Consider the following 54,609-nt stretch of genomic DNA (forward strand, 5'->3'; position numbering starts at 1 on the left):
CCCTCCGCCTGGGACACGGCGTGCGCGTGATCGAGGACATGACCGGCGTCGAGGACGTCATGGCGAAGCGGTCCAAGGCCGACCTGCGCGACGTCGGGCTCGGGCCGGTGGCCGCGTGGGTCCGCGACCGTCGCGTGACGATGGAGCTGTGCCCGTCGTCGAACGTCCAGACCGGTGGCGCGACGAGCGTGCGCGACCACCCCATCACCCTGCTGAAGAACCTGGGGTTCGCGGTGACCGTGAACACCGACAACCGGCTCATGAGCGGCACCTCGATGAGCCGTGAGATGCATCTTCTCGTCACTGAGGCGGACTGGTCGCTCGACGACCTGCTGGCCGTAACGTTGACGGCAGCGTGGGCCGCCTTCATCCCGCTGGACGAGCGGCAAGAGGTCGTCGAGAACCTCATCGTGCCCCGTACCACCGCAATCCGCGAGGAGCGTCAGAACGCATGAGCGTGCACACCCCTGTTGAGGTCGCCGGCATCGTCGACCACACCCTGCTGAAGCCCGAGGCCACAGCGGCCGACGTCGCCGCGCTCGTCGACGAGGGCGTCCGCCTCGGCGTGTTCTCGGTGTGCGTCTCGCCGTCGATGCTGCCGCTGGACGCCAAGGGCCTCAAGGTCGCCACCGTGTGCGGATTCCCCTCCGGCAAGCACCACAGCGAGATCAAGGCGGCTGAGGCCGCGCGTTCCGTCGCCGACGGCGCGGACGAGGTCGACATGGTGATCGACGTCGGCGTCGCCACCACGGGCGACTACGCGGCCGTGCAGGCCGACATCGCCGCCGTGCGCGCGGCGGTGCCCGCTCCGAAGATCCTCAAGGTCATCATCGAGTCCGCCGCGCTGTCCGACGAGCAGATCGTCGGCGTGTGCCAGGCGGCCGAGGCCGCGGGCGCGGACTTCGTCAAGACGTCGACCGGCTTCCACCCCGCCGGTGGCGCCTCGGCGCACGCGGTCCGGCTCATGGCTGAGACGGTTGGCGGTCGCCTGGGCGTGAAGGCGTCGGGCGCGATCCGCGACGCCGCGACGGCGGTCGCGATGATCGAGGCGGGGGCCACGCGCCTTGGGCTGTCCGGCACCGGTGCCGTCCTGGACGGCCTGGGCGCCGACGGCGGCCCCGCGAGCGACGCTTCGGGATCCGGTTACTGAGTGGCTCAGCCAGCGCGCGTCCGCGCGGAGTACCGCACGACCGTCCTGCGCGCCGACAGGATCACCCCGGCGATGGTGCGGCTCGTGCTCGGTGGTCGGGGCCTCGACGCGTTCGTGGACCTGCCGTGCACGGACCACTACGTCAAGGTTGTCATCCCGGGCGACGACGAGCACCCGCCCGTGCTGCGCACCTACACGGTGCGTGCCTGGGACCCCGAGGTGCGTGAGCTGACGATCGACTTCGTCGTGCACGGCGACGCCGGCCGCGCGGGCCCGTGGTCCGCGCGGGTGCGGCCAGGGGCCGAGGTCCTGCTGCAAGGCCAGGGCGGCGGGTTCGTCGTCGAGCCGGAACGGCCGTGGGTGCTGCTCGCGGGTGACGAGTCGGCGCTGCCGGCGATTCTCGCGACGCTCGAGCGGCTGCCCGCGGGCGTCCCCGCGACCGCGTTCATCGAGGTCGCCGACGCCGCCGAGGAGCAGCCGGTCGTCGCGCCGGGCGCCGACGTGCGTTGGGTGCACCGTGGGTCGTCTCCGTACGGGGCCTGCCTGGTCCGGGACGTACGCGCGTTCGCGCTGCCCGACGGCGCTGGTCAGGTGTTCCTGCACGGCGAGGCCGGGATGGTCCGGGAGCTGCGCCGCCACGTGCGCCGCGCCGGGGTTGCGCTGGCCGATCTCTCGGCGTCGGGCTACTGGCGCCTGGGCAAGGACGACGAGGCCTGGCGCGAGGAGAAGGCCGAGTGGAAGGCCGCCGTCAGCCGTGACGAGGAGTCGCTGCAGGGCACGTGAGCCCTCGCGGCCCGACGCGCGGCCGAGCGGTCATCTCCGGGCGCGCGCCTGCTCGACGAGCACCGCGAGGGCGACCCGGTTGGCGGCCCCGGTGCGGAGCAGCGCTTCGCTCAGGTGGGTCTTGACCGTCGCTGCGCTGAGGAAGAGCTGTGCGCCGATCTCCTCGTTCGTGGCGCCGGCGTGCACACCCTCGGCGATCGCCCGCTGACGCTCCGTCAGGGTGTCGAGGGCCGCACGCGCAGCGTCCTGGCGCGGGTCGGGTGCGGTACGGACCTGGTCGATGACATAGGCGCTGACGCTGGGGGAGAGAGCGCCGCCGCCGCGGGCGACCGCGCGGATCGCCGCGACGATCTCCTCTGGGGAGCTGTCCTTGAGCAGGAAGCCCTCCGCGCCGGCCGAGAGGGCGGCCAGCACCTGCCGATCGCTGCTGAAGCTCGTCACCGCGAGCACCGTGGGCGGGTCCGGCAGCGCCGTGACGTCCTGCGTGGCGAGGACCCCGTCGCGGAGCGGCATGCGCAGATCCATCACCACGACGTCCGGACGGTGGGCCTGGACCGCGCCGACCACCTCGTGGCCGTCGCTCGCCTCGGCCACCACCTCGAGGTCGGGCGCGGTGGCCAGGATCATGCGGAACGCGCGCCGGACCATCGGGTCGTCGTCGACGAGGAGCACGCGCACGGTGCCGGTCATGCGACCACCGGCTCCGAGGTGCGCGGACTGGGCTGCCACGGCAGCCAGACGTCGACGACGTACCGGCCCTCGACCGGCCCCACGGTCGCGGTGCCGTGCAGGAGCGCGGCCCGCTCACGGATTCCGGAGGTCCCGCTCCCGGAACCGTGCGGGACGGCCGGCCCACCCGCCGTGGACGCGATCGGGTTGTCGACCACGATCCGGACGCCGGACTCCGGCGAGGCCTCGAGGCTCAGCTCGACCTCGCCGCGCGGCGCGTGCTTGTGCACGTTGGTGAGCGCTTCCTGCACGATCCGGTACACCGCACGGGCGAGAGTCGCCGACGCGGTCTGCCCGTCGGTCACGACGACGGTGGCGACCATGGCGCTGCCGGCCCGGCGGGACGCGGCGAGCAGCTCGGAGAGCCCGGCGAACGAGGACGCCGCAGGCGGGAGGGCCTCCTCCCCGAGAGGCTCGCCCGAGCGGAGCACGCCGATCAGCTCGCGCAGGTCCTCGAGGGCGCTGTGCGCGTCGACGCGCAGGGACTCTGCGACGGCCCGGACCGTGTCGTCGTCCGTTGTCGCCGCACGCAGCGCACCTGACTGGAGCGAGATGAGCGCGAGCCTGTGCGCGAGGACGTCGTGGACCTCGCGCGCGAGCGCATCGCGCTCTTCCTGCCGGCTGAGCTCGCGCGCGAGCGACGCGGCGCGGTCGGCGTGGAGGCTGCCGGCCTCCGTCGCCCGGGCCAGCGACGTCCTGCTCGCCCGGTACAGACCCAGACCGAGGGGGGCTCCGACGCAGACGAGCCACAGCGCCGCGGCGAACCACCACTCCTGACCGACCACCTCGCCGCCCGAAGACGTGACGCTCCACAGCTGCTCCGCTGGGGGGCGAGCCGCGTCCCGCAAGACCCACACGCCGGCGGCGACCGCGACCGCCACGACGAGGTACCACTCCTGGCGCAGCCGCCTGCGTGCCGCGAGCACGTACACCGCGACCAGGCCACCGAGCACGTCGCCGCCGAGGGCGACCGCGAAGGCGCTCGAGGTCAGCGCGAGCGCCGTCGTGCTGCGGTGGCGGCGCGCGACGAGCCACGCGACGACGATGCTGGCTCCGAGTCCGAGGACCGGGAGGGCGCTGTCGCCGGACGGTGTACCCGAGGGGTAGCTGAAGCCGAGCGCGACCATCGAGCAGAACACGCTCGCCGCGACCAGGGTCGCCGTGCGCGTCCGAGGCGCGGCGGTGCGCGGCGCTCGCGCAGGGCTTCGGTCCATGGCGTCAGCGTAGGAGAAGCGGCTGACAGGCGGCATCACCCGATCGGCTCCGGACGCTACCCGACCGGGCGATGTGGCCGGTGGACGCAAGGACGTGGGATGGCACCGGTGCGCCACCCCGGTGCACGAGCGAGACGGAACGAGGACACACCATGGCACGAGACCGACGGCACGACGCCCCTGCGCAGCTCCCCGGCGAAGGGCCGCAGTTCCCCCCGGTGACGCCGACGCCCGAGCCGCCGCGCCGGTCGTTCTTCGCGCGGCACAGGATCCTGACGGCCGTCCTCGTCGTCGTCGGCGTGGGCGTCGCCGCCTCGGTGGCCGGGGGCGGGGACGAGGCCGGGACGACGGCTGCGGCGCGTCCCACCGCGACGGTCGACGGCGCGGAGCCGGTCACGCCGCCAGAGCCTGGGGTCGACGACGCAGACGACCAGCCCGAGCCTGCCGAGGGTGCCCCCGGCGTCGGCGACCCCGTCCGGGACGGCAGCTTCGAGTTCACGGTCGTGGAGGTTGCCGACGGCGGGGACCGGATCGGGACAGCAGACTTCGGTGTCCGCGCGCAGGGCGCGTTCCTCCTGGTCACCGTCAAGGTCGAGAACGTCGGTGACGCGCCCCAGTACTTCTTCGGGGACAACCAGACGCTCGTGGACGGCGAGGGCCGGGAGCACTCGGCCGACTCCGAGGCCGCCATCTACCTCGAGGACTCCGCGTCGCTGGCCGAGGAGGTCAACCCCGGCAACACCGTGACGGGGACCGTCGTGTTCGACCTGCCCGCGAGCGCCGAGCCGGCAAGCCTGCGCCTGCACGACTCGGCGTTCTCCGGGGGCGTCGTCGTGCAGCTCGGCTGACCCGCACGACCGGAGGGACCCACCCCCCTGCGGGGCGAGTCCCTCCGGTCGGACAGCGTGCGGCTACAGCCCCAGCGCGGTCCGCAGCTCGTCGCGGATCGCATCGAGCTTCTCGCGGGCGGCACGCCGCGCGGTGCCGAGGTCCTCGAACGACGCATCGGCGGCGACCGGCGCGACGACCTCGAGGTAGCACTTCACCTTGGGCTCGGTGCCCGACGGCCGCACGATCACCCGGGTGTCGTCCGCGGCGATCAGCCGCAGCCCGTCCGTGGGCGGCAGGCCATCCGCGCCCTCGGCCAGGTCCACCACGGACACGACCGGGGAGCCACCAAGCGTCGCCGGCGGAGCGCTGCGCAGCCGGGCCATGGTCGACGGGATCTGCTCGAGGTCCGTGAACCGGGCCGAGAGCTGGTCGCTCACGTACAGGCCGTGCTCGCGTGCGAGGTCGTCGAGCGCGTCGACGATGCTGCGGCCCTGGGCCTTGAGCTGGTCGGCGAGCTGGACGAGCAGCAGCGCAGCGCTGATGCCGTCCTTGTCCCGGACGTGGATCGGGTCGACGCAGTAGCCCAGCGCCTCCTCGTAGCCGAACACCAGGCCCGGCTCGCGGGAGATCCACTTGAAGCCGGTGAGCGTCGCCGAGTGGGCGTAGCCGTGCGCGGCAGCGATCTTGCTCAGGAGGCGCGAGGACACGATCGAGTTGGCCATGCGTGCGCCGTCGGCAGGCGTGGTGCCCTGCGCGCGCTGCGCGACGGCCGCGCCCAGGAGGGCCCCGACCTCGTCGCCGTGCAGCATGCGCCACCCGGTGTGCCCGGCCGAGCTGGGGCCCGGGTGGTACTCGGCGTGCGGGTCGCGGACGGCGAGGGCGCAGCGGTCCGCGTCCGGGTCGTTCGCCACGACCAGGTCAGCCTCGGTTTCGATGGCGTACGCGAGCGCGAGGTCGATGGCCCCGGGCTCCTCGGGGTTCGGGAAGGACACGGTGGGGAAGTCCGGGTCGGGCTGCATCTGTGCCTCGACGGGCAGGACGTCGGTGTAGCCAGCCGCTCCGAGCACGGTCATGATCGTCTCTCCGCCCACGCCATGCAGGGGCGTGTAGACGACCTTGAGGTCCCGCGGGGTGGTCGGGTCGGCGACCACGGCGAGGTCGATCACGCTCGCCCGGTAGCGCTCGGCGACGTCGTCGCCCAGGACGGTCCAGCCGGACTCGGCCCGAGGGACGTCCGCCACGGCACGGACTGCGCCGATGTGTCGCGCGATGTCCGCGTCGTACGGCGGCACGATCTGCGCGCCCCGGCCGGAGTCGGTGACGACCTGGCCGCCGAGGTACACCTTGTAGCCGTTGTCCTCCGGCGGGTTGTGGCTCGCCGTGACCATGACGCCCGCGTCGGTGCCGAGGTCCCGCACAGCGAACGCGAGCACGGGGGTGGGCAGGGCGCGAGGGAGCAGGTGCGCGTCCACGCCGGCGGCCGTCATGACCGCGGCGGTGTCACGGGCGAACGTCTGGGAGTTGTATCGCGCGTCGTAGCCGATCGCGACGCTGGGACGCTGCCCAGCGCGCGCCTCGAGGAGGAACGCGGCCAGACCCGCGGCGGCGCGGATGACGACCGCGCGGTTCATCCGGTTGGGTCCACCGGCCATGCGGCCGCGCAGGCCCGCGGTGCCGAACTGGAGCAGCCCGGAGAAAGCGTCCGCGAGGGCGTCCTGGGCGAGCGGCGCAGCCGGGTCCTCGAGGTCGATGTCGAGCAGCGTCTGCAGCTCGGCGCGCGTGACGGGGTCGGGGTCGTCCGCGATCCACGTCGCCACGCGCTCGCGCAGCGCGTGGTCCGGTGCGAAGGGCTCGGGCTGCTGGCTCATCAGAGCCGCCCGACGATCTGCGCGAGCAGCGCCGAGATGCGGGGCCCGGCGTCGCGGCCGGCCTCGATGACCTCCTCGTGCGAGAGGGCGGTCGCGGAGATCCCGGCGGCGAGGTTGGTGACGAGGGAGATGCCGAGGACGTCGATGCCGGCCTGGCGGGCCGCGATGGCCTCGAGCGTGGTGGACATGCCGACCAGGTCCCCGCCCAGACGCCCGGCCATGCGGACCTCGGCGGGGGTCTCGTAGTGCGGCCCGCGGAACTGGACGTACACGCCCTCGGGCAGGGACGCGTCGACCTCGCGAGCGACGTCACGCAGGCGGCTCGAGTAGAGGTCCGTGAGGTCCACGAAGTTCGCGCCCTCGATGGGCGACGTCGCCGTGAGGTTGAGGTGGTCGCTGATCAGCACCGGGGTGCCGGGCGTCCAGTCCGGGTTCAGACCGCCGCAGCCGTTCGTCAGGATGATGCTGCGCACACCTGCGGCGGCGGCGGTGCGCACGCCGTGCACGACGCGGCGCACGCCGCGGCCCTCGTACAGGTGGGTGCGCGAGCCGAGCACGAGCGCGTGGCGGTCCGAGTCGCCGATGCGGATCGACCGGAGGGTGCCGACGTGGCCCTCGACGGCCGGAGCGCTGAAACCGGGGATGGAGTGGCTCGGGATCTCGGCGACGGTCTCGCCGATGAGCTCGGCCGCGCCGCCCCAGCCGGAGCCGAGGACGAGGGCGACGTCGTGCTGGGCGACACCCGTCTCTGAGGCGAGGAAGGCGGCGGCGTCGCGCGCGACGTCGAGAGGATCAGTGCTCGGGTCGTCGAGTGAGAGGGTCATGCTCCGAGGCTAGCGCCCGGGCGGCACCGCGCCCTCGTGTGCCCACGGCGTTCGGCCCCGTGTCCGCATGTTGGCACAATGGTCAGATGACCACCGCGAACCTCGACCGCCCGGCCGCCCGCATCGTCATCATCGGGGGTGGTCCCGGTGGTTACGAGGCAGCCCTCGTCGCGCGGCGGCAGGGCGCCGACGTCACGATCGTGGAGCGCCAGGGCATGGGCGGGGCCGCGGTGCTGACCGACGTCGTCCCGTCGAAGACGCTCATCGCCACGGCCGACTGGATGACCATCGCGGCGCGCGCCGGCGACCTCGGGATCTCGTTCGGTGCCGGTGCGCCGCAGCCCCGGGTGGACCTCGAGGCGGTGAACACCCGCGTGATGGCGCTCGCGGCCGCGCAGTCGGCGGACATCCGCGCGCGCCTCGAGCGCGAGGGTGTGCGCCAGATCGTCGGGACCGGGCGCGTCACGTCGCCCTCGACGGTCGTCGCGACCGCGCCGGACGGCACCGAGACGACGCTGGAGGCCGAGGCGATCCTCGTCGCGGTCGGGGCGACTCCGCGCGAGCTGCCCGCGGCGCGCCCGGACGGCGAGCGGATTCTCAACTGGACCCAGCTCTACCGCCTGACGGCGCTGCCTGAGCGGCTGATCGTCGTCGGCTCGGGCGTCACGGGGGCGGAGTTCGCCGGGGCCTACAACGCGCTCGGCGTCGACGTCGTGCTCGTCTCCAGCCGTGACCACGTGCTTCCCGGCGAGGACCCGGACGCGGCCAGCCTCATCGAGGAGGTCTTCCGCGACCGCGGGATGACCGTGATGTCGCGCTCGCGGGCGGAGTCGGCCCGCGTGGTCGGCGAGGGGCCCGACGCCCACGTCGAGGTCACGCTCGCGGACGGCCAGGTGATCGAGGGCTCGCACGTCCTGGTCGCTGTCGGGTCGGTCCCGAGCACGGCGGGCATCGGCCTCGAGGAGGTCGGCGTCGCGCTCACCGAGTCTGGGCACATCGAGACCGACCGGGTCTCGCGCACGTCGGTCGCCGGGATCTACGCGGCGGGGGACTGCACGGGCGTGTTCCCGCTGGCCTCGGTCGCGGCGATGCAGGGACGCATCGCGATGGCTCACGCGCTCGGCGACGCGGTCCGCCCGATCCGGCTTCGCACGGTCGCCGCGAACATCTTCACTGCGCCCGAGATCGCGACCGTCGGATCGAGCGAGAAGGCGCTGCAGGAGGCCGCGTCCAAGTACCGCGTCACGACCCTGCCGCTCAACCGCAACCCGCGCGCGAAGATGCTCGGCATGCGGCACGGGTTCGTCAAGCTCTTCTCCCACCCGGACGCCGGCGTCGTGCTCGGCGGCGTCGTCGTGGCGCCGCGCGCGAGCGAGCTGATCTTCCCCATCACGCTGGCGGTCGAGCACCGCCTCACCGTCGACGAGGTCGCCGAGGCGTTCACCATCTACCCCTCGCTGTCCGGCTCGATCGCCGAGGTCGCCCGCATGGGCCACAACCGCCGCACGGACTGAGAGGCGTCGTCAGCGCGCCAGGATGAGGTCGGCCAGCTCCGCGGGGGAGTCGACGACGCCGAGCGCACCTGCCGCGACCAGCTCGCCCTCGTCGGCGTAGCCCCACGACACCCCCAGGCATGCGAGGCCGTGCTCCCGCGCACCGTCGACGTCGTGGTGCCGGTCGCCGACCATGAGCGTGCGCTCGCGTGCGGGCACCGGCTGGGCAGCGTCGAGCTCGGCGAGCGCGTAGGCGATGACGTCGCCCTTGCGGGCCCGGGTGACCTCGTCGAGGCTCGCGCCGTACACGCCGTCGAGGAACGGGTCGAGCTCGAACCGCGCGGTGAGCTCGCGGGCGTAGGGCTCGGGCTTGGAGGTCGCGACGGCGAGGCGCACGCCGGCCTCGCGGAGGTCCGCCAGGACGTCGGTGATCTGGTTGAAGACGCTGTTCACGTACATCCCGCGCACGGAGAAGTCGGCCCGGTAGGTGCCGACCACGTCACGCAGCTGCTCGGCGGTGAAGCCGTGCGCGAGGAAGCTCTCGGTGATCGGCGGACCGACGAAGCGGCGCAGGGTGTCGGCGTCCGGCACCGGTACGCCGTAGTGGTCGTAGGTGTGCACGATCGAGGACACGATGCCCGGAGCGGAGTTCATGAGCGTGCCGTCGAGGTCGAGCAGGACGAGGTCGTAGCCCGGGGAAGTCACCCCGCCATTCTTCCGTACCCGCTCAAGGCACCCGGATGACGGCGAGGAGCGGGCGATGGTCCGACGTCGCGTCGTCGAGCACCTCGAGCGACTCGAACGTGACGTCGCGCCCCAGCACCCAGTCGATGCGCACCTGCGGGTCGTGGGCGGGGAACGTGAGGGCGGCGGGGTCGCCCGCGGTGTCCTGGGCGCTGGTCCACCCCGCGTCGGTCAGCAGGTCGGGCTCGGGCCAGCCGGGCTCGGCGTTGAGGTCGCCCGCGAGGACGGCCGACCCGTCCGCGAGCTCCGCGGCCAGCAGCGCGTCGAGCTGGGCGAGGCGGGTGGGCGTGTTCTCCGCCCGGTGCTGCAGGTGCGCGCTCGTGACCGTGAGGTCGGCGCCGGTGCCCGGCACGGGGACGGTCGCCGTGACGGCCGAGCGCCACTGCGGACCGTCGCCGTACGGCAACCGGGTGCGCACGACGCCGGCGGGCATCTCGGTGCTCGGGTCGAGGAAGCGCGGGGCGACGAGCAGGACGTTGACGAACTGCCGGTCGGCGGCTGGCGCCGCGACGAACCGCATCCCGGTCGCGCGCGCCAGGTAGGTGGCCATGTCGGCCCCGCCGCCCATCACCCAGCCGCGGGAGACCTCCTGCAGCGCGACGACGTCGGGGTCCGCGCCGCGGATCACGTCGGCCAGCCGGTCGAGGTCGACGCCGGGCGCGGGCGTGACCCCGAAGTGCACGTTCCAGCTCAGCAGCCGCACGACGGGCTCGGCACGCACCGGGCCGAGCTCGGGGGCCGGCGCCGCGTTGAGGGCCGACCCGACGAGGCCCACGACGACGACGACGCCGACGGCGGGCAGGAGGGAGCGGCGGGCGGCGGCGGGGCTCGGGGCAGGGACGTCCGTCAGCGTGCGTCCGGCAGCCCACGCGCCGCGTGCCGCTCCGGCGCCGAGCACCACCGCCGCGCCCACGAGGACCAGGTGGTTGGGAAAGCCCAGGGGGACGTCGTAGTCGAGCTGGTAGACCAGCAGCGGCACGATCGTGCCGAGACCCGCGGCGCTCGCGGCACCCGCGCGGGCGAACGGGCCGCGCGGGTCCGTGACGGGTCGGTCCCAGGCGGCGGCGAGGCCGGCGGTGAGGAACGCCATGAGCATGGCGGCCATGACTCCGAACCCGACGGCGAGCGACGGGTCCGCCACCGCGCCGCGGTCACCGAACGGCAGGCCCACGGCCGCGAGCGTGACGGCGGCGAGCAGCGCGTGGAACGGTGCCGACCACCGGCCGGACCGGGGGTAGCGGGCGCGCTCGGTCGGGATCGTCCACAGCACGAGGACGGCCGCGGCCACGAGACCGCCGACGACGACGACGCCGGCCCACGGGAGCGAGAGACCGAGCTGGCTCGCGAGGTACGCCGGGTTCGCGGCGACGGCCACGACGATCGCCAGGTACGGGCCGAGCGTCCAGAGGCCGCGCACCGCACCACCAGGCTCCCCCCGGACGGTCCACGCCGTACCGATCGAGGCCGCTACCAGCACCAGCGTCACGGACCACCCGGCGACGTCGTGGCGCCACACCGCGTCCCAGGTCCCGAGCATCAGGCTGACGCCCGCCGCGCCGACGGCACCCGTGCTCACCGCGAGGGCCGTGGCCCCCGGCGAGCGCTTCGCGGTGAGCCCGACCGTCAGGACGAGCACCCCGACGGCGACGGCCACCGCGACCAGCGCGACCACGAACCGCGCGTCGCCGCCGAGCGCCTGGACCGCGAGGCGCGCCACGCCGAGGACCACGACGCCGGTGTGCACGGTGCGTCCCGTGACCGTCCGCCCGCGAGCGAGTGCGGTCACGACGATCCCGGGCGTGGCATAGGTGACGAGCGCGACGACCGCGGCCACGACGACTCCTGCGTTGAACGCCCGGTCGAACATCGGGCCGCTCGCGCGCACGAGCTCGACGGTGAGGGCGGTGACGAGGGAGACGAGCACGAGGGGGGCCGCGATGCTGCGGCTGCGGGACGTCATGGGCCGAGGGTAGCGGGCACCACCCGGGGCAGTCAGGCGAAGAGCTGCTCGCCGACGAATGCCCCGTCGGTGGGCGAGAGCCGGGCGCCGTCGGGCACGCCCGGTGGTATCGCGAAGAGGCCTGACCCGGTGTGCCGCAGGTACTCGACGAGCAGGTCGTTGCGGGCCATGGCCGTCTGCATCGGGACGTACTGCCGGGCGGGGTCGCGGACGAAGGCGAGGAAGAACAGCCCGGCGTCGAGCCTTCCGAGACCGTCGGAGCCGTCCGTGTAGTTGTACCCGCGACGCAGCATGCGGGCGCCGTCGTTGCGGTCCGGGTGGGCGAGCGCGACGTGCGAGGCGGGATCGATCAGCGGTGCGCCGCCGCGACCGGCGAGCGCGAAGTCCGGCGCGGTGTGCTCGTCGCCGCCGGACAGCGGCGCCCCCGAGGCCTTGGTGCGACCCACGAGCGTCTCCTGCTCGCGGAGAGAGGCGCGGTCCCAGGTCTCGATCGTCATGCGGATGCGTCGAGCGACCAGGTACGAGCCGCCCGCGAGCCACGAGGCGCCAGGGTCGTCGTCCGCGCCCACCCAGACGTGCTCCGCGAGCGCGGCGCTCTCCTCGGCCATGATGTTCGCTGTGCCGTCCTTGAACCCGAAGAGGTTGCGTGGCGTCGTCTGAGCGGTGCTCGTCGAGGACGTGCGGCCATAGCCGAGCTGGCTCCAGCGGATCGCGGCCGTGCCGAAGGCGATCCGCGACAGGTTGCGCACCGCGTGCACGGCCACCTGGGGGTCGTCCGCGCAGGCCTGGATGCACAGGTCCCCGCCGGTCCGTGCGGGGTCGAGCGTGTCGCCGGGGAAGTGCGGCAGGTCGGTCAGGAGCGCCGGGCGCCGTTGCGCGAGCCCGAACCGGTCGCGGCCCTCGGCGTCGGCGAACAAGGACGGGCCGAAGCCGAAGGTGATCGTCAGGCCCGAGGGCGGCAGGCCCTCCGCCTCGCCCGTGTCCGACGGCGGCGCGTCATAGGGGCTGGCCGTGAGGTCGCCGGCAGGGAGGCCGCGCACCATGCGGTCCGCCGCGTAGGTCCAGCGACGCAGCAGGGACTCGAGCGCCGTGCGGCTCGTGCTGGTGACGTCGAACGCGGCGAAGTGGAGGCGGTCCTGGGCCGGGGTGACGATCCCGGCTTGGTGTGCGCCTGTCAGGGGGTACGTCCGGGTGGCGCTGGGCGCCGCCGTGGCGGGCGCGGCACCGGAGGAGCGAGCGTCCGCGACGCCATATCCGCCTATGCCTCCGAGCCCCACGGCGGCCAGCCCCGCACCGGCGAGCCCGAGCAGGCTCCGCCGGGACAGCGTGCGCGGCTCTCGTCCGGGCTCGGCGGTGTCAACGACGTCGTCCATGGTCACCTCGACATGATCGAACGGGCGTGGATGGTCACAGGACGACGGCAGCCGTCAGCCGCGACAGCGGCTCGCTGAGCGCGTCGACCGCCACCGAGAGCTCCTTGACCTCGTCGGTGTCGAGCTCGGTGTAGGCAACAAACCCGTCGCCCGCGCGGTGCTGGTCGAGCAGGCCCTGCAGCTCGGCGAACCGGGTGTCGAGCTGTTCGACCAGCGCAGGGTCCTTGACCACCGTGACGTCCCGCAGACCGTCGTAGGCGACGCGGGCACCGTCCAGGTTCGCCTGGAAGTCCCAGAGGTCCGTGTGCGACCAGATCTCCTCCTCGCCGGTGACCTTGCCGGTGGCGACCTCGTCCAGGAGGCCCTTCGCGCCGTTCCCGATCGCGTCGGCGCTGATCTCGGCCGCGAACTCGGCCGAGTGCGTGCGGTCCATGAGGTCGCGGGTGTCGGCCAGCAGCTGGTCCGCGTAGGTGTCGCGCTGCTCCTGCGTGAGCGGGACGTACTCCTCGCCGCCGTTGGCGGCGGCGGTGGGCTGCCACAGGTCCTTCTCCAGCAGGTGCCAGCCGGTCCACTCCTCGCCCTCGGCGAGGTCGGCCTGGCGCAGGTCCATCCGCGGGTCGAGGTCGCCGAACGACTCGGCGACCGGCTCGATCCGCTCCCAGTGCACGCGTGTCGGGGCGTAGAGGTCGCGTGCCGCTTCGTCGTCGCCGGACTTGTAGGCCGTGACGAACGCCTCGGTGCCGGTCAGCAGCTGCTCGGTCTGGTCCTTGACGTAGGCGACGTATCCCGTGGTCGCTGCCGTGATCTGGTCGGCGAGCTCACCGGTCGGGGCGACGTCGGCGCCGGAGTCGGTCACCGTGAAGGGTGCGCGGATGCCGTCGCCGACCATGCCGGGCTTGCACGCGGTGAAATAGTCGCCCGGCTTGGCGACAGTGACGAGGTCGCGGGAGAGCCCGGGGCCGATGTTCTCGACCTCGGCGACGATCCGCAGACCGTCCTCGGCGAGCAGGTAGAACTCGGTGACGTCCGAGCCGGCGTTGGTGACGGTGAAGACCAGGTTGCCGGAGGGGGCGGTGGACGCGGAGAGCGTGCACGCGCTCGCGGTGGACTCGACCGTGAGCCCGGCGGGCCCGCCCGCGGTGCCGGACGAGTCCGCGGCGGGGGCGTTGTCGACGCACCCGGCGAGGGCGGTCATGAGTGCGAGAGCGGCGAGGGGGCCGACGGCGCGGGAGGCGCGAGACATGAGTGGTCCTTCTGGTCGTGACGCGGCACCGGGCCGCGCGAGGTGGTGGTCCGAGGGGAGGTCAGGAGGCGGCGACGGCGGGGGCCGCAGGCCGGGGGGCGGGGAGGCTGGGGGTGAACCACGCGCTGCGGACGAACAATGTCAGCACCGGCACGACATAGGCGACCCACGCGCCGGCCTCGAGCCAGGTGGTGGCCGGGGAGAAGTTGAAGATCCCCTTGAGGAGGGTCGCGTACCAGGACGACGGCGGGACTTGCGCCGAGACGTCGAACGCGAGGCTGTGCAGCCCGGGGAGCAAGCCGGCTTCCTGGAGGTCGTGCACGCCGTAGGCGAGCACGCCCGCGGCGACGACGACGAGGAAGACGCCGGTCCACGCGAAGAACAGACGCAGGTCCAGGCGGACGGCACCGCGGTACACGGCCCAGCCCAGCGTGACCGCCACGGCGAGACCGAGCACCGCACCGAGGAGCGGGGTGGTGCTGGTGCCCGTGGCCTGGGCGCCCGCCCACAGGAAGAGCGCGGTCTCCAGCCCTTCGCGGCCGACGGCGAGCAGCGCCATCACGACGACGGCCCCCTTGCCCGCAGCGACGGCGTCGTCGAGCCGGTGCTGGAGATCGGCCTTGAGGTGCCGGGCGGTCTTGCCCATCCAGAAGATCATCCAGGTGATGAGCCCGACCGCGAGGATCGACAGCGTGCCCCCGATCGCCTCCTGGGCCTCGAAGCTCAGGCCTTTGGGACCGAAGGTCAGCGCGGCGCCGAACGCGAGCGACACGGCGACGGCGACGCCGACGCCCGTCCACAGCGCAGGCAGGAGGTCGCGCCGCTGGGTCTTGACGAGGTAGGCGACGAGGATGCTCACGACGAGCGCGGCCTCGAGCCCCTCGCGCAGGCCGATCAGGAAGTTGGCGAGCACGGGAGTGGTCCTTCGGGCGGACGGACGGGGAGGATCCGGCATGGGCAGGTGAGGCTTGCCTTACCGGACGCCGCTGAGACTACTCCTGATCGACGAATATGCGCACACCCGTGTTGCGTATCTCCAGACTCGGGGTGCCGGTCCGCGTGCAGCCCGCCACGATGGAGACCGGTGCGGACCGCCCGCACGCCCGGCCGGCGCGCCGGGCAGCAGCGAAGGGAACGACCATGACCTTCACGATCGGCTACCTGATCGGCAGCCTCTCCTCCGGATCGATCAACCGCACGCTCGCGGGTGCGCTCGTCCGCCTCGCCCCTGACGACCTGGAGCTCCGGGAGATCCCGATCAAGGACCTCCCGCTCTACAGCGACGACTACGACGACGCGTATCCGCCCGCGGGCACAGCGCTCAAGGAGGCGATCGAGGGCGCGGACGGGCTCCTGATCGTGTCGCCCGAGTACAACCGGTCGATCCCCGGTGCGTTGAAGAACGCGATCGACTGGGCGTCTCGCCCCTGGGGCACCAACTCGTTCGCCCGCAAGCCCACGGGCATCATCGGCGCCTCGCCGGGTGGTATCGGGACGGCCGTCATGCAGGCGCAGATGCGCAGCGTGCTGAGCTTCCTCGATGCCCCGCAGCTGAACTCGCCCGAGGCCTACATCACCTTCAAGCCCGAGGCGTTCGGCGAGGACGGTCAGGTGCACGACGACTCGACGCGGAAGTTCCTGACGCACTACATGGACGAGTACGCGGCCTTCGTGCGGCGCGTGCTCGACGTGGATGCGCAGGGACACATCGGTGACCCCGAGGCGAACGCGACGAAGGGCTAGGCCTCGAGCCGGGCGCGCAGGCTCGGCCAGGCGGCGGCGAACGCGGGCAGCAGGGGGAGCGCGGCGACGCCGTCGGCCGGGACCCAACGAATCTCGAGCGACTCCGGGTCCGAGGCGTACACGAACCCCGGCGCGTCCGGAGCGAGCCAGGCGAGGATCGTCGTGTACCGCCAGGGCCCGTGGTCGAGGACGAGCTCGTCGAACGGCTCGACGTCGGTCGGTTCGATCGCCGCTTCCTCGTGGGCCTCGCGCAGCGCGCCCTCGAGCGCGGACTCGTCGGGATCGACGGCGCCGCCAGGCACGCCCCACGTCCCGCCCTGGTGGCTCGCGAGCGACCGGTGCTGCAGCACGACGTCGATCGTGCCCGACGGCGTGTGCCGCGCGAGGAGGAGCCCCGCCGCGCCGTGGAGGCCCCAGTGGCGGGACCCGCAGGTGCACTCCACCCAGCCGTCACCCGGGCGTCGCGAGAACGCCTCGTGCGGCTGGGTGGAGTCCATGGGTGCTACTTGCGGTTCGCCCGGTAGTACTCGATCAGGCCGCGGGTCGAGGGGTCCTGCGCCTCGATGGCCGCGGTGTCGCCGCCGACCGCCGGGGCGATCTCCGTGGCAAGCTTCTTGCCGAGCTCGACGCCCCACTGGTCGAAGCTGTCCAGTCCCCAGACGATGCCCTCGACGAACGTGATGTGCTCGTACAGCGCGATGAGCTGGCCCAGCACGGACGGCGTGAGCGCGGGGGCCATGATCGACGTCGTCGGCCGGTTGCCCTCGAACACGCGCGCGGAGACGACCTCCTCGGCGGTGCCCTCGGCCCGGACCTCGTCCGCAGTCTTGCCGAACGCGAGCGCCTTGGTCTGGGCGAAGAAGTTCGCGAGGAACAGCTCGTGGACGTCGGCCTCGCCGTCGCGCAGCGGGTGCGCCGGGGTGGCGACGGCGATGAAGTCGGCCGGGATGAGCCGGGTGCCCTGGTGGATCAGCTGGTAGAACGCGTGCTGGCCGTTCGTGCCGGGCTCGCCCCAGAACACCTCACCGGTGGCGGTGGTGACGGGCGAGCCGTCCCAGCGCACCGACTTGCCGTTCGACTCCATGGTCAGCTGCTGCAGGTACGCCGGGAAGCGGTGCAGGTGCTGGGCGTAGGGCAGGACGGCATGGGTGTGCGCGTCCATGAAGTTCACGTACCAGACGTTGAGCATGCCCATGAGGACCGGCACGTTCTGGTGGAACGGCGTGGTGCGGAAGTGCTCGTCCATGGTGTGGAAGCCCGCGAGGAACTCGCGGAACCGCTCGGGACCGATCGCGATCGCGAGGGAGGTGCCGATCGCCGAGGGGACGGAGTAGCGCCCACCCACCCAGTCCCAGAACCCGAACGCGTTGGTCGGGTCTATGCCGAACGCCTCGACCTTGTCCAGGGCGGTCGAGACGGCGACGAAGTGCTTCGCGACGGCGGCCGTGCGGGAGGCGTCGGTGTTCTCGATCGCGTCGGCCGCCGCGAGGGTCTCCCACAGCCACTCCCGAGCCAGGCGCGCGTTGGTGAGGGTCTCGAGGGTGCCGAAGGTCTTGGACGCGACGATGAACAGCGTCGTGGTCGGGTCGAGGTCCGCGATGGTCTCGGCGACGTCGGTCGGGTCGATGTTGGACACGAAGCGCAGCTCGATGTCGCCGGCGTAGGGCTTGAGGGCCTCGTACGCCATGACGGGGCCGAGGTCGGACCCGCCGATGCCGATGTTGACGACCGTCTTCACGGGCGCGCCGGTGACGCCGGTCCAGGCGCCGGAGCGGACCTGCTCCGCGAACGCGCAGACCTTGGCGAGCTCGGCCTGGACGTCGGCGTCCACGTCCTGGCCGTCGACCGTCAGGCGCGGCTCGGCGCCCTCGGGGCGGCGGAGCGCGGTGTGCAGGACGGCGCGGTCCTCGGTGACGTTGATGTGGTCGCCGCGGAACATCGCCTCGGTGCGGCCACCCAGGTCGACCTGCTCGGCGAGCTGGACGAGCAGGCCGAGGATCTCGTCGGTGACGACGTTCTTCGACAGGTCGACGTGCAGGTCGCCGGCGGTACGGGTGAGGCGCTGGGCGCGGTCCGGGTCGCTCGCGAACCACTCCCGCAGGTCAGGGCGCAGGGCGTCGCGGTGCTGGGACAGCTCGTGCCAGGCCGCGGTGGTCGTGGCGTCGATCGGTGTGGTGCTCACGGGACTCCTTCTCGCAAAGTGACGGGTCTACCGTAGGCCCATCCTCCACCAGGTCCACCGGGACGTCTTGCCCGACGGCGCCGTGGGCGTCAGTCGATGACGCACACGGTGGTCCCGGCCGTGAGGCCGTCGCCCACCTTTGCCGCGAGGTCCCGCACCCTCCCGGCGCGGTGCGCCAGCAGCGGCTGCTCCATCTTCATGGCCTCGAGCACGACGACGAGGTCGCCCGCCTCGACCGTGTCGCCGTCGGCGACCGCGACCTTGACGATCGTGCCCTGCATGGGCGAGGTGAGCGTGTTGCCGCCGGACGCCGTCGTGCGCGTGCCGCCGTTGCGGCGGGGGCGGCGTGCGGGCCCGCGGGCGGCCCCGGGACGGCCGAGGCTGAGGCCGGCCGGGATGACCACCTCGAGGCGCTTGCCGCCGACCTCGACGACGACGCGCTCGGTCGTGGGCGCGGGGGAGTCGTCGGTCTCGGTCTGGGCGGGGGCGCGGCCGAGCGTGGCGAGCGTGTCCGCGAACGTGGTCTCGATCCAGCGGGTGTGCACCCGGAACGGCGCGTCGTCGGCCGGGACGAAGTCCGGGCAGTCCATCACGGCGCGGTGGAACGGCACGACCGTGGCGATGCCCTCGATCTCGAGCTCGCGCAGGGCGCGCCGGGCGCGCTGGGCGGCCTCGCGGCGCGTGGCGCCGGTGACGATGAGCTTGGCGATCATCGAGTCGAAGGAGCCGGACAGGACGTCGCCCTCCTGGACGCCCGAGTCCACGCGCACGCCGGGGCCGGTGGGGAAGCGCAGGCGGGTGATGCGGCCCGGGGTGGGCATGAAGCCGGCGGCCGGGTCCTCGCCGTTGAGGCGGAACTCGAACGAGTGGCCGCGCGTGTCCACGTGGTCGTAGCCCAGGGGCTCGCCCGCCGCGATGCGCAGCTGCTCGCGCACGAGGTCGATGCCGGTGACCTCCTCGGTGACCGGGTGCTCCACCTGCAGACGCGTGTTGACCTCGAGGAACGACAGAGTGCCGTCGAGCCCGACGAGGAACTCGCACGTGCCGGCGCCCACGTAGCCGGCCTCGCGCAGGATCGCGGCCGAGGCGCGGTAGAGCTCGGCGGTCTGGGCCTCGGTGAGGAACGGCGCCGGGGCCTCCTCCACGAGCTTCTGGTGGCGGCGCTGCAGCGAGCAGTCCCGGGTGGAGACGACGACGACGCCGCCGTGGTAGTCCGCGAGGCACTGCGTCTCGACGTGCCGCGGGGAGTCCAGGTAGCGCTCGACGAAGCACTCGCCACGGCCGAACGCGGCCGTGGCCTCGCGCACGGCGGAGTCGTAGAGCTCGGCGATCTCCTCGTGGGTGCGGGCCACCTTGAGACCGCGCCCGCCGCCGCCGAACGCCGCCTTGATGGCGATGGGGAGGCCATGGTCGCGGGCGAAGTCCTGGACCTCGCTCACGTCCGTGACCGGGTCCGGGGTGCCGGGCACGAGGGGGGCGCCTGCGCGGGCCGCGATGTGGCGTGCGCTGACCTTGTCCCCGAGGGCGTCGATCGCCGCGGGCGACGGGCCCACCCAGACCAGGCCGGCGTCGAGCACCGCACGGGCGAAGTCGGCGTTCTCCGCGAGGAAGCCGTAGCCCGGGTGCACGGCGTCGGCGCCGCTGCGCCGTGCCACGTCGATGAGCTTGGCGACGTCGAGGTAGGTCTCCCCGGAGGTCGCCCCGCCGAGGGCGAAGGCCTCGTCGGCCAGCCGGACGTGCAGCGCGTCCCGGTCGGGGTCGGCGTAGACGGCGACGCTCGCGATCTCGGCGTCGGCGCAGGCGCGGACGATGCGGACGGCGATCTCGCCGCGGTTGGCGATCAGGACCTTGGTGATGACGGGCACGGCTCACCGTAACGCGCCTGGTGGGACCCGCTGGTGGTCGACGCGGGAGGCGGTCAGAACATTGGCGGGCGGTCCAAGGACCTCAGCGCTGCGTTGTGGGGATCTGACAACTCGCCAGCACGAACGGTCCGGGGGCGCTCCCGTGGTTGTCGTCAGTGCACAACGGCAGGGGCGACCGGTCCGGTCGCCCAGAGCTCGTGGAACGCCACGCCGACCTCGCCGAGCAGGGCCCGCAGCAGGGGCAGGCTGACGCCGACGACGCCGTGGTAGTCGCCCGTGATCGACTCGACGTACGGCCCGCCGAGCCCGTCGACGGTGAACGCGCCGGCGACCCGCAGGGGCTCGCCGGTCGCGACGTAGGCGTCGATCTCCGCGTCGCTGAGGTCGGCGAACCGGACGCCCGTCGCGCTCGTGCGTCCGACGGCGCGGCCCGGGGCACCGTCGCGCAGGTCGACCAACCAGTGCCCCGTGTGCAGCACGGCCTCGCGCCCGCGCATCGACCGCCAGCGGGCGATCGCGACCTCCGGCGTGCCAGGCTTGCCGTAGATCTCGCCGTCGAGCTCGAGCATCGAGTCGCAGCCCAGGACGAGGTCGGTCTCTGGTGCGGTCGCCGCGACGTCCTCTGCCTTGGCGCGCGCGAGCGTGAGGACGGCGTCACCGGGGGACAGCGGGCCAGCTGCCGCGAGGACGGCGTCCTCGTCGACGGCCGAGACCTGGACGGCGGGCTGGACCCCGGCCGCGCGGAGGGTGCTGAGGCGGGCGGGAGAGGCGGAGGCGAGCAGGAGTCGGGTCACCGCACGAGCGTAAGTGAGAGGACCTTTGTCCCGCTGTTCTGGCGGGCCCGCGGGACCATCATGGAGACGTGGAGAGCGAGGGGTCTTCCTCCCACCGGGCGGCTCGCGCCGCCCCCTGAACGAAGCGTGGGTGCCCGCCGGGCATACGTACCCCTCCGGAGCCAGGCGGGCACCCACGTTTCACTCGTCTGTCAGGTCAGAGCCTCGCGCAGCACGTCCAGGCCGACCGACCCGAGGTTCAACGCGCGCTCGTGGAACGCCCGCAGGTCGAGCTCCTCGCCGCGTGCCGCCGCGGCCGCGCGGGCGGCGTCGCGAGCCTGCTCCCACAGGCGCTGCCCCACCTTGTACGACGGCGCCTGGCCCGGCCATCCGAGGTAGCGGTTCAGCTCGAACCGCACGAACTCCTCCGGCATGTTGACGTTGGCGCGCAGGAACTCCCAGCCCTTGTCCGCGTCCCACGTGCCGCCACCCCACTCGGGAGGGCACGGGAGCTGCAGATGCATGCCGAGGTCGACGACCACGCGCGCGGCGCGCAGCCGCTGGGCGTCGAGCATCCCGAGCCGGTCGCCCGGGTCGTCGAGGAACCCGAGGTCGGCCATCAGGCGCTCGGCGTACAGCGCCCAACCCTCGCCGTGCCCAGAGACCCAGCAGCCCAGCCGACGCCACGAGTTGAGGGTCGCACGCTGGAAGACCGCCTGGCCCACCTGGAGGTGGTGGCCCGGGATGCCCTCGTGGTAGACCGTCGTCAGCTCGCGCCAGGTGTTGAACTCCTCGACGCCCGGGGGCACCGACCACCACATGCGTCCAGGCCGCGTGAAGTCGTCCGAGGGCCCGGTGTAGTAGATGCCACCGGTCTGGGTGGGGGCGATCTTGCACTCGAGGGTGCGCAGCGGCTCGGCCACGGTGAAGTGCGTGCCGTCGAGGGCGGCGATCGCCGCGTCCGAGGTCTCCTGCATCCACGCCTGCAGCGCGGCGGTGCCGTGGAGCTTGCGGGCCGGGTCCGCGTCGAGCGCGGCCACGGCGTCCTCGATGCTCGCGTCCGGCCCGGCGACCTCGTGCGCGATCGCCTGCTGCTCGGCGACCACGCGGGCGAGCTCCTCGAGCCCCCACGCGTATGTCGCGTCGAGGTCGACGGTGGCGCCGAGGAAGTAGCGGGACCACAGGGCGTAGCGCTCCCGCCCGGCCGCGTCCTCCGGCCGGGCGAGCTCGGCCATGTCGCCGACGAGGAAGTCGGCGAGCGTCGCGTAGGCGCCGATCGCGCCGACGGCGGCGGCGTCCAGGTTGGCCCGCAGCCCTGCGGGCAGGTCCGCCGGTGCGCCGTCGACGAAGGTGCGGAAGAACGACGTCGTCGGCTCGGCGAGCTCGCGCGCCTGCGCCGCGGCCTCGGCGACCTGACGGCGCGCGGCCGCGTTGCCCTGGGCGGCCCCGGCGCGCAAGGACTCGACGTAGCCGTCGACGGCGCCGGGCAGGCCGGCCATGCGGCTCGCGATGTTCGCCCAGTCCTGCTCCGTGGCCGTGGGCATGATGTCGAAGACGTCGCGCAGGTCCTGCACGGGTGAGGAGATGTTGTTCAGGCTCGCCAGGTGCTCTCCGGCCTCCGCGAGCTCGACCTGGAGCCCGAGGCGTTCCCGCATCGCCGCGACGGTCACCCGGTCCACGTCGTCGGCAACCTCGACCGTGTCCAGCTCGCGGAGGGTGGCGCGGTCGAGGTCGGTCTGGGCGGCGAGCCCCGCGGGGGAGTAGTCGCCGATCAGGTGGTCGTAGCCGCTCAGGCCCATGGCGGTCGCCGCGAGCGGGGCGAGCTCGGCGGTGGCCACGAGGTACCGGTCGGCGAGGGCGTCGACCGCGGTGGGGGTGCGTTCGGAAGTCATGGGGCGAGACTAGGTCACCGCGCGGCGCAGGTCCCGAAGCCAGGCTGGGCGCGAGGACGAACGTCCCGCGCGCCCCAGGGTCCGTACCCGCACGATGGGGAAGGACACTGAGGGGAGTCACCATGACGAGCACCATCCAGACGCAGGAGCCGCGGGCGCGCAGGGCGCGCCCCGACGCCGTCGCGATGCCAGGCTTGCGTCACTCGCGGCGCTGGATCTTCGGGACCATGCTGTTCTCCGCCGTCTGCAGCCTGATCGCGGCCTTCGTGCTGTCGATCGATGCGCTCGAGCTCGCAGCCGACCCGGGCGCCGACCTGGCCTGCAACATCAACGCCGTGCTGAACTGCGGCGCGGTGGGGATATCGCCCCAGGCCTCGCTGTTCGGGTTCCCCAACGCGTTCCTCGGCATGATCACCGAGCCCGTGGTGATCACCATCGCCGTCGCTGCGCTCGCGGGCATCCGGTTCCCGCGCTGGTTCATGTTCACCGCGCAGGTGATCTACTTCCTGGGCCTGGTCTTCGCCTACTGGCTGTTCGCGCAGTCGATGTTCACGATCGGCGCGCTCTGCCCCTGGTGCCTCGTCATCACGGTCGGCACCACGCTCGTGTTCATGACGCTGCTGCACTACAACATCCTCGAGGGCAACCTCTACCTGCCCGACGCCGCCCAGGAGCGTGCGCTCTCGCTCGTCCGCAGCGACGCGGACCTCTTCCTCACGGTGGGCTGGTTGCTCCTGCTGGCGTCGAGCATCGTGCTCAAGTACGGCTCGGCCATCATCGGCTGATCTGACGTTCACCCTGGTCCGTTAGGGTGTCGGCGGCAGCAGGGGCGAGCAGGGGACGCAGGGGGCAGCACGGATGAGCAACGCGAACGCGCCGAGGGCGGAGCGCACGGCCAGGGATCCGTGGCTGGACAACGCCCGGTTCCTCGCGGCAACGCTGATCCTCGTCGTGCACTTCGCCAAGCAGGTTCCCGGTGACAGCACGACGATCGACCTGCTGAACTACGCGACCTGGCCCATGCGGGTCCCGCTGTACGCGCTCGTGGCCGGGTTCTTCTCGAGTGCTGCTCCGCTGGAGGGGCGCCGCGCCGTGGCGTTGCTGCGCAACGTCTTGTTCGTCTACCTCGCGTTCGAGCTCCTCGCGACGGCGCACAAGTGGGCGCTCACGGGAGTCCTGGCGTTCAACCCTGCGGAACCGTCGTTCGCCCTGTGGTTCCTGCTCGCGCTGTTCCTGTGGCGCGTCACGCTGCCGCTGGTGGCCAACCTGCGCTTCCTGCTGCCCGTCGCGGTTGCGGCCAGCGCCGTCGCCTGCCTCGTCCCGTCCCTGGGTGCGGACCTCGCGGCCGCCCGCACGATCGGCTTCTGGCCGGTGTTCCTGGTGGGGTGGAAGCTCAAGCAGGTGGGGCTCCACCGTGTGCTGGGACCCGGGTGGGTGCGGTTCGTGGCGGCGGCGGTCCTCCTGGCGTGGGCGGCGTTCTGCTACGTGCAGATGGACACCTTCGAGGCGCGCTGGTTCTCGATGCGCAAGCACCACTCCGGCACCATGGCCGAGGAGCTCACCGAGGCGCTGGTCCGGCTCGGTCTCGTCACGGTGGCGGTGCTCGGGGCGCTGTCCCTGCTCGCGCTCGTGCCGCGGCGGCGGTTGTGGGCCGTGACGTACCTCGGGTCCGGCTCGCTGTACGTGTACCTGCTGCACCCGTTCGTGCTGCGCGAGGTCGAGCGGACGGACTACTTCCAGTCTGTCGACAGCCTGCCGGAGATCCTGCTGCTCCTGCTGGCCGGCGCGGTGCTCGCCTGCGTGCTCGCGTCCCCACCTGTGCGTCGTGCGCTGCGTTGGCTGGTGCAGCCGCGCTACACGTGGCCGTTCGTGACTGCCGGGGCGCCCGCGGCGGCGATCGTCGAGGTGCGCCCGTCCGTGGTGGACGCCGTCTCTAGCGCAGCGACCAGCGCCACGCCGTCGCCGGCGGGTTCCCGCGCAGACCGCGCGAGCGATCAGCCCAGTGCCCGCTGAGGTCACCGCCGTCGTCGTCTGACGGGGCCTGCTCGCCTGCGGCCAGACCGGCGACGAGGGCCGCGAGCTCGAGGTCGTCGGGCACGCCACGCACGACCTGCATGCCCGGGCGCACGGACGCCTGGTCCTCGCTCACGGATCAGTCCTCGTCGTCGGTGTCGTCGTCGTCGCCGTAGACCGCGTCCCGGCTGAGCTCCCACTGGCGCACCGTGAAGCCGGCGCCGATCAGCGAGCTGGCGATCGTGTTGCCGCCCTCCTCGAGGATCGAGAACGCCTCGTCCAGGCGCTCCTCGGTGCCCTCGATGCCGGGGGCGACCAGGAACTCCATGTCGAACACGACGGCGCCGTCCTCGTGCTCGTCCTCGGTGTCGTCGTCGGACTCCTCGTCCTCCTCCCACGCCTCGATCGTGTGGCCCGAGACCAGGCCGAGGTCGGACTCGAAGCGCTCGGAGATCGCGGCGTTCAGGCGCGCGATCTCCTCCTCGACGGCCTCGATCCGCGGGTCGTCCTCGGCGGTCGGCGCGGCGAACTCCGCGCGGATCCCGACGGCGGTGTCGACGTAGCGGTGCAGGCACGCGGTGAGCTCGTCGACCATCGCGTGCAGGGGAGCGGGGTCCACCTCGAGCGGGGCGAGGTGACGAGGGTCCGTCTCCTCCTCGTCGCCGTCGTGCGGGTCGAATGCGGTGGGATCGGTGCTCATAGCGGAATGTTCCCATGCTTCTTGGGGGGCAGCGAGGCGCGCTTGGTACGCAGCGCGCGCAGGGCGCGGACCACCTGGACGCGCGTCTGGGAGGGGTCGATGACGTCGTCGACATAGCCGCGCTGGGCGGCGCCCCACGGGTTCACGATCTCGTCCTCGTACTCGGCCGTGAGGCGCGCACGCTCGGCGGCCTCGTCGCCACCGGAGGCCACGACGCCACGCAGGGTGGAGCGGTGCAGGATGTTCACCGCGCCCGCGGCCCCCATGACGGCGATCTGCGCGGTGGGCCACGCGAGGTTGACGTCGGCGCCCAGCTGCTTGGACCCCATCACGATGTACGCGCCGCCGTAGGCCTTGCGCGTGATGATCGTGACGAGGGGGACGGTGGCCTCGGCGTAGGCGTAGATCAGCTTCGCGCCGCGCCGGATGATCCCGTTCCACTCCTGGTCGGTGCCGGGCAGGAACCCGGGGACGTCTACGAGGGTGAGCACGGGGATGTTGAACGCGTCGCAGGTGCGCACGAACCGCGCGGCCTTCTCGGCCGCGTTGATGTCGAGCGTGCCGGCCATGGACATGGGCTGGTTGGCGACGATCCCCACCGCGTGGCCCTCGACGTGCGCGAACCCGACGATGACGTTCGTCGCGTACAGCGCCTGGATCTCGAGCAGCTCGCCCTCGTCGACGATGTGCTCGATCACCGTACGCATGTCGTACGGCGTGGAGTCCGAGTCCGGGATCAGCGTGTCGAGCTCGAGGTCGAGCTCGGTGACCTCGAGCTCGGGGTCCGCGCCGAACGTGGGCGGGTCCGCCAGGTTGTTCTGCGGCAGGAAGGTCAGCAGGTGGCGCACGAAGTCGAGGGCGTCGTCCTCGTCGTCGGCCATGTAGTGCGCGACGCCGGAGCGCTCGTTGTGGGTACGGGCGCCGCCGAGCTCCTCGAAGCCGACGTCCTCGCCGGTGACCGAGCGGATCACGTCCGGGCCGGTGATGAACATGTTCGACGTGCCGTCGGCCATCACGATGAAGTCCGTGAGCGCGGGGGAGTACACGGCGCCGCCGGCGCTGGGGCCGAGGATCAGGGAGATCTGCGGGATCACGCCCGACGCCGCGACGTTGCGGCGGAAGATCTCCGCGAACTGGGTCAGGGCCGCGACGCCCTCCTGGATGCGCGCGCCACCGCCGTCGGAGATGCCGATCAGCGGCACGCCCGTGCGCAGGGCGAGGTCCATGACCTTGGTGATCTTCTGGCCGTGCACCTCGCCCAGGCTCCCGCCGAACACGGTGAAGTCCTGGGAGTAGATGCAGACCTGGCGCCCGTCGATGGTGCCGTGCCCGACGACGACGCCGTCGCCCGCCACCTTGCGCTTGTTCAGGCCGAAGCTCGTGGTGCGGTGGGTGGCGTAGGCGTCGAGCTCGACGAACGTGCCCGGGTCGAGCAGCTCGGTGACGCGCTCGCGGGCGGACTTCTTGCTGCGCGCGTGCTGCTTGTCCTGCGCGGCGGCCTCGGGGACGTCGACGGCGGCGGTGCGCCGCGCGGCCAGGTCCTCGAGCTTCGCGGCGGTGCGGTTCTCGGCGATGGGGTTGTCGGTCACCCCACGAGACTAGGGCTTCCGTCCTAGGTCGAGGCGGGAGATCGCGGTGCGCGTTCCCTCGGTGGCGTTGTGGGAAGTCCACAACTCCCGGCCTCAGGGCAGGCGCAGCTCGGCCGCGATCTCGGCCCAGACGCGCGTGTCCAGGAGGCGCGCATACGTCGTCGTGAGGTGCTGCTCGTCGCGGTGCACCAGGACGTTGCCGACGACGGCCGGGCAGGTCGTGTCCGTGCAGAACCAGGCCGTGGTGTCGACCCAGCGGACCCCGGGCGTCCGGCGGGCAGCGTCGGCCTGGTGGTCGACGGGCATGGCTTCTGAACGCGGCCGCGCGCATTCGTCCGGTGCGTGGGGCTTGGCCGCGACGCAGTCCAGGGTCCCGTCGTCGGGGAGCATCAGCGGGTTGTCGCCGAGCACCACTATGGGCAGACCGTCAGCGAGCAACGCCTGCCAGATCTCGACGAACCCGTCGGCCGGGACGTCGCCCTCGGCCCACGGCACGGCGGTGCGGGCGGACGTGACGACGACGTCGATCGCGTCGTCAGCGAGCAGCGCGGCGAGCGTGGCGTCGTTGGCCGTGAGGCATGGCCCGCCGCGGGCCGCGTCGGTGGCACGTTGGGCGGTCGAGAACGGGCAGCTGGAGTGGAAGAACGTCAGCACGCGCGCGTCGTGGGTCTCCGCGATGGACTGCAGCGCCGGGAGGTACTGCTCGGCGTGGGAGTCGCCCACGAGGGCGATGACGAGGTCGGCGTCCGGTGCGCCGAACTCGCACACGGGCGTGCTCGGGGATCCCATGTCGGACTTGCAGCGGCCCTCGGCGCCCTCGGGCAGGTCGCGCCGGGCACGTTCGGGCGAGGGGACGATCACGTCCCTGGTGGCGACGAAGCTGGTGAAGCCGCCCGGCGTGAGGGCGTCCGGCCCGAGCCCGGCCGGAGGGTCCGCGAGGAGCTGCGCACCGGCGTCGGCGCGGCGATCCGCGCGGTGGTCCCCGACGACCGCGAGGGCGACGAAGGCCACCGCGACAGCCACGCTGGCGGTGACAAACACGGCGAACGTGCGTCGCATCCCAGGACCCGACGCTGGCGCGCGCAGGCAGGGGACCTCCACGTACCGGCGGGACGCCCAGGCGAGCGCGAGCGAGCTGACGAGCGCTAGCCAGGGCGAGTCCGGGAGCACGAGGAGCACGGGCCAGTGCCACAGGTACAGCGAGAACGACGCGTCGCCGAGCCACTGCACGCCGCGGGACCGGACGGCCCGGCCGAGTGCTCCGGTCACTGTGGTCTCGCCCGCGAGGACGGCGACGGCGGTGGCCGCGCAGGGGAGCAGCGCCAGCCAGCCGGGATAGCGCTCGGGTTCGTCGAGGGCGAGGCAGACGGCGACCAGGGCCGCGACCGCGAGGCCGAACGTGACGGTGCGGGTGCGCGGAGACCAGCCGAGGGCGGGGACGAAGGCCGCGAGCCCGCCCAGTGCCAGCTCCCACGCGCGCGTCGTCGTGGCGAAGTAGCTGGCAGGGCCGGTGCCGAGCGTCGAGAGCGCCGAGAGGGCCAGGGAGACAGCGAACACCGTGGCTGCGGACACGAGGAACACGCGACGGAACGCCTGGCGTCGTCGCCGCGCCCACGCAATCGCGGCGACCGCGAGGAGCGGCCACACGAGGTAGAACTGCTCCTCGACGGCGAGCGACCAGTAGTGCTGGAAGGGAGACGGCGCGGTGCCCTCGGCGAGGTAGTCCACCGAGTCCAGCGCGAGGAGCCAGTTGGTGCCGGAGACGACGCTCGCGATGCCGGTCCGCACGACCTCGTGCCAGCGCGGCTCCGGCAGCAGGAACGGCGTGGCGGCGGCCGTGGCGAGCAGGACGAGCAGCGCCGCTGGCGCGATCCTGCGCACCCGCCGGGCGTAGAACGACGCCAGCGAGAACCGACCGCTCCTGGCGTGCTCGCGGAGCATGTGGCCGGTGATGAGGTAACCCGACAGGACGAAGAACACGTCGACGCCGACGAAGCCGCCAGGGACCGCTCCCGGCCACAGGTGGTACGCCACGACCGCCACCACGGCGAAGGCGCGCAGCGCCTGGATCTCGGGGGAGAAGCTGCGTGTGCCGGGGCTGGGGATGGCGGCGGGCGGAGCCGATACCGGGGCTGCGTGCGTCATCGTCCTCCCCACCCCGCACGGGTGCGCGCTCGAGCAGCGTAGCGCGCCGCCTGCGCCCGCCTGGGTGGACAGGGCAGGATGGGCAGATGGTCACCACCGCTGCTCACGGACCGCTGGACCGCGCGCTGCTCGGCGAGCTGCTGCTCCAGCCTGGGGGTCCGCTCGCGCGGCTCGAGGTGCTCGACGCGATCGACTCGACCAACTCGTACCTCGCCCGGGAGGTCGAGCGGGACCCCGGTGCGTGGCCGGCGCCGACGCTCGTCGTGGCCGAGCACCAGACGGCGGGCCGGGGTCGGCTCGACCGGTCCTGGCAGACCCCGCCCGGGTCCGCGCTGACGGCGTCGCTCCTGCTCGAGCCGGTGACGCCACGGGAGACGTGGTCGTGGCTCCCGCTCCTGGGTGGGCTCGGCACGGTGCACGCGTTGCGTGCGACGGCGGGGATCGGCGCGGTGCTCAAGTGGCCCAACGACATCCTCGTCGCGCCGGCGGACGCGACCGACATGTTCGGGTGGGGCCGGTGGCGCAAGCTCGGCGGCATCCTCACGGAGGTGCTGCCCGACGGGAAGGTCGTCGTCGGGCTGGGGCTGAACGTGTCGCAGACGGCGGACGAGCTCCCCGTGAGCTCGGCGACGTCGATCGCGCTGTGCGGGCCCCGCGTGGGGGAGCCGCCGACGCGCGAGGTGCTGCTGGACGCGCTCGCGGAGGCGATCGCGGAGGTGCTCGGGCGGTGGACGGAGGCGGGCGGCGACGTGGCTGCGGCCGGGCTCGACGCGGATGTCACGGGCGTGCTCGCGACGGCTGGGCAGGAGGTGCGCGTGCTCGTCTCCGGCGGTCGGGAGATCCGCGGGCGGGCCGTGGGGCTCGGGCCGCTGGGGGAGCTGGTCGTGGAGACCGCGCCGGGGGAGTTCGAGGCTGTCACCAGTGGGGACGTGCAGCACATCCGGGTGGCGGGGGAAGCGTAGGTCTGACGCGTCGGGGCGAGCCCCGCTGGCATCCGCGCGGCCGTCGAGGCCCGACGGCGCCGGCCCGGCCTCGCCGTGCTCGTGCTGTCCGCGTACGTCGGTCAGGCGTTCGCGACCGACCGCCTGACCGAGCGCGAGCGCGAGGTGCTCGCCGCGATGGCCGAGGGTCTCGGCAACACGGCGATCGCGCAGCGGCTCGTGGTCACCGAGGGCGCGGAGTACAAGCACATCCGCAGCATCTTCGCGAAGCTCGACCTTCCGCCCGACGACCGCGCCGACCGGCGCGTGACCGCCGTGCTGCGCTACCTGGACGCCGCGCGCTGAGCATGCCCGGTTCGCGCCGGGATGTCGCCCAGGTCACATCCGGAGGGTCGTCCGACGTTAGGATGCTCGGGTGTCTCCTCAATGGCCCGCGGCAGCGGACGAGCTCATCTCGCGCCTGCTCGGCGGACCCCGCGAGCTGACCCTCGCGGAGCTCGCCGACGTCGCCGGGCTCAGCCCCGAGGTCGCGCAGCGCTACTGGCAGCTCGTCGGCCTCCCCGTGACCAACCCCGAGGCCCGCGAGTTCACGCGCGACGACGCCGCCTCCCTGCGCCGGCTCATGGAGGCGGCCTCCGCCGAGGGGCTGGACGAGCGCACGATGGCCACCCTCATCCGCTCCGTCGGGCACAGCACCGAGCGGCTGTCGCTGTGGCACTTCGAGGCCCTCGTGGATCACATGGTGCGCCGTTACGACGTGTCCGACGCCGACGCACGATTCAAGGTCCTCGAGGAGTTCTCCCGTATCTCGGGCGCGCTCGAGGAGCAGCTGGTGCACGCCTGGCGGCGTCAGGTCGCGGCGCTCGCGGGCCGCATCTCCGTGGAGTTCGGCAGCGACGTGACCGACGACGGGCGGCTGAGCCCGCGCGACGGCGGCGAGCTGCCGCTACCGCGCGCCGTCGGGTTCGCCGACATCGTCTCCTTCACGCGCCTGACCGCCACGCTCGGCGCGACCGAGCTGGCCAACTTCATCCAGGTGTTCGAGGACCGCGCCCGCGACGTCGTCACCGCGAACGGCGGCCGCGTGGTCAAGACCATCGGCGACGCCCTCCTCTTCATCGCCGACGACGTCGCCACGGGAGCCAAGGTCGCACTCGGCCTCGCGCAGGCCGGGCAGGGCACCGGGCTGGTCGGGCCCGACGGCGTCACCGCGCGCCCCGTTCGCGTCAGCCTCGTGTGGGGACGCGTGCTGTCCCGGTTCGGCGACGTGTTCGGTCCGTCGGTGAACCTCGCGTCGCGCCTGACCGACCAGGCCGACCCGTCGACCGTCCTGCTGGACCCCGCGACCGCCCGCCGGCTCGCCGGGGACCCGCGCTTCGCGCTCACCGAGCTGCCCCCGCGGGACATGCCCGGGGTCGGCGAGGTCGCCCCGGTCCGCCTCGAGTGGGCCGAGCCCGACGACGCGCTGGGCGACGGTCCCGTGGGCGTCGACTACACCGGCGAGGACTAGGGCCCGATGGCAGGGGTGCCGGAGCTGCGCGGACTGCTTGCCCGCGCGTACGCCGACGACCCCCTGATGCGCTGGATCTTCCCCGACGACGCCACGCGCGCCGACGCGACTGCCGCCTGGCTCGGGCTGTTCGTCGAGGCCTACGTCGGGGCCGGGGGCGTGGACGTGCTGGACGTGGAGCGGGGCGCCAGGGGCGAGCCCTCCGTCGTCGGCTCCCCTCCCGAGGCGGTCGCCGTGTGGCGGATGCCCGGGGCGGCGCTGGTGTGGGGGGCGGCGCCGTCGGTCGGCGGGTTGCTGGCGGCGCTCGTCGGGGTGGAGCGGGCGCGGGAGATCGGGGCCGGGCTGGCGCAGACGCGAGGTCTGGCGCCGGACGAACCGCACGCCTACCTGCACTTCCTCGCTGTCGACCCCGAGCGGCAGGGGCGGGGGCGCGGCCGCGAGGTGCTCGCGCCGGGACTCGCGCGGGCGACCGGCGCCGGGCTGGGCGTGCACCTTGAGACGACCAACGCGCGCGCTGTGCCGTTCTACGAGCGCCTCGGCTTCGAAGTCACGGCCCAGATCACGCTCGGGGACGACGGCCCGCCTCTGTGGGCGATGTGGCGGTCTCCGGACCACCGGCCCTAACCCTTCCCTCCTCCCGGCCTCCTCCTCCCGGTCCCCGGTCCCCGGACCCCGTTGCCGCGCAGGAATGTGCACTATGTGCTGTCCTGAGCCGCGAATAGTGCACATTCCCGGGGCCTGTGGGGCGGGGGCCGGCCGGCCGAGGGCGGGTCAGCGGGAGGACCAGCCGCCGTCCGAGGCGATCGTCTGGCCGGTGACCCACGCGGCCTCGTCGCTCAGGAGCCACGCGACCAGGTGCGCGGTGTCGGTGGGCTGGCTCCAGCGGCCGCCCGGGTTGGCGGCGGCGATCGCGGCGTGCGTCTCGGCGTCGGCGTAACCGGTGTCGTTGGGGCCCGGGTTCACGCAGTTCACGGTGATGCAGCGCGGCGCGAGGTGGACGGCGAGGCTGCGGGTGACCTCGTGCAGCGCCGCCTTGGAGGCGATGTACGGCAGCTCGCCGGGCATCGCGTCGTGGTGCTGACCCGAGGTGAACAGGAGGATCCGGCCGCCGGGTCGGTCGTCGTCGTGCTGCGCGGCGAATACCTGCGCGAGGAGCAGGGTGGCGCGGGTGTTGACGGCGTAGCTGTGGTCGAGCTCGGCGGCGGTGAGGTGCTCGAGGTCCTGGCCGCTCGAGCGCGCGTGGTTGGCGACCAGGGCATCGACGTGCCCGAATGCCTCGCACGCCGCTGCGATGACCTGCGCCGGGGCGTCGGGATCGACGAGGTCGAGGGCGACGTGCTCGACGCGACCACCCGCGGCACGCAGCTCGGTCAGGAGAGCCTCGGTGCCGCCGGCGTCGGCGCCCCACGGCTGCTCGGCGTCGTGCGGGGACCAGGTGTGCAGGAGCGCGCCGGCGCCGTCGGCCACCGCTCGGCGGGCGAGCGCGGCCCCGATCCCGATGCGCCGGCTGGCTCCGGTGATCACGACGACGCGACCTTGCAGGGGGAGTGGCCTCATCCGGCGAGCCTGAAGCCCGCCGCTCCGGGAAGCAAGAGAATTCCCGGCCGCCGCCCGGTCGAGAATGCGAGCTTCTTGTCGCGGATCGCAGCAAGAATTGCACAATCCCGGGCAGGCGCGAGGGCAACCGGGCTAGAGGAGGGTCGGCTGCTCCTCCGGGGCCACCGGGTCCAAGAGGTGCGGGCCGTCGTTCGCGACCGAGTTCACCGCCGTCGACACCTCGTGCCACGCGAGCTCGGGCGGGCGCGCGTCGAGCAGCGCGCGGGCGTCGGGCGCCGACGTCGTGGGGTCAAGCCAGGCGTCCCAGGCCTCGGGAGTGAGCATGGCCGGGCGGCGGTCGTGGATCTGCGCCATGTCGCCCTCCGCGGCCGTCGTGATGATCGTGCACGTCACGAGCCACGGCGCCGCCTCGCCGAGGGTGCGGTCGCGCCAGAACTCGTACAGCCCCGCGAAGGCGAGCAGGCCGCCGTCGGGCGCGTGGATGAGCTGGGGGTGCTTGGCGGTGCGCGCGGCGCCGGGGGCGGGCGGGCGCCACTCGTAGTAGCCGTCCGCGGGGATCAGGCAGCGGTGCTTAGCCAGCGCGGTGCGGAACGCGGGCTTCTCCAGGAGCGTCTCGCTGCGCGCGTTGATCATGCGCGAGCCGATGCCCGGGTCCTTCGCCCAGCTCGGCACGAGGCCCCACCGGGCGACGCGCAGCTGGCGCACGGGAACCGGCGGTGCAGCGTCGTCGGCAGCCTCGGCGGCCTCGGCGGCCTGCTCCCGGCGCGGGACGCGCTCGACGACCATCCGCACCGGCGTCGTGGGCGCGACGTTCCACGAGGCCTGCCACTGCGCGAGCTCGGGATCGTCGGGGACGTCCCGGCCGATCTTGAACGCGTCGAGGAGGTCCTGGTTCTGCCGGAAGGAGGCGTAGCGACCGCACATGGCTCTACTGTGCCGCGTCACTGTGGGGAGCGACACCCGGACGAGGGACGGATTGCCCTCGTGCGGCGGGGATCGAATCGTTATGATTCCTCGGTGACTGCCCCCGCCCCCACGGGCTTCCGACCCGGCCCCAAGTACGTCCTGATGCTCGGCGCGCTCGCGGCGCTGCCCGCCATCACGACGGACATGTACCTGCCGTCGCTGCCCACGGTGGCGGCCGACTTCGGCTCGCCCGAGGCCGCGGCGCAGTTCACGATCTCCGGGATGCTCATCGGCGGAGCCGTCGGCCAGCTCGTCATCGGCCCGCTCTCCGACAGGTACGGGCGCCGCAAGCCGGTCATGTTCGGGGTGCTCGCGCACGTCCTGGTCTCGATCCTGTGCGCCTTCGCGCCGAACATCGGGACGCTGATCGGGCTGCGCATGCTGCAGGGGTTCTTCAACGCGGCCGCGAGCGTCGTCGCGATCGCCGTGATCCGCGACCGCTTCGTCGGGTCCGACGCCGCGCGGCTGCTGTCCCAGCTGATGCTCGTGATCGGGGTGGCGCCGCTGTTCGCCCCGACGATCGGCGGGGCCGTCATCAAGTTCGCGGAGTGGCGCTGGATCTTCGGACTGCTCGCGCTGATCGGGCTCTCGCTCGTGCTCGTGGTGTGGCGGTTCCTGCCCGAGACGTTGCCGGCGGAGCGACGCCGAATCGCCGGGCCGCGCGGGATTGCTGCGGGCTACCGCGAGCTGCTGACCGACGGGAAGTTCATGGCCGTGGCCGTGATCCCGGGTCTCGGCATGGCGGTGATCATGAGCTACGTCGTCGGCTCTACGTTCGTGTTCCAGGAGGAGTACGGGCTCAACGAGCAGCAGTTCGCCCTCGTGTTCGCGATCAACGGCATCGCCCTGGTCGGGTCGGCGCAGATCAACGCCGCGCTCGTGCGCAAGGTCGCGCCGTTGCGCCTGCTGCGCGCCGGGCTCGTGCTGCAGCTCATCTTCGCCACCGGGCTCCTCGCCGTCGTGATCACCGGGTTCGGCGGACTGATCGCCGTCATGGTGGGCCTGTGGCTCGTGCTCGGCATGCAGGGCATGATCCCCGCGAATGCCTCCGTGCTCGCGCTGGGCAACTACGGGCACATGGCCGGGACCGCCGCCGCGCTGATGGGCGCGATGCAGGCCGGCGTGGCCGGCATCGTGTCGCCGCTCGTCGGGTTCCTCGGCAGCGGCGGCGTGGCGATGGTCAGCGTGATGATGGGCGCGATGCTGCTGGCGATCCTGATCCTGGGGCTCGCGACGCCGGCGTACCGCCGGGGCGGGGCCTGGCAGCAGCACTTCGGCTGACCGAGTAAGTCAGACCCGCGCGGCCTCGTCGAGCGCCGTCGTGAACGCGAGGCGAGCGCGCGGGGACATGAGCACGAACCGCACGAGGCGGAGCGTCGGGACCTGGGGTGCGGCGGCGCGCACGGCCGAGACGGCGATCTCCGCCGCGTTCTCGAGGGGCCAGCCGAACGCCCCCGCGGAGATCGCAGGGAACGCGATGGTCCGCACGCCCAGCTCACCGGCGACGCGCAGCGCGTCGATGTAGGCGCCGGCGAGCAGCCCCGAGCGGTCTTCCGTCTTGGAGTACACGGGGCCGACGGCGTGGATCACGGAGGAGGCTCGCAGGAAGCCCGCGGTGGTCGCCACGGCGGAGCCGGTGCGCAGGCCGAGGGGCAGGCTGGTGGCGCGCAGCTCCTGGCACGCTGCGAGGATCTCGGGTCCGCCGACGCGGTGGATGGCGCCGTCGACGCCACCTCCGCCCAGCAGGGAGGTGTTGGCAGCGTTCACGATGGCATCCACGGTCTGATCCGTGATGTCGCCGACGACCGCCTCGAACTTGACGTTGGTCATCCTTTGATTGTTGGCGCGTATAGGCGTTCGTGCACGTGGTGGACAGGGTGAAAACACCCAGCGTCGGCGATCTCACACGGCTGGATACAGCCACTAAAACTCATGGATGAGCCCAGGGTGTGTCCCGGTCTGCGGACGTTATCCACAGGATGGTGGCGACTCGATGCGGTCTTCCCCTATTGTCTGGCTCTGTCGCGATATCAGGGGGATGAGGCTGCGGTGGACGGGATAGCGATCCTTGAGTCGGAGGTGCGCGAGCTCATCCGACGGCGCGGTCTCGACCCAGGGCGAGACGCCGCCGGCGTGCATGATCTCGTCCACGAGGCGCTGACGGACTACGACGTGCGATCCGGACGGGGCGTCGTGCCGGTGATCGACCCGGCGTTCGCCACCAAGGCCGTGCTCGACGCAGTCGTCGGGTTCGGGCCGCTCCAGCAGTATCTCGACGACCCCGAGATCGAAGAGATCTGGATCAACACGCCCAGCAGCGTGTTCGTCGCGCGGGGCGGGGAACCGGAGCTCACGACGACGATCCTCACCGCCGTCCAGGTCCGCGACCTCGTGGAGCGGATGCTGAAATCCTCGGGACGTCGGCTCGACCTGTCGAGCCCTTTCGTCGACGCGACGCTCCCCGGCGGCGAACGGCTCCACGTCGTCATCCCCGACATCACGCGGTCGTGGGCCGTCAACATCCGCAAGTACACGGTCCGTGCCACCTCGCTCACTGCGCTGGTCGCCCTGGGTTCGCTCACCACGCATGCGGCGGCCTTCCTCGATGCTTGCGTGCGCGCCGGGCTCAACATCCTGGTTGCCGGTGCCACGCAGGCAGGCAAGACGACCATGCTCAATGCTCTCGCGGGGTCCATCCCCGCAAAGGAGCGCATCGTCACGTGTGAGGAGGTGTTCGAGCTCCGGCTCACCCACCGGGACACCGTCGCGATGCAGTGTCGCCAGCCGAGCCTCGAAGGGACGGGCGAGGTCCCCCTGCGGCGTCTGGTCAAGGAGGCGCTGCGGATGCGGCCCAGCCGCCTGATCATCGGGGAGGTGCGGGAGGCGGAGAGCCTGGACATGCTGGTCGCTCTGAACGCTGGCGTGCCGGGGATGTGCAGCCTGCATGCGAACAGCGCTCGTGATGCGATCGCCAAGATCTGCACGCTCCCGCTGCTTGCCGGAGAGAACGTGTCGTCGCAGTTCGTCGTCCCGACCGTGGCGTCGGCGATCGACATCGTCGTCCACCTGGGCATCGACGCGGCGGGCCGGCGTGTGACGCGAGAGATCGTCGCCCTGCCGGGACGAGTCGAGGGCGGCACCATCGAGTCGAGCACGATCTTTCGTCAGGCCGGGGGGAGACTCGTGCGCGCCGACGGCTTCCCGGGGGCCCCGGAGCGGTTCGCGTCGGCTGGGATCGACGTCGCGCGACTGTTGCAGGCACCAGCCTGATGGGCGTCGTGAGTGGCCTGCTGCTGGGCGCGGGCGTCCTGCTCGTGTGGCTGTCGTGCTGGGACGTGCCCACTTCTCGTCGCCGCGGTGCGTCGCGCAGCCGGGACATCCTCGTGCAGGCGGGGCTCCCGGACATCACCCCGCTCCGGCTGACCGCGGTCAGTGTCGGCGTGGGCGTCGCGGTTGCGACGATGGCTGTGGTCCTGACTCGGGCGCTGCCGATCGCCGGTGCCTTCGGCCTGATGGCGGCCTACGGCCCGTGGGCGATCGTGCTCGGCCGCGCCCGAAAGCGTCGCAACGATCTGCGCGAGGTCTGGCCGGAGGTCGTGGACCACCTCGCCTCGGGGGTTCGCGCAGGGCTGGCCTTGCCAGAGGCCGTCAGCCAGCTCGCGACGCGTGGGCCCGTGGCCCTCCGGGCAGAGTTCGCGGACTTCGCCCGCGACTATCGCGCGACCGGCCGGTTCAGCGAGTGTCTCGACGAGCTCAAGGACCGCATGGCCGACCCGGTCGCCGACCGCATCGTCGAGGCGCTGCGCCTGACCCGGGAGGTGGGCGGCACCGATCTCGGGCGGCTGCTGCGCACGCTCTCGGAGTTCCTGCGGGACGACAACCGGACGCGCGGAGAGCTCGAGGCCAGGCAGAGCTGGACCGTCGCCGGCGCTCGGCTGGCGGTCGCGGGTCCGTGGGTCGTGCTGGCCTTCCTCGCGACCAGGCCGGAGACCGCCGCGGCATACAGCTCGGTGCAGGGAGCCGCTGTGCTGGGCGTCGGCGGCCTGTCGTGCCTGGTCGCGTATCGCGTGATGTTGCGCATCGGTCGCCTCCCCGACGACGTCCGGGTGCTGCGGTGACGCCGGACGGGTGGGCCGGCGCGGCCATCGGCTTCGTCGGCGGTGTCGGACTGCTGATGATCTATCAACGCCTGCGAGCCCGGACACTGACGCTGGACCAGCGGGTGGCACCGTACCTGGGCGGGTCCTCCGCGCGGTCCGACCTGCTGCGCGAGCAGCGCGCGCTGACCCCGTTCCCCACCCTCGAGCGGCTCATCGCTCCGGCGCTGCGCGACGGCGCCGCCCTCGTCGCTCGGTGGGGTCGACCCACGGTGGAGCTCAGCAGTCGCCTGGAGCGAGCGGCGTGGAACGTGAGCGTCGACGAGTTCCGCGTGCGCCAGCTCGCCGGTGGCGCGATCGGCCTGGCGTGTGGCCTCGCTCTCGCCGTCGTGCTGGGAACGACGCGGGGGAGCGCGGTACCAGCGCTGTTCGTGCTCGTGCTCATCGCGGGTGTGGCAGGCGCGCTGGTTCCTGAACAGCGTCTCGCCGCCGCGATCACGGCGCGCGAGCGCGCGATGATGCTCGAGTTCCCGACCATCGCCGAGCTGCTGGCGCTCGCGGTGGCCGCCGGGGAGTCCCCGGTGGCAGCGCTCGAACGCGTCTGCGCGACGGCCCGCGGCCAGCTGTCCGTCGATCTGCGGCGGTCGCTGGCCGACGTGCACGCGGGCAGCACGCTGGCCCAGGCGCTCGAACGCCTGGGGGAGCGCAGCAGCCTCCCGTCGGTGTCGCGGTTCGCGGAGGGAGTCAGCGTCGCGATCGAGCGGGGCACTCCGCTCGCCGACGTGCTGCGTGCCCAGGCGCAGGACGCGCGCGAGTTCGGCCGCCGCAACCTCATGGAGATCGGCGGCCGCAAGGAGGTCGCGATGATGGTCCCGGTCGTCTTCCTCATTCTTCCCGTGACGGTGGTCTTCGCCGTCTTCCCCTCCGTCCTGACCCTGCAGCTCGGCCTGTAGACCCCGACCGACCCGGGCGCCCGCCCGGACAACCCGAGGAGCACGATGACCACGATGTTGAGAGACCGACGCTCGATCCAGCTGCGCGCCTCCTGCGCCCGCGCGGCCGCTGATGCCTGGCAGCGGCTCGAGGCTCGGGCGCTCCGGTCGCTCGCCACCGGCCGCGACCGCGGGGACGTGCCCGGGTGGGTGCTCGTGACCCTGATGACCGCAGGGCTCGTCGTCGCGCTGTGGGCCATCGCCGGACCGCTCCTGGGTGACCTGTTCCGCCAGGCGGTCACGGGCGTCACCGGCCCGTGACGCTCCGCGCGCGCCAGCGCGCACCCCGTGCCGGTGACGAAGGATCGGCTGCCGTCGACTTCGTCCTCGTCGGCGGTCTGGTCACGGTGCTGTTCCTCGGCGTCCTGCAGCTGGGTCTCGCGCTGCACGTGCGCACGCTGCTGATCGACAGCGCCGCGGAGGGAGCGCGCCTGGGTGCGCGCCTGGAGAGCGAACCTGGTGATGCGGAGGCTCGGACGAAGGAGCTGATCAGCAGCGCGCTGTCCGATCGATACGCCGGGGACGTCACGACGAGCGTCGTGGAGGTCGGCGGTGCGGAGATGATCGAGGTGCGCGTGCGAGCGCCGATGCCCGTGATCGCGCTGCTAGGTCCGTCCGGCACGCTCGAGGTTCGCGCCCATGCCCTGGCGGAGACGCCGTGGTGACCGGTGCGCATGGCGCAGCCGCGCGCCCATGGAACCGGTTGCGGAGCGACGACGACCGGGGCAGCGCCGTCGTCGAGTTCCTCGGGATCTCGCTCATCCTCCTGATCCCGCTGGTGTACCTGGTGCTCACCCTCGCCAAGGTGCAGGGCGCCTCGTACGCCGTCGAGGGCGCGGCCCGCGACGCGACCCGCGCCTACCTGATCGCGCCCGACGAGCAGACGGCGGCGGAGCGGGCGGTCGCCGTCGTGCGCGTCGCGCTGCAGGACCAAGGGATCGAGCCGGACGATGCCGAGCTGGCCGTCGACTGCAGCGCGGCGGCATGCCTGACTCCCGAGGAGACCATCACGGCGACGGTGACCACGGCCGTCAGCTTGCCGGGCGCCCCCGCAGCGCTGGGCGAGACGCTCAGCATCACGGTCTCGGCCACGTCGACGGCGATCGTCGAACCGCTGCGGGTGGCACCGTGACAGGTCGCCGGCATTCGCGACCGAGCGGCGACGAGGGCCAGGTCCTCGTGCTGTCGCTCGTGTTCACCTCGATCGCTCTCGCGCTCGTGATCGTCGTCGTGGCGGTGACCTCCGTGCACCTTGAGCGCAAGCGTCTGCTGACGCTCGCCGACGGCGCTGCGCTGCACGCGGCGTCGGTCATCGACGAGGCAGAGTTCTACGGAGGTGCCCCCGGCGAGGCGCCCGCGCTCACGCGCGCATCGGTCGAAGCCGCGGCCAGCGACTACCTCAGCCGGAGCCCTGAAGCCGCGAAGCTGCGGGACCTCGCGATGGTCGAGGCCTCCACGCCTGAGGGGGAGACCGCGGCGGTGACGCTCGTCGCCGTCGCGCGTCCGGCCCTGGTGGGGTGGCTCGTGGACCTGGTCGACGACGGCATCGTGATCACAGCCTCGTCGTCTGCCCGCGGGCAGTAGCCAGGGCGGGTGGGCGGTGGCCACGGTGCCCGCCCGCCCCGAGCCCTACGACGCGTCCCAGGTGACCGCGAGGTCGAGCACCCAGGTCACGCCGAACTTGTCGCGCAGCATGCCATACAGCGGCGCCCACCCGGCCGGACCCAACGGCACGACGACGGACGCGCCGTCGGACAGCTTCTCCCAGTACGCGGTCAGCTCCGCGGTGTCCGTGCCCCGCACCGAGACGAAGGCGGGGTCGACGCCCGGCTCCCACGGGGTGTGGGACGGGACGTCATACGCCATGACGCGCAGCCCTTGCGGCGACTCGACCTGGCCCCACATGACCTGGTCGGCCTCGTCGTCGGCCGTGACGTTGTGGGCGTCCGTGTAGGTGACCACCGTCAGGTCGCCGCCGAAGGCCGACTGGTAGAAGGACAGGGCGTCGCGCGCCTGGCCGCGGAAGTTCAGGTGGGGCGTGGTGAGGACAGTCATGAGGTGCTCCTAGCTCGTGCTCGCTACCGCGGGGTTCCGGGTACGACGCCGACTCTGCCGGGCTTTGAGGTCCGATCCTGTCCTCAATGGCGCGTACGTTGGAGCCCATGACGGAGACCTCGGCGGCGGCACCGACCGCGCGGCTGCTGCGCCTGCTGTCGCTGCTGCAGACGCGTCGCGACTGGCCCGGTGCCCTCCTGGCCGAGCGCCTGGAGGTCACGCCGCGCACGGTGCGCCGGGATGTCGAGCACCTGCGCGAGCTCGGGTACGGCATCACGTCCGTTCGCGGGCGCGACGGCGGGTATCGCCTCGACGCGGGCACGCACCTGCCTCCGATGCTGTTCGACGACGAGCAGGCCGTGGCGCTCACGGTCGCCCTGCAGTCCGCCACAGTGAGCGGGGTGGCGATCAGCGAGGCGGCGGCGCGCGCCTTGCTGACGGTGCGCCAGGTCCTGCCCTCGCGGTTGCGGCACCGGATGGACGCTCTCGACGCGACGACACTCCCGGGTGTCGCCCACGCCGACGTGCAGCCGGAAGTGCTCCTGGCGGTCAGCGCGGCGGTGCGCGACCGGGAGGTGCTGCGCTTCGACTACGCGTCGCAGGGTGACGAGCCAGGAGGTGCGCCGCGCCGAACCGAGCCGCACCACGTCGTCGTCGCACGAGGTCGCTGGTACTTGGTGGCCTGGGACCTCGACGCCGACGACTGGCGAACCTTCCGGCTCGATCGCCTCATGCCGCGGATCCCGACGGGTCCAAGGTTCGTGCCGCGCGAGGTTCCCAGCGGAGACGTCGCCGCGTACGTGGCCGCGAGGTTCAAGGGCTCAACACAGGGCGACGTCTGGCCCTGCCGTGGTCGTGCGGTGATCGCCCTCCCGAGCCGTGACGTGCTCCCGTTCGCCGGTGACGGCGTCGTCGAAGAGATCGACGCACGCCACTGCCGACTGACCGCTGGCTCGTGGTCGTGGATGGCGCTCGCGGCGTCCTTCGGCCGGTTCGACGCCGAGCTCACCGAGGTCGGTCCGCCTGAGCTGCGTGACGCGTTCACGACTCTCGCCGCGCGGTTCAAGCGAGCAGTGCCGTGAACGAACTGAGGGAAGGACGACGATGAGCTCAGCTGAGACTGTTCCTGCGAGTGCAAGGATCGAGGCCACGCGATGAGCAATCCGGTCGAGCGGCGTCAGCCTCGGCGGTCGCGTCCACCACTGACGCTGCTGGGCGTCGGGAGTCTTCTGATCGGCGCCTACTTTCTGCTCTCGCAACTCCAGGTGGGCAAGTTCGGCGCAGAGTCGGACATCGGCGGAGGTCTCCTTCTCCTCGCCGGTTGCTCCCTTGCCGGGCTCGGCGCAGTGACGGCGATCATCGGGCTCAAGCGGCACTAGCCACGCTCGATCAGATTCACCTTGTCAGACGTCGTGGTCGCGGACCTGCGCGATCGCCTTGGCCAAGCGCCGCTGCCGCACCACGTCGTTGGGCGCGGTCATCAGCGGGTGCAGGACCGAGTAGCGCGCCTGGCTGCCGAGCGCCTCGAACCGCTCTCTCGCACCGGGCACCGCGTCCAGCGCTGCCAGCAGGTCGTCGGGCACCACCGCGGACGCCGGCCCGGCATACGCGCGGTCCCACCGCCCGTCCGCCTTCGCCCGCGCGATCTCGTCCTCGCCGCGCGCCCGCATCCGGCCCGCCGCGATCAGCCGGGCGACGTGCTCGAGGTTGCGCTGCGACCACATCGACCTCGCCCGTCGCGGGGTGTAGCGCTGCAGGAACGTCGTCGCGTCCCGGCTCTTGCGCTGGCCGTCGATCCAGCCGCTGCACAGGGCCTCGTCGAGCGCCTCGGCGTAGCTCAGCGACGTCGGCTCCGTGACGCCCTTCTTGGCCAGGAGCAGCCACACGCCGTCGGACGTCGCGTCGTGCTCGAGCAGCCACGCGTGCCAGGCATCGGCGTCGGCGACGACGAGCGGCTGTGCGGGCTCGGATCCGTTCATGTCCGCCATCGTGCCAGGGGTCAGGCCCGCGCGGGAGCCTCGCTCTGCTGCGTGGGGCCGCTCATGGCGCCGTCTGCCGAGCGCAGCTGCGGGGCGCTACGCTGCCTCGCATGGCCGAGATCTCGCAAGAAAAACTGTACGGAACGACGCTGCAGACGATCGGTGCTGTCGCCAAGCTCCCAGTGGTCCGCGTTGATCGGGAGGCGTTCCTGCGCAAGCAGTTTGCGGCATCACCGCATCTTGAGGTCATCCTCCAGAGCGGCCCTCAGACCGTGTACTCGACCGAGTCGCTGCGCCGGAAGGCCACCTCGATCATCAACAACAGCGCTGCGAAGACGTCAGCGGCCTCCTTCGCGACCGGTCTTGCGGGCAATCCTGCGATCATGCTGGCCGCCGGCGGGGCTGACGTTGCGCAGTATTTCGGGTTCGCGATCAACCTGGCGCAGCAGATCGCCTATCTCTTTGGCGAGGACGAGCTCTTCGACGGCGGTGCTGACGGGCTCTCCGAGGCGGCGCAGATCCGGGTCATCGCCTACCTCGGTGCCATGTTCGGCGCGGCTGGTGCGGCAGCGCTCGTCTCGCAGACCTCGAAGGTCGCTGGCGCGAACCTGGGAAAGAAGGTCGCGGCACAGGCGCTGACCAAGACCGTCTGGTATCCGCTCGTTAAGAAGGTCGGGGCCGTGATCGGCAAGCAGGTCACCAAGAAGACGGTGGAGAAGACGATCACCAAGGCGGTGCCGGTTGTCGGCGGTATTCTGTCCGGTGGCCTGACCTATGTGATGTTCCGACCGATGGGACACCGGTTGGCCGACGTGCTTGTGAGGAACCTGAACGGTGACTTCGACGAGCAGCTCGAGCTGAACCCCGCGTTTGCCGCTTCACTGCTCGAAGACCCGCCTGCTGATCCAGTTGGCGAGCTCGATGGCGTCACGCAGGGCGGCGCCTGAGGGCTTGCGGGTGACCAACGAGCCCTGGCCCCGAGTCAGGCCCGCGCGGGAGCCTTCTCCACCAACGCCGCCTGCTGCACCGCAGGGGCAGGCACGGGCGCGTAGCCCTCGCTCGGAACGGCCATGAGGTACACCGCGCGCCACACGAGCACCGCGCCGGCGAGCATCAGCAGCACGCAGGCCCAGCTGAGCGCGTAGGAGACGGTCGAGCGCGTACCGGCAGACATGGATTCCTCGGGAGATCGGGGGACAGGGACTCTGTCCTTCCGATCGTCTCGCCAGCACCCACCCTGAGAGGTAGGACCTTTCTCCCGGGGCGGTGTGCGTCACACCTCGGATGTCGGGATCAGCCCGCGACCACCGGTGTCTGTGTATACAGCGCGAGCCGCAGGTCGCCGTCGACCCGCGTGTACACGCTCGTCATGAGCCCCTCGAACGTCGTCTCGCCGCGGGTCGCCCGCGCCCGGTACACGAGCGCGACGGCGTCGATGCCCACGGAGACCGCCCGGGGCTCGGTGATCTCGTAGCTCTCCCAGGCGGGCGCCTCGGCCAGGGAGGCGACGACGTCGTCGCGCCCCATCGCGTGCCCGTGGGCGAGGACCATCACGCCGTCGGCGGTCATGCGCTCGCCGTAGAAGTCCGCGCCCGTCCCGGCGCACAGGGCGTCCCAGCCCTGCTTCTCGACGTCGAGGAGCGCGGGCAGCATCGCGGAGGCATCGTCGAGGGCCATGGTCACTCCGTCACGCAGAACTCGTTGCCCTGCGGGTCGGCCATCGTGACCCACGTGTGGGGGCCCTGCTCGCCGTCGTGCAGGAACGTCGCTCCGCGCGCCTCCAGGCGGGCGCGAGCGTCCGCGAGGCCGCCCTCCTCGACCTTGACGTCGAGGTGCACGCGGTTCTTGGTCGTCTTGGGCTCGGGCACCAGCTGGAACAGGAGGCGCGCGGTGCCGTGGCCGGGCTCGGGGGAGACGATCGCCGCGCCCTCCTTCCACACCAGGTGACCGTCGAAGGTCGTCGTGTCCTCGGCGCTCGCGAAGCCCTGCGCGATCATCGACTTGATGAAGCCCTCGTCAGACGGCTCGACCTCCCACCCGAGGGTCTCGGCCCACCAGGCGGCGAGCGGGTGCGGGTCGTTCGAGTCGACGCTGATCTGGAACGTGTAGGCCATGTCTCAACGTAGCGGCTGCAGGGCCGGCTGGTCAGCCCCCACTGCCGCCCGCGCTGCTAGCCTCCGCGGGTGACCCAGCCCTCGTCGTCGGCTCCCGACCGCTACCGCAGCTCCCCGGCCGCCCCGATCCTGGCGAGCCTCCTGCTCGGGGCGGGCGGCCTGGCGGTCGCCTGGTGGATCCACTCCGCCGCGCAGAACGACGGCATCGTGTCCGCACCCGAGGACGCTGCCGCCACGCGCGCCATCGCCTACGCGATCGCTGGCGCGGCCGCACTGTTCGCGCTCGTGTTTCTGCTGCGCATCCCCGTGATCCTCACCCGCCGTCTCGAGATCGACCGCGACGGCGTGCGGTGGCGAGGCGCGCACGTGCCGTGGGAGCAGGTCTCGGCCGTGCGCGTGCTGGTCCTGACGACGACGAAGCCGGCCGCCACCAGCCCCACCCCGCGCTCGGTCCGTACGACGACGCGCATGAGCCTCGAGCTCGCCGTGCGGGAGGCGGCGCTCGCCGAGGGCCACCAGCCGTTCCTCGCCCGGCTGCGGATCTCCGGCGCCGAGCCCGGCGGCTTCACCCATCACATCCAGCTCGGCCCCGGCCCGCTGCTGGCCAGCCCGCAGCGCAAGGACTACGCGCCGGAGGTCCAGGCAGTCCTGGAGCGCGTGGCCGCCCCGATGTACCGCGGCGTGTCCGTGCGCCAGACGACGACCACCTGGACGCGCTGACCTGCATGGCCGGGGCTCGTGCCACGGGGACGCTCCGCGCAGGAACCGGCGGCCCCGGTTCGCGTACCCTTGCACGCGTGGCCACCGACTTCGCATCCCAGATCAGCGCGCTCCGCACCACCCTGAGCACCATCAGCGCCGTGAGCGACCCGGAGCGCCTGCGCGCGACCATCGCCGAGCTCTCCGACCAGGCGTCCGCCCCCGACCTCTGGGACGACACGGACAAGGCCCAGCAGGTCACCACGCTGCTGTCCCAGGCGCAGAGCGAGCTCGAGCGCATCACGTCGATGGAGTCGCGCATCGACGACCTCGAGACCTTGGTCGAGATGGCCACGGAGGGCGACGGGGCCGACGACGCCGACACGCTCGCCGAGGCCGAGGCGGAGCTCGCAGGTATCCGCAAGGACCTCGACCAGCTCGAGGTGCGCACGCTGCTCTCCGGAGAGTGGGACGCACGCGAGGCCGTCGTGACGATCCGCGCGGGCGCCGGTGGCGTCGACGCCGCGGACTTCGCAGAGATGCTGCTGCGCATGTACCTGCGCTGGGCCGAGCGCCACGGATACCCGACGGCGGTGCTCGACACCTCCTACGCCGAGGAGGCCGGGCTGAAGTCCGCGACCTTCGAGGTCAAGGTGCCCTACGCGTTCGGCAACCTCTCCGTGGAGGCCGGCACGCACCGCCTCGTGCGCATCTCCCCGTTCGACAACCAGGGCCGGCGCCAGACGTCGTTCGCGGCCGTCGAGGTGGTCCCGCTGATCGAGCAGACCGACCACATCGACATCCCGGAGAACGAGATCCGCGTCGACGTGTTCCGCTCGTCCGGCCCGGGTGGGCAGTCCGTCAACACGACCGACTCCGCGGTGCGCCTGACGCACATCCCCACCGGGATCGTCGTGTCGATGCAGAACGAGAAGTCCCAGATCCAGAACCGCGCCGCCGCCATGCGCGTGCTCCAGTCCCGTCTGCTCCTCGAGCGCCAGGCCCAGGAGAAGGCGCAGAAGAAGGAGCTCGCGGGCGACGTGAAGGCGTCCTGGGGGGACCAGATGCGCTCCTACGTGCTGCAGCCCTACCAGATGGTCAAGGACCTGCGCACCGAGCACGAGGTCGGGAACACCAGCGCGGTGTTCGACGGCGAGATCGACGACTTCATCGAGGCCGGCATCCGCTGGCGCCGTTCGAAGGACCGCGACGAGGCCTGAGCGCCCCTGCAGGGACGCGCACGGCGTCCGTTTGCGCCCGATGTGAGTCCTCTCACCTTGCTCTGAGCAGGCGGCGCGGCGGCGTGTCCGGCGAGGATCTGCCGGGGGGCGTGCCTAGGCTCGAACAGGCCATCCCCGGCCCGTCCCCGACCGAACTGGCTAGCTGTGATCCGACTTGAGAACGTGACCAAGGTGTACGCGCGTGGCGCGCGTCCCGCCGTCGACGCCGTCTCCATGGAGATCGAACGTGGGGAGTTCGTCTTCCTGGTCGGCGCGAGCGGCTCGGGCAAGTCCACGCTGCTGCGCCTCATGCTGCGCGAGGAGCGCCCGACGTCGGGCAAGATCCTCGTCGCCGGCAAGGACCTGTCGACCCTGTCGAACTGGAAGGTCCCCGCGCTGCGCCGCCAGATCGGCGCGGTGTTCCAGGACTTCCGACTGCTGCCGAACAAGACCGTCTTCGAGAACGTCGCGTTCGCGCTCCAGGTGATCGGCAAACCCCGCCACCACATCGCGACAGTCGTTCCCGACACCCTCGAGATGGTCGGCCTGGGCGGCAAGGAGAAGCGCCGCCCCCACGAGCTGTCGGGAGGCGAGCAGCAGCGCGTGGCGATCGCGCGCGCGTTCGTCAACCGTCCGCCGATCCTGCTGTGCGACGAGCCCACGGGAAACCTTGACCCCACCACGTCGCTGGGCATCATGCGCCTGCTCGACCGCATCAACCGCACCGGCACCACCGTGGTGATGGCGACGCACGACGACGAGATCGTGGACCAGATGCGCAAGCGCGTCCTGGAGCTCGCCACCGGCGAGCTCATCCGGGACCAGCACCGCGGCGTCTACGGCTCCACCCGCTAGGAGATATCGGTGCGCGCTCAGTTCATTCTTTCCGAGATCGGGATCGGCCTGCGCCGAAACCTCTCGATGACCGTCTCGGTCATCCTCGTCACGTTCATCTCGCTGACCTTCGTCGGCGCCGCCGGGCTGCTCCAGCTCCAGGTGTCCAAGCTCAAGGACGACTGGTACGGCAAGGTCGAGGTCTCCGCGTTCCTGTGCCCCACGGGCTCCGCCAAGGCGCAGTGCGCCGCCGGTGAGGCGTCCGAGGAGCAGATCGCCGACATCGAGGCGCTGCTCGACTCCCCAGAGCTCGCCCCGCAGATCGAGCAGGTGTACTTCGAGACCAAGGCCGAGGCCTACGCGTCCTTCCAGGAGTACTTCGCGGGCATGGAGTGGGCGGAGATGATCCGCGAGGAGGACCTCCAGGCGTCCTTCCGCATCAAGCTCGTCGACGCCGAGAACTACCAGGTGGTCTCCGACGTCCTGTCCGGGCGCCCCGGTATCGAGTCCGTCGAGGACCAGCGCAAGATCTTCGACACCCTGTTCCTGGTGCTCAACCGTGCGTCGGTGATGACCGTCGGCCTCGCGGCGCTGATGCTGCTCGCAGCCGTGCTGCTCATCACGACGACCATCCGGCTCTCGGCGCTCAGCCGACGGCGAGAGACCGGGATCATGCGCCTGGTGGGCGCGTCGAACCTGTTCATCCAGCTGCCGTTCATGCTCGAGGGCGCGATCGCGGCCACCATCGGCGCGCTCGCGTCGGTCGCCGGGCTGTGGCTGGGGGTCCGCTACCTGATCACCGACTGGTTGGCGCAGGAGGTGGTGTGGGTGCCCCTCGTGCAGGAGTCTGACGTCCTGGCCCTCGCGCCCCTGCTGCTCGGCGTCGCCGTCCTGCTCGCCGCGATCTCGTCCCTGGTGACACTCAACCGCTACATGAAGGTGTGACGATGCGCTTTCGCCGGTCCATCACAGGCCTCGTCATGGCAGCGCTGCTCGCTGTGACGTTCCCCGCGCCCGCCGGCGCGGACACCCTGGACGACCTGCGGGAGAAGCGTGCCGCGGCGCAGCGGGAGCGCGACGCCGCGAAGAGCTCCATCGCGGAGCTCGAGGAGGAGCTCGAGGACACCGACGCTGAGATGGCCGCCGCGTACGTGCGGCTGCAGGAGATCGAGGCCCAGCTGCCCGTCGCGCAGGCCGCGCTCGACGAGGCGCAGGCGTCGCTCATCGCGGCCCAGCGCGAGGCTGACGCCCTCGCCGAGCGGCTCGCCGACACCGAGGCCGAGGGCGCGGCGCTCGAGGTGAAGATCGCCGAGTCGGCCGAGCAGGCCGCGGCCACGCGGTCGAACATCGCCGAGCTGGCCCGCCGCGCCTACCGCGGGGAGGGCTCCCCGGACGGGATGGGCATGGTCGTCGGTGCCGAGAGCGCCCAGGAGTTCGTCGACAAGTACTCGCTGTCGCAGGCGGCGATGCGCGCGCAGACGTCGTCGCTCACCGACCTCCAGCAGGCCGAGGCCACCTCCCGCAACACCGAGGTCCGCCTCGAGGCGGTGCGCGACGCCGTCGCGAACCTCAAGGCCGAGGCCGACGCCGCCGTCGTCGCCGCCGAGGAGGCCCGGCTCAAGGCCGAGGCCGAGCGCAAGGCGGTCGAGGAGCTCCTCGCCGAGCAGCAGCAGCAGCTCGCGGTCGTCGAGAGCCGCAAGGCCGCGCAGGAGCAGGCCAAGGCCGAGAAGGAGGCCGCCGCCGATGCCCTCACCGCGGACATCCAGGAGCTGATCGGCCTCACGAACGCCGAGAAGGCGCGCCTCAAGGCGATCGAGCGCGAGAAGCGTCTCGCCGCGGAGAAGGCCGCGCGGGAACGCGCCGCGTCGCGGAACTCCCAGCGCGAGGAAGCGGCCGCTCCCGAGCCCGCTCCGCCGGCGAGCAGCTCCTACCTGGCCTACCCGACGAAGAACGTCTACATCACCTCGAAGTACGGCTACCGTCTGCACCCCGTGCTGGGCTACATGCGCCTGCACGCCGGGACCGACTTCCGCGCCTACTGCGGCACCCCGATCTACGCGTCCGCCTCCGGCAAGGTGCAGTGGACGATGTACCGCGCCGGCTACGGCAACCAGGTGCTGATCAATCACGGGTCGGTCAGCGGCTCCAACCTCATGACGAGCTACAACCACCTGAGCCGCTACGGCGTGAACCCGGGCCAGTCCGTGAAGAAGGGCCAGCTGGTCGGCTACTCGGGGAACACGGGAACCGGGACGGCGTGCCACCTGCACTTCGAGGTGTACGTCAACGGGGCGACCGTGAACCCGATGTCGATGCTCTGAGTCGATGGTCTGAGCGGCGCTCTCGCGTGCCGCCGCGCCACGGAACGTCAGGCCGTAGCGCTCGTCCCGCACTCGGCGCAGAACTTCGCGGTGCTCGGGTTCTCGTGGCCACAGCCCGAGCATGCGCGCACCAGGGCGAGAGCCGATCCGCACTCGCCGCAGAACTTGCCGCCCTCGGCGCGGGCGCCGCACGACGGACAGAGGACGACGGCCTGCCGCTCCAGGCTGAGGTTCCCGACCAGGTCGGTGTCCGCGAGCCGCTCGCGCAGCTGACGCTCGCGCGCGTCCGCCTGCAGCTGGGCGAGCTGTTCCGCGACGATCGGCGAGCATCGGGCGCACTGGCCGACCTCACCGTTCCAGCAGACGTCCCCGCACACCCACTGGCCGCAGCCGCGGCACTGCTCGAACCGGTGCGCGACCTCCGTGACGGCCTGACCGAGTGCCTTGTCCTTCGCGGCGGAGTTGGTGCCGCGATCCATCGCCCACGAGCTCGCCATGTTCGTGATGTGCCCGGCCCGGCCGCCGAGCACACCACCCACGGTCCGAAGGAGCCCCTTGCCGCGCTCGAGCATGTCCGGCTGGAACGCTGAGCGGTAGCCGTTGCCGCAGCGCTCGCAGCGGAACTCGAACTGGAAGCCCTCCCGGTTCGACAGGTCGCGGACGTTGTCGGTGAAGGCGATGGGGGTGGTCATCGGTGCGAACTCCCTGATGCTCGGCCGGGTGAAGTGTCGCGATGCTATCGAAACGCCGCGTTCGGCGGGAGTGTCTGCTCGACGCCATCAGAGCCCAGCGAGGTCCGCACCCCGCTACGCCGTCGGGAAAACCCGGCGACGCCCCGACCAGCCCGGACTATCCTTGCTGAGGCGCACCTGCGCCACGGACTAGAGGAGGGGCGATGGCCAAGGGCAATCTCTACCAGGTCCCGGACGGAACCAAGCGCTCCTCCGGACCGAGCGAACGCGTGCCGGTCAAGCAGCTCGTCGCGAGCAACAAGAAGGCGCGCCACGACTTCGTCGTCGAGGACGTCTACGAGGCCGGCCTCGTGCTGAGCGGCACCGAGGTCAAGGCGCTGCGCGCCGGGCGCGCCTCGCTGATCGACGGCTACATCGCGGTGGACCGCGGTGAGGCGTGGCTCGAGAACGTGCACATCTCCGAGTACGCGCAGGGCACGTGGACCAACCACGCGCCGCGGCGCAAGCGGAAGCTGCTGCTGCACAAGAACGAGATCCTGCGCCTGCAGAACGACGTCCAGGCCAAGGGGCACACGATCGTCCCGCTGTCCCTGTACTTCCTTGACGGCCGCGCCAAGGTCGAGATCGCGCTCGCTCGCGGCAAGAAGGAGTACGACAAGCGCCAGACCCTGCGCGAGCGCCAGGACACCCTCGAGGCGCAGCGGGCCATGCGCGCCCGCGAGATGACCTGACCGCGCCTGTGGGACCCAGACGCGCCAGCGCCGCCCGCCGATCCGCGGCGGCCGTCGTCGTCGCTTGGCTCGCTCTGCTCGGCCTCGCCGTCCTCGGCGCCCCCGCTGCGGTCGCCGACGAGCGTGACCACCTCGTCACGCGCATGGACGTCGACGTCGCGCTTGACGCCGACGGCGGCGCGGTCGTCACGACGTCCTTCGACATGGACTTCCGCGCCGACGCGGCGCACGGCCCGTACCTCACGTACGTGACCCGCGAGGGCTACACGCACGAGCACAACCGCGTCTACCGGCCCGAGATCCAGCGCGTGTGGACCCCCGCGGACGCCGGCACCCCGGTCGACTACCTGTACGAGGACGCGGACGGCGCCCTCACCGTGCAGATCGGCGACGAGGACGTCGAGATCACCGGGTCTCACACCTACGAGGTCACGATCCGCTGGGAAGGCCTCACCACGGGCGCCTCGATCACCGAGGCAGGCGATCAGCTCCTCTACGACGTCGTGGGTTCCGCCTGGGAGCTGGCCCGGGAGAACGTCACCGTCGTCGTGCACGGGCCCGCCCCCCTCCGCGAGGCCGCGTGCGTGGCGGGCGGCGCGGGCTCGCAGGCGACGTGCGACGCCGTCGACCAGTCAGCGGACGGGGCCAGTGCCATCTACCGGGCGGACCGGCTCGAGCCGGGGGAGGGCCTGACAGTCCTCGCGCGCTTCGACGACAGCGCCCTGGGCGACCCCGTCCCGCTCACCGAGCCCAACCGGGCCTACTCGCGCGCCTGGCACGTCGGCGGCGCGGGGATCTGGGTCAGCCTCGCGCTCGCCCTTGCCGGGGTCGTCGGCGTGGCGCGGAAGGCGACGCGCGTCGGGCAGGACGAGCGCGCGTTCACCGGATCGGTCGACGGCAAGCCGGCACTGCGCACCGCGCCGCCCACCGGGTTCCGCCCCGGCGAGCTCGGCACGCTCGTCGACGAGCGCGTCGACGCCCAGGACATCACCGCGACCATCCTCGACCTCGCCATCCGCGGCTACCTCAGGCTCGAGCAGCAGCCCTCCGACGACGCCCCCGGCTACGCGTGGCACGTCACCCGCACCCGGGAACCCGACGCGCAGCTGCTCGCCTACGAGGCGCTCGTGCTCGAGACAGTGAGCACCTCAGGCGATACGACTCCCGTCACGGACCTCGCCAAGTCCTACGCGACGTCGATGCCGGCGATCCGGGAGGCGATGTACGCGCACGTCGTCGACCGCGGCTGGTTCAGCGCGCGCCCTGACAAGGTCCGCAACCGATGGCTCGGGTGGGGGGCGGTCGTGCTCCTCGTCGGCATCGTCGCCACGATCGGGCTCCTCCTGGCAGGGCCGAACCTGCCCGGCTGGGCGTGGCCCGGCGTCGCCATGTGCGTGACCGGCGTGACGATCCTCGCCGTCTCCGGGCGCGCGCCGGCTCGTACCGCGAGCGGCAGCGCCGTGACGGACGAGGTCCGCGGCTTCGAGCGCTACCTCGAGGAGGGGGACGGCAGCGGGCCGGTCCCGGGCGACGTCGTCGAGCGCTACCTGCCGTACGCCTTCGTCTTCAAGGTCGCCGAGCAGTGGGCCGCGCGCGCCAGCGGCATGAGCACCGCCCAGTGGCTCGTGCACTCGGGGGCTGTCACGTCGTGGGTGCATGCCGTCACGGCCGTGACGTCGTTCGGCGATGCCGCCGGCAGCGCGCTCGGGGTCAGCGGCGGCGCCGGTGGTGGCGGCTCCGTCAGCGTCGGTGGGGGCACCGGCGGTGGGGGCGGCGGGAGCTGGTGAGAGCGCCCGCCGCCCGAACCCGTCCCCTCAGCGGCGGACGACCTTGACGGTGCGGGCCTTCGACACGTCGCGGTAGAGCGTGCTCGTCTGCTTGGTCACCACGCGGTAGCTCGTCGTCTTGCGGACCTTGACCTTCGTCTTCCACTTGCCACCGGCGCCGACCTTGACGGTCTTCACGTTGCGCCACTTGGACCAGCCCTTGACCTTCTGCTGGAGCACGAGCCTGGTGCCCTTCTTCAGCGAGCGGTGCTTGTAGTGGTAGCGCGCGTCCGCCCGCACGTAGGTGGCGCGACCCGACAGGGTGACCTTCTTGTTCTTCGTGACCTTCGTGCGCGAGGCCTTGGGGCGCGTCACCTTGGTCGCCGAGCGGATGTTGTAGGTGGTCTTGGCCTCGATGATCGAGTTGAGGCCGCCGGCCGGGTGGTCGGCGTTGCGGTAGACGTCGAGCGTCGCCGTCAGCGTGCACGTGCCGTTGCGCAGGTACCCGGGGTTGGCGCCCTTGACGTTCTGCACGGGCAGGTCGATGGTCCACGAACCGCCGCCGGTCGCGTGGGTCTCGTTGCGGTACAGGACCTCGTAGGGGCGACGTGCGGTGAGTCCACCGGGCCCCAGGCACGACGGTCCGCCCGATGCCACGACCGTGACGTCCCAGAAGAGCGGGAGGTTCGGCATAGGGTCCGGCGACGCGGGCAGCGGCACCTTCACGTCCACGGTCGCCCATCGCTTGAGCGTGTATGTGCCTGCCTTGTTCTTGACGTCCCGGACGGTGATCGTCACCGACGACGGCGTCGCGGGGTCTGCGGCAGAGGCGCCGCCCGCCGCGGCCGGGGCGACGACGGAGCCCGTCGCGACGAGCGCGGCCAGGGCCACGGAGGACATCAGGGTGCGGAGTCTCATGCGGTACGTCCATCTCTGGTCGGAGGCAGGTACCGTGCCGGACCCGCCCGAGTCGGTCCGAATCGTACCGAACCTCGCACGCCTGTCCGGCACCCTTCGTCGC

The 54,609-nt window shown here is 72.2% G+C and carries 58 protein-coding genes (1 of these 58 cut by a window edge); 30 read left to right on the forward strand and 28 right to left on the reverse strand.

The window, feature by feature from the left end; translation table 11 throughout:
• The 3 genes in view from BMZ30_RS03330 to BMZ30_RS03340 are tightly spaced (each overlapping or abutting the next) and all read left to right on the forward strand, a layout consistent with a single transcriptional unit that may run on beyond the window.
• Positions 1–455 carry the end of an adenosine deaminase gene (locus tag BMZ30_RS03330; protein ID WP_093375023.1) on the forward strand. The gene continues 697 nt to the left of window position 1, outside the view, so only the last 455 of its 1,152 coding nucleotides appear in the window; its start codon lies beyond the left edge, outside the window; its stop codon occupies positions 453–455.
• The gene (gene deoC / locus BMZ30_RS03335; protein WP_093375025.1) at positions 452–1,150 is read left to right on the forward strand and encodes a deoxyribose-phosphate aldolase; all 699 of its coding nucleotides are present in this window, start codon (positions 452–454) and stop codon (positions 1,148–1,150) included. Before BMZ30_RS03330 ends, deoC begins: the two co-directional genes overlap by 4 nt.
• On the forward strand, positions 1,151–1,933 hold the full coding sequence (locus BMZ30_RS03340) for a siderophore-interacting protein (RefSeq protein ID WP_229828281.1): 783 nt from the start codon (positions 1,151–1,153) through the stop codon (positions 1,931–1,933).
• Between the two features lie 30 nt (positions 1,934–1,963).
• Here the strand turns inward: BMZ30_RS03340 and BMZ30_RS03345 are convergent, their stop codons facing one another.
• Positions 1,964–2,623, reverse strand: coding sequence for a response regulator transcription factor (locus BMZ30_RS03345; RefSeq protein WP_093375723.1), 660 nt, complete (start codon positions 2,621–2,623; stop codon positions 1,964–1,966).
• Positions 2,620–3,876: a sensor histidine kinase gene (locus BMZ30_RS03350; RefSeq protein ID WP_143073119.1), complete on the reverse strand. Its 1,257-nt coding sequence runs from the start codon at positions 3,874–3,876 to the stop codon at positions 2,620–2,622. The genes BMZ30_RS03345 and BMZ30_RS03350 overlap by 4 nt, the downstream gene beginning before the upstream one ends.
• Positions 3,877–4,028: 152 nt before the next feature.
• On the opposite strand from BMZ30_RS03350, the gene BMZ30_RS03355 reads away from it, so the two are divergent.
• Positions 4,029–4,724: a DUF4352 domain-containing protein gene (locus BMZ30_RS03355; protein WP_093375029.1), complete on the forward strand. Its 696-nt coding sequence runs from the start codon at positions 4,029–4,031 to the stop codon at positions 4,722–4,724.
• A gap of 63 nt (positions 4,725–4,787) precedes the next feature.
• Here BMZ30_RS03355 and BMZ30_RS03360 read toward each other — a convergent pair whose 3' ends face one another.
• A complete protein-coding gene (locus BMZ30_RS03360; RefSeq protein ID WP_093375031.1) occupies positions 4,788–6,575 on the reverse strand; it encodes a phospho-sugar mutase in 1,788 nt (595 codons plus the stop codon).
• Positions 6,575–7,399 carry a purine-nucleoside phosphorylase gene (locus BMZ30_RS03365; RefSeq protein ID WP_093375033.1) on the reverse strand — a complete coding sequence of 275 codons (825 nt, stop codon included), beginning with the start codon at positions 7,397–7,399 and terminating at the stop codon, positions 6,575–6,577. Before BMZ30_RS03365 ends, BMZ30_RS03360 begins: the two co-directional genes overlap by 1 nt.
• 86 nt (positions 7,400–7,485) lie before the next feature.
• Here BMZ30_RS03365 and BMZ30_RS03370 point away from each other — a divergent pair, with 86 nt between their 5' ends.
• Positions 7,486–8,913, forward strand: a complete 1,428-nt coding sequence (locus tag BMZ30_RS03370; RefSeq protein ID WP_093375035.1) for an NAD(P)H-quinone dehydrogenase — start codon at positions 7,486–7,488, stop codon at positions 8,911–8,913.
• Between the two features lie 9 nt (positions 8,914–8,922).
• On the opposite strand, the gene BMZ30_RS03375 is transcribed toward BMZ30_RS03370, so the two are convergent.
• The 5 genes from BMZ30_RS03375 to efeU all read right to left on the reverse strand — a co-directional run bounded on the left by BMZ30_RS03375 (position 8,923) and on the right by efeU (position 15,125).
• Positions 8,923–9,597, reverse strand: coding sequence for an HAD hydrolase-like protein (locus tag BMZ30_RS03375; RefSeq protein ID WP_229828279.1), 675 nt, complete (start codon positions 9,595–9,597; stop codon positions 8,923–8,925).
• Positions 9,598–9,619: 22 nt separating this feature from the next.
• Positions 9,620–11,596, reverse strand: coding sequence for an endonuclease/exonuclease/phosphatase family protein (locus tag BMZ30_RS03380; RefSeq protein ID WP_093375037.1), 1,977 nt, complete (start codon positions 11,594–11,596; stop codon positions 9,620–9,622).
• A gap of 32 nt (positions 11,597–11,628) precedes the next feature.
• Positions 11,629–12,969, reverse strand: coding sequence for an iron uptake transporter deferrochelatase/peroxidase subunit (gene efeB, locus BMZ30_RS03385; protein ID WP_093375039.1), 1,341 nt, complete (start codon positions 12,967–12,969; stop codon positions 11,629–11,631).
• Positions 12,970–13,003: 34 nt separating this feature from the next.
• Complete coding sequence (gene efeO, locus BMZ30_RS03390) at positions 13,004–14,212, reverse strand: iron uptake system protein EfeO (protein WP_093375041.1); 1,209 nt, start codon at positions 14,210–14,212, stop codon at positions 13,004–13,006.
• Positions 14,213–14,273: 61 nt separating this feature from the next.
• Positions 14,274–15,125 (reverse strand): iron uptake transporter permease EfeU, encoded by an 852-nt coding sequence (gene efeU / locus BMZ30_RS03395; protein WP_093375043.1) that lies wholly within the window; start codon positions 15,123–15,125, stop codon positions 14,274–14,276.
• Positions 15,126–15,352: 227 nt separating this feature from the next.
• Here efeU and BMZ30_RS03400 point away from each other — a divergent pair, with 227 nt between their 5' ends.
• Complete coding sequence (locus BMZ30_RS03400) at positions 15,353–15,955, forward strand: NADPH-dependent FMN reductase (RefSeq protein WP_093375727.1); 603 nt, start codon at positions 15,353–15,355, stop codon at positions 15,953–15,955.
• Here BMZ30_RS03400 and BMZ30_RS03405 read toward each other — a convergent pair.
• The 5 genes from BMZ30_RS03405 to BMZ30_RS03425 form a co-directional block, all read right to left on the reverse strand.
• On the reverse strand, positions 15,952–16,452 hold the full coding sequence (locus BMZ30_RS03405; RefSeq protein WP_093375045.1) for an NUDIX hydrolase: 501 nt from the start codon (positions 16,450–16,452) through the stop codon (positions 15,952–15,954). The genes BMZ30_RS03400 and BMZ30_RS03405 overlap by 4 nt on opposite strands.
• Positions 16,453–16,457: 5 nt before the next feature.
• Complete coding sequence (gene pgi / locus BMZ30_RS03410) at positions 16,458–18,137, reverse strand: glucose-6-phosphate isomerase (protein WP_093375047.1); 1,680 nt, start codon at positions 18,135–18,137, stop codon at positions 16,458–16,460.
• Positions 18,138–18,226: 89 nt separating this feature from the next.
• The gene (locus tag BMZ30_RS03415) at positions 18,227–20,002 is read right to left on the reverse strand and encodes an acetyl/propionyl/methylcrotonyl-CoA carboxylase subunit alpha (RefSeq protein ID WP_093375049.1); all 1,776 of its coding nucleotides are present in this window, start codon (positions 20,000–20,002) and stop codon (positions 18,227–18,229) included.
• A 152-nt stretch (positions 20,003–20,154) separates the two neighbouring features.
• The gene (locus tag BMZ30_RS03420; RefSeq protein ID WP_093375051.1) at positions 20,155–20,796 is read right to left on the reverse strand and encodes a Maf family protein; all 642 of its coding nucleotides are present in this window, start codon (positions 20,794–20,796) and stop codon (positions 20,155–20,157) included.
• Between the two features lie 191 nt (positions 20,797–20,987).
• Positions 20,988–22,667: a DUF885 domain-containing protein gene (locus tag BMZ30_RS03425; protein WP_093375053.1), complete on the reverse strand. Its 1,680-nt coding sequence runs from the start codon at positions 22,665–22,667 to the stop codon at positions 20,988–20,990.
• A gap of 122 nt (positions 22,668–22,789) precedes the next feature.
• Between BMZ30_RS03425 and BMZ30_RS03430 the strand changes: the two genes are divergently transcribed.
• Both BMZ30_RS03430 and BMZ30_RS03435 read left to right on the forward strand, forming a co-directional pair.
• Positions 22,790–23,452, forward strand: a complete 663-nt coding sequence (locus BMZ30_RS03430; protein ID WP_093375055.1) for a vitamin K epoxide reductase family protein — start codon at positions 22,790–22,792, stop codon at positions 23,450–23,452.
• Between the two features lie 73 nt (positions 23,453–23,525).
• Complete coding sequence (locus BMZ30_RS03435) at positions 23,526–24,680, forward strand: acyltransferase family protein (RefSeq protein ID WP_093375057.1); 1,155 nt, start codon at positions 23,526–23,528, stop codon at positions 24,678–24,680.
• Here BMZ30_RS03435 and BMZ30_RS03440 read toward each other — a convergent pair.
• The 4 genes from BMZ30_RS03440 to BMZ30_RS03455 all read right to left on the reverse strand — a co-directional run bounded on the left by BMZ30_RS03440 (position 24,601) and on the right by BMZ30_RS03455 (position 29,114).
• A complete protein-coding gene (locus tag BMZ30_RS03440; protein ID WP_229828277.1) occupies positions 24,601–24,816 on the reverse strand; it encodes an acyl-CoA carboxylase epsilon subunit in 216 nt (71 codons plus the stop codon). The two genes, BMZ30_RS03435 and BMZ30_RS03440, sit on opposite strands and share 80 nt — an antisense overlap.
• A 3-nt stretch (positions 24,817–24,819) precedes the next feature.
• The gene (locus BMZ30_RS03445; protein ID WP_093375059.1) at positions 24,820–25,380 is read right to left on the reverse strand and encodes a hypothetical protein; all 561 of its coding nucleotides are present in this window, start codon (positions 25,378–25,380) and stop codon (positions 24,820–24,822) included.
• Entirely contained in the window at positions 25,377–26,969 is a 1,593-nt protein-coding gene (locus BMZ30_RS03450; RefSeq protein ID WP_093375061.1) for an acyl-CoA carboxylase subunit beta, read from the reverse strand. The genes BMZ30_RS03445 and BMZ30_RS03450 overlap by 4 nt, the downstream gene beginning before the upstream one ends.
• 93 nt (positions 26,970–27,062) lie before the next feature.
• A complete protein-coding gene (locus BMZ30_RS03455) occupies positions 27,063–29,114 on the reverse strand; it encodes an acyltransferase family protein (RefSeq protein WP_093375063.1) in 2,052 nt (683 codons plus the stop codon).
• An 86-nt stretch (positions 29,115–29,200) separates the two neighbouring features.
• On the opposite strand from BMZ30_RS03455, the gene BMZ30_RS03460 reads away from it, so the two are divergent.
• From BMZ30_RS03460 to BMZ30_RS03475, 4 genes are all read left to right on the forward strand, one after another.
• The gene (locus BMZ30_RS03460) at positions 29,201–30,076 is read left to right on the forward strand and encodes a biotin--[acetyl-CoA-carboxylase] ligase (protein ID WP_093375065.1); all 876 of its coding nucleotides are present in this window, start codon (positions 29,201–29,203) and stop codon (positions 30,074–30,076) included.
• 75 nt (positions 30,077–30,151) lie between these two features.
• Positions 30,152–30,400 carry a response regulator transcription factor gene (locus BMZ30_RS03465; RefSeq protein ID WP_229828275.1) on the forward strand — a complete coding sequence of 83 codons (249 nt, stop codon included), beginning with the start codon at positions 30,152–30,154 and terminating at the stop codon, positions 30,398–30,400.
• A 70-nt stretch (positions 30,401–30,470) separates the two neighbouring features.
• Positions 30,471–31,565 carry an adenylate/guanylate cyclase domain-containing protein gene (locus BMZ30_RS03470; RefSeq protein WP_229828273.1) on the forward strand — a complete coding sequence of 365 codons (1,095 nt, stop codon included), beginning with the start codon at positions 30,471–30,473 and terminating at the stop codon, positions 31,563–31,565.
• A 6-nt stretch (positions 31,566–31,571) separates the two neighbouring features.
• Complete coding sequence (locus BMZ30_RS03475; protein ID WP_093375067.1) at positions 31,572–32,189, forward strand: GNAT family N-acetyltransferase; 618 nt, start codon at positions 31,572–31,574, stop codon at positions 32,187–32,189.
• 147 nt (positions 32,190–32,336) lie between these two features.
• Here the strand turns inward: BMZ30_RS03475 and BMZ30_RS03480 are convergent, their stop codons facing one another.
• Positions 32,337–33,122 carry an SDR family oxidoreductase gene (locus BMZ30_RS03480; RefSeq protein WP_093375069.1) on the reverse strand — a complete coding sequence of 262 codons (786 nt, stop codon included), beginning with the start codon at positions 33,120–33,122 and terminating at the stop codon, positions 32,337–32,339.
• 132 nt (positions 33,123–33,254) lie between these two features.
• The gene (locus BMZ30_RS03485; RefSeq protein WP_093375071.1) at positions 33,255–34,046 is read right to left on the reverse strand and encodes an SOS response-associated peptidase; all 792 of its coding nucleotides are present in this window, start codon (positions 34,044–34,046) and stop codon (positions 33,255–33,257) included.
• A gap of 93 nt (positions 34,047–34,139) precedes the next feature.
• Here BMZ30_RS03485 and BMZ30_RS03490 point away from each other — a divergent pair, with 93 nt between their 5' ends.
• Positions 34,140–35,369, forward strand: a complete 1,230-nt coding sequence (locus BMZ30_RS03490; RefSeq protein WP_229828271.1) for a multidrug effflux MFS transporter — start codon at positions 34,140–34,142, stop codon at positions 35,367–35,369.
• Positions 35,370–35,378: 9 nt separating this feature from the next.
• On the opposite strand, the gene BMZ30_RS03495 is transcribed toward BMZ30_RS03490, so the two are convergent.
• A complete protein-coding gene (locus tag BMZ30_RS03495) occupies positions 35,379–35,918 on the reverse strand; it encodes an O-acetyl-ADP-ribose deacetylase (protein WP_093375073.1) in 540 nt (179 codons plus the stop codon).
• Positions 35,919–36,137: 219 nt separating this feature from the next.
• Between BMZ30_RS03495 and BMZ30_RS03500 the strand changes: the two genes are divergently transcribed.
• Genes BMZ30_RS03500 through BMZ30_RS03530 form a run of 7 tightly spaced genes read left to right on the forward strand, consistent with a single transcriptional unit; the run spans position 36,138 to position 40,761 of the window.
• Complete coding sequence (locus BMZ30_RS03500) at positions 36,138–37,358, forward strand: TadA family conjugal transfer-associated ATPase (RefSeq protein WP_093375075.1); 1,221 nt, start codon at positions 36,138–36,140, stop codon at positions 37,356–37,358.
• Complete coding sequence (locus tag BMZ30_RS03505) at positions 37,358–38,206, forward strand: type II secretion system F family protein (protein WP_093375077.1); 849 nt, start codon at positions 37,358–37,360, stop codon at positions 38,204–38,206. The genes BMZ30_RS03500 and BMZ30_RS03505 overlap by 1 nt, the downstream gene beginning before the upstream one ends.
• Positions 38,203–39,138 (forward strand): type II secretion system F family protein, encoded by a 936-nt coding sequence (locus BMZ30_RS03510; RefSeq protein ID WP_229828269.1) that lies wholly within the window; start codon positions 38,203–38,205, stop codon positions 39,136–39,138. The genes BMZ30_RS03505 and BMZ30_RS03510 overlap by 4 nt, the downstream gene beginning before the upstream one ends.
• Positions 39,139–39,192: 54 nt before the next feature.
• Positions 39,193–39,438 (forward strand): hypothetical protein, encoded by a 246-nt coding sequence (locus BMZ30_RS03515; protein ID WP_373296829.1) that lies wholly within the window; start codon positions 39,193–39,195, stop codon positions 39,436–39,438.
• Positions 39,435–39,842, forward strand: a complete 408-nt coding sequence (locus tag BMZ30_RS03520; RefSeq protein WP_093375082.1) for a TadE/TadG family type IV pilus assembly protein — start codon at positions 39,435–39,437, stop codon at positions 39,840–39,842. The genes BMZ30_RS03515 and BMZ30_RS03520 overlap by 4 nt, the downstream gene beginning before the upstream one ends.
• Positions 39,843–39,880: 38 nt before the next feature.
• On the forward strand, positions 39,881–40,309 hold the full coding sequence (locus BMZ30_RS03525) for a hypothetical protein (RefSeq protein WP_093375084.1): 429 nt from the start codon (positions 39,881–39,883) through the stop codon (positions 40,307–40,309).
• Positions 40,306–40,761 (forward strand): pilus assembly protein TadG-related protein, encoded by a 456-nt coding sequence (locus BMZ30_RS03530; protein WP_093375086.1) that lies wholly within the window; start codon positions 40,306–40,308, stop codon positions 40,759–40,761. The genes BMZ30_RS03525 and BMZ30_RS03530 overlap by 4 nt, the downstream gene beginning before the upstream one ends.
• Positions 40,762–40,806: 45 nt before the next feature.
• Here BMZ30_RS03530 and BMZ30_RS03535 read toward each other — a convergent pair whose 3' ends face one another.
• Positions 40,807–41,232, reverse strand: a complete 426-nt coding sequence (locus tag BMZ30_RS03535; protein ID WP_093375088.1) for a VOC family protein — start codon at positions 41,230–41,232, stop codon at positions 40,807–40,809.
• 107 nt (positions 41,233–41,339) lie between these two features.
• Here BMZ30_RS03535 and BMZ30_RS03540 point away from each other — a divergent pair, with 107 nt between their 5' ends.
• Positions 41,340–42,314: a helix-turn-helix transcriptional regulator gene (locus BMZ30_RS03540; protein WP_093375090.1), complete on the forward strand. Its 975-nt coding sequence runs from the start codon at positions 41,340–41,342 to the stop codon at positions 42,312–42,314.
• Positions 42,315–42,386: 72 nt separating this feature from the next.
• The gene (locus BMZ30_RS03545) at positions 42,387–42,611 is read left to right on the forward strand and encodes a hypothetical protein (protein WP_093375092.1); all 225 of its coding nucleotides are present in this window, start codon (positions 42,387–42,389) and stop codon (positions 42,609–42,611) included.
• Between the two features lie 24 nt (positions 42,612–42,635).
• Here BMZ30_RS03545 and BMZ30_RS03550 read toward each other — a convergent pair whose 3' ends face one another.
• Entirely contained in the window at positions 42,636–43,220 is a 585-nt protein-coding gene (locus BMZ30_RS03550; RefSeq protein ID WP_093375094.1) for a YdeI/OmpD-associated family protein, read from the reverse strand.
• A 101-nt stretch (positions 43,221–43,321) separates the two neighbouring features.
• Between BMZ30_RS03550 and BMZ30_RS03555 the strand changes: the two genes are divergently transcribed.
• Complete coding sequence (locus tag BMZ30_RS03555) at positions 43,322–44,158, forward strand: hypothetical protein (protein ID WP_093375096.1); 837 nt, start codon at positions 43,322–43,324, stop codon at positions 44,156–44,158.
• A gap of 35 nt (positions 44,159–44,193) precedes the next feature.
• On the opposite strand, the gene BMZ30_RS03560 is transcribed toward BMZ30_RS03555, so the two are convergent.
• From BMZ30_RS03560 to BMZ30_RS03570, 3 genes are all read right to left on the reverse strand, one after another.
• Positions 44,194–44,385, reverse strand: coding sequence for a hypothetical protein (locus tag BMZ30_RS03560; protein WP_093375098.1), 192 nt, complete (start codon positions 44,383–44,385; stop codon positions 44,194–44,196).
• Between the two features lie 119 nt (positions 44,386–44,504).
• Positions 44,505–44,888, reverse strand: coding sequence for a nuclear transport factor 2 family protein (locus tag BMZ30_RS03565; protein ID WP_219810175.1), 384 nt, complete (start codon positions 44,886–44,888; stop codon positions 44,505–44,507).
• Positions 44,889–44,890: 2 nt separating this feature from the next.
• A complete protein-coding gene (locus BMZ30_RS03570) occupies positions 44,891–45,325 on the reverse strand; it encodes a VOC family protein (protein WP_093375100.1) in 435 nt (144 codons plus the stop codon).
• A 69-nt stretch (positions 45,326–45,394) separates the two neighbouring features.
• Here BMZ30_RS03570 and BMZ30_RS03575 point away from each other — a divergent pair, with 69 nt between their 5' ends.
• From BMZ30_RS03575 to BMZ30_RS03595, 5 genes are all read left to right on the forward strand, one after another.
• A complete protein-coding gene (locus tag BMZ30_RS03575) occupies positions 45,395–46,045 on the forward strand; it encodes a hypothetical protein (protein WP_093375102.1) in 651 nt (216 codons plus the stop codon).
• Positions 46,046–46,122: 77 nt separating this feature from the next.
• Positions 46,123–47,244, forward strand: coding sequence for a peptide chain release factor 2 (gene prfB, locus BMZ30_RS03580; protein ID WP_093375104.1), 1,122 nt, complete (start codon positions 46,123–46,125; stop codon positions 47,242–47,244).
• A 165-nt stretch (positions 47,245–47,409) separates the two neighbouring features.
• A complete protein-coding gene (gene ftsE / locus BMZ30_RS03585; RefSeq protein ID WP_093375106.1) occupies positions 47,410–48,099 on the forward strand; it encodes a cell division ATP-binding protein FtsE in 690 nt (229 codons plus the stop codon).
• A gap of 9 nt (positions 48,100–48,108) precedes the next feature.
• Entirely contained in the window at positions 48,109–49,023 is a 915-nt protein-coding gene (ftsX, locus tag BMZ30_RS03590) for a permease-like cell division protein FtsX (RefSeq protein ID WP_093375108.1), read from the forward strand.
• Between the two features lie 2 nt (positions 49,024–49,025).
• Positions 49,026–50,399: a M23 family metallopeptidase gene (locus BMZ30_RS03595; protein ID WP_093375110.1), complete on the forward strand. Its 1,374-nt coding sequence runs from the start codon at positions 49,026–49,028 to the stop codon at positions 50,397–50,399.
• A gap of 47 nt (positions 50,400–50,446) precedes the next feature.
• On the opposite strand, the gene BMZ30_RS03600 is transcribed toward BMZ30_RS03595, so the two are convergent.
• Entirely contained in the window at positions 50,447–51,091 is a 645-nt protein-coding gene (locus BMZ30_RS03600) for a zinc ribbon domain-containing protein (RefSeq protein WP_219810176.1), read from the reverse strand.
• Positions 51,092–51,294: 203 nt separating this feature from the next.
• Here BMZ30_RS03600 and smpB point away from each other — a divergent pair, with 203 nt between their 5' ends.
• A complete protein-coding gene (gene smpB / locus BMZ30_RS03605) occupies positions 51,295–51,822 on the forward strand; it encodes an SsrA-binding protein SmpB (RefSeq protein WP_093375112.1) in 528 nt (175 codons plus the stop codon).
• An 8-nt stretch (positions 51,823–51,830) separates the two neighbouring features.
• Positions 51,831–53,609, forward strand: a complete 1,779-nt coding sequence (locus BMZ30_RS03610) for a DUF2207 domain-containing protein (protein ID WP_093375114.1) — start codon at positions 51,831–51,833, stop codon at positions 53,607–53,609.
• 27 nt (positions 53,610–53,636) lie between these two features.
• Here BMZ30_RS03610 and BMZ30_RS03615 read toward each other — a convergent pair whose 3' ends face one another.
• A complete protein-coding gene (locus BMZ30_RS03615; protein ID WP_093375117.1) occupies positions 53,637–54,506 on the reverse strand; it encodes a hypothetical protein in 870 nt (289 codons plus the stop codon).
• Positions 54,507–54,609 lie beyond the last annotated feature (103 nt).

The sequence above is a fragment of the Flavimobilis marinus genome (assembly GCF_900113055.1).
Lineage (GTDB): Bacteria > Actinomycetota > Actinomycetes > Actinomycetales > Cellulomonadaceae > Flavimobilis > Flavimobilis marinus.

What these genes read in the sequence shown, in the direction of transcription:
- deoC (WP_093375025.1), top strand. Translation starts at nt 452, where the DNA reads ATGAGCGTGCACACCCCTGTTGAGGTCGCCGGCATCGTCGACCACACC.
- BMZ30_RS03345 (WP_093375723.1), bottom strand. Translation starts at nt 2,623, where the DNA reads ATGACCGGCACCGTGCGCGTGCTCCTCGTCGACGACGACCCGATGGTC.
- BMZ30_RS03350 (WP_143073119.1), bottom strand. Translation starts at nt 3,876, where the DNA reads ATGGACCGAAGCCCTGCGCGAGCGCCGCGCACCGCCGCGCCTCGGACG.
- BMZ30_RS03355 (WP_093375029.1), top strand. Translation starts at nt 4,029, where the DNA reads ATGGCACGAGACCGACGGCACGACGCCCCTGCGCAGCTCCCCGGCGAA.
- BMZ30_RS03360 (WP_093375031.1), bottom strand. Translation starts at nt 6,575, where the DNA reads ATGAGCCAGCAGCCCGAGCCCTTCGCACCGGACCACGCGCTGCGCGAG.
- BMZ30_RS03365 (WP_093375033.1), bottom strand. Translation starts at nt 7,399, where the DNA reads ATGACCCTCTCACTCGACGACCCGAGCACTGATCCTCTCGACGTCGCG.
- BMZ30_RS03370 (WP_093375035.1), top strand. Translation starts at nt 7,486, where the DNA reads ATGACCACCGCGAACCTCGACCGCCCGGCCGCCCGCATCGTCATCATC.
- BMZ30_RS03380 (WP_093375037.1), bottom strand. Translation starts at nt 11,596, where the DNA reads ATGACGTCCCGCAGCCGCAGCATCGCGGCCCCCCTCGTGCTCGTCTCC.
- efeB (WP_093375039.1), bottom strand. Translation starts at nt 12,969, where the DNA reads ATGGACGACGTCGTTGACACCGCCGAGCCCGGACGAGAGCCGCGCACG.
- efeO (WP_093375041.1), bottom strand. Translation starts at nt 14,212, where the DNA reads ATGTCTCGCGCCTCCCGCGCCGTCGGCCCCCTCGCCGCTCTCGCACTC.
- BMZ30_RS03400 (WP_093375727.1), top strand. Translation starts at nt 15,353, where the DNA reads ATGACCTTCACGATCGGCTACCTGATCGGCAGCCTCTCCTCCGGATCG.
- BMZ30_RS03405 (WP_093375045.1), bottom strand. Translation starts at nt 16,452, where the DNA reads ATGGACTCCACCCAGCCGCACGAGGCGTTCTCGCGACGCCCGGGTGAC.
- BMZ30_RS03425 (WP_093375053.1), bottom strand. Translation starts at nt 22,667, where the DNA reads ATGACTTCCGAACGCACCCCCACCGCGGTCGACGCCCTCGCCGACCGG.
- BMZ30_RS03430 (WP_093375055.1), top strand. Translation starts at nt 22,790, where the DNA reads ATGACGAGCACCATCCAGACGCAGGAGCCGCGGGCGCGCAGGGCGCGC.
- BMZ30_RS03435 (WP_093375057.1), top strand. Translation starts at nt 23,526, where the DNA reads ATGAGCAACGCGAACGCGCCGAGGGCGGAGCGCACGGCCAGGGATCCG.
- BMZ30_RS03445 (WP_093375059.1), bottom strand. Translation starts at nt 25,380, where the DNA reads ATGAGCACCGATCCCACCGCATTCGACCCGCACGACGGCGACGAGGAG.
- BMZ30_RS03455 (WP_093375063.1), bottom strand. Translation starts at nt 29,114, where the DNA reads ATGACGCACGCAGCCCCGGTATCGGCTCCGCCCGCCGCCATCCCCAGC.
- BMZ30_RS03460 (WP_093375065.1), top strand. Translation starts at nt 29,201, where the DNA reads ATGGTCACCACCGCTGCTCACGGACCGCTGGACCGCGCGCTGCTCGGC.
- BMZ30_RS03475 (WP_093375067.1), top strand. Translation starts at nt 31,572, where the DNA reads ATGGCAGGGGTGCCGGAGCTGCGCGGACTGCTTGCCCGCGCGTACGCC.
- BMZ30_RS03480 (WP_093375069.1), bottom strand. Translation starts at nt 33,122, where the DNA reads ATGAGGCCACTCCCCCTGCAAGGTCGCGTCGTCGTGATCACCGGAGCC.
- BMZ30_RS03485 (WP_093375071.1), bottom strand. Translation starts at nt 34,046, where the DNA reads ATGTGCGGTCGCTACGCCTCCTTCCGGCAGAACCAGGACCTCCTCGAC.
- BMZ30_RS03495 (WP_093375073.1), bottom strand. Translation starts at nt 35,918, where the DNA reads ATGACCAACGTCAAGTTCGAGGCGGTCGTCGGCGACATCACGGATCAG.
- BMZ30_RS03505 (WP_093375077.1), top strand. Translation starts at nt 37,358, where the DNA reads ATGGGCGTCGTGAGTGGCCTGCTGCTGGGCGCGGGCGTCCTGCTCGTG.
- BMZ30_RS03515 (WP_373296829.1), top strand. Translation starts at nt 39,193, where the DNA reads ATGTTGAGAGACCGACGCTCGATCCAGCTGCGCGCCTCCTGCGCCCGC.
- BMZ30_RS03535 (WP_093375088.1), bottom strand. Translation starts at nt 41,232, where the DNA reads ATGACTGTCCTCACCACGCCCCACCTGAACTTCCGCGGCCAGGCGCGC.
- BMZ30_RS03540 (WP_093375090.1), top strand. Translation starts at nt 41,340, where the DNA reads ATGACGGAGACCTCGGCGGCGGCACCGACCGCGCGGCTGCTGCGCCTG.
- BMZ30_RS03545 (WP_093375092.1), top strand. Translation starts at nt 42,387, where the DNA reads ATGAGCAATCCGGTCGAGCGGCGTCAGCCTCGGCGGTCGCGTCCACCA.
- BMZ30_RS03550 (WP_093375094.1), bottom strand. Translation starts at nt 43,220, where the DNA reads ATGGCGGACATGAACGGATCCGAGCCCGCACAGCCGCTCGTCGTCGCC.
- BMZ30_RS03555 (WP_093375096.1), top strand. Translation starts at nt 43,322, where the DNA reads ATGGCCGAGATCTCGCAAGAAAAACTGTACGGAACGACGCTGCAGACG.
- BMZ30_RS03560 (WP_093375098.1), bottom strand. Translation starts at nt 44,385, where the DNA reads ATGTCTGCCGGTACGCGCTCGACCGTCTCCTACGCGCTCAGCTGGGCC.
- BMZ30_RS03565 (WP_219810175.1), bottom strand. Translation starts at nt 44,888, where the DNA reads ATGGCCCTCGACGATGCCTCCGCGATGCTGCCCGCGCTCCTCGACGTC.
- BMZ30_RS03570 (WP_093375100.1), bottom strand. Translation starts at nt 45,325, where the DNA reads ATGGCCTACACGTTCCAGATCAGCGTCGACTCGAACGACCCGCACCCG.
- BMZ30_RS03595 (WP_093375110.1), top strand. Translation starts at nt 49,026, where the DNA reads ATGCGCTTTCGCCGGTCCATCACAGGCCTCGTCATGGCAGCGCTGCTC.
- BMZ30_RS03600 (WP_219810176.1), bottom strand. Translation starts at nt 51,091, where the DNA reads ATGACCACCCCCATCGCCTTCACCGACAACGTCCGCGACCTGTCGAAC.
- smpB (WP_093375112.1), top strand. Translation starts at nt 51,295, where the DNA reads ATGGCCAAGGGCAATCTCTACCAGGTCCCGGACGGAACCAAGCGCTCC.
- BMZ30_RS03615 (WP_093375117.1), bottom strand. Translation starts at nt 54,506, where the DNA reads ATGAGACTCCGCACCCTGATGTCCTCCGTGGCCCTGGCCGCGCTCGTC.